General features: G+C 37.8%; 48 protein-coding genes and 1 pseudogene (2 of these 49 running past the window's edge). 16 read left to right on the top strand and 33 right to left on the bottom strand.

Going from position 1 to position 57,671, the window contains the following annotated elements; all coding sequences use genetic code 11:
- The 3 genes in view from H5161_RS04870 to H5161_RS04860 are tightly spaced (at most 28 nt apart) and all read right to left on the bottom strand, a layout consistent with a single transcriptional unit that may run on beyond the window.
- On the bottom strand, positions 1 to 528 hold the 5' portion of the coding sequence (locus H5161_RS04870; RefSeq protein WP_182724059.1) for a LytTR family DNA-binding domain-containing protein. Its footprint begins 261 nt before the window's first position; only the first 528 of its 789 coding nucleotides appear in the window; the start codon lies at positions 526 to 528; the stop codon falls past the left edge of the window.
- Positions 525 to 1,565 carry a sensor histidine kinase gene (locus tag H5161_RS04865; RefSeq protein ID WP_182768808.1) on the bottom strand — a complete coding sequence of 347 codons (1,041 nt, stop codon included), beginning with the start codon at positions 1,563 to 1,565 and terminating at the stop codon, positions 525 to 527. The genes H5161_RS04870 and H5161_RS04865 overlap by 4 nt, the downstream gene beginning before the upstream one ends.
- Before the next feature lie 28 nt (positions 1,566 to 1,593).
- Positions 1,594 to 3,447 carry a CIA30 family protein gene (locus H5161_RS04860; RefSeq protein WP_182768807.1) on the bottom strand — a complete coding sequence of 618 codons (1,854 nt, stop codon included), beginning with the start codon at positions 3,445 to 3,447 and terminating at the stop codon, positions 1,594 to 1,596.
- A gap of 1,051 nt (positions 3,448 to 4,498) precedes the next feature.
- Between H5161_RS04860 and H5161_RS04855 the strand changes: the two genes are divergently transcribed.
- The gene (locus H5161_RS04855; protein ID WP_182768806.1) at positions 4,499 to 5,476 is read left to right on the top strand and encodes a helix-turn-helix domain-containing protein; all 978 of its coding nucleotides are present in this window, start codon (positions 4,499 to 4,501) and stop codon (positions 5,474 to 5,476) included.
- Positions 5,477 to 5,840: 364 nt separating this feature from the next.
- On the opposite strand, the gene H5161_RS04850 is transcribed toward H5161_RS04855, so the two are convergent.
- The 8 genes and pseudogenes from H5161_RS04850 to H5161_RS04820 all read right to left on the bottom strand — a co-directional run bounded on the left by H5161_RS04850 (position 5,841) and on the right by H5161_RS04820 (position 14,203).
- Positions 5,841 to 6,767, bottom strand: coding sequence for a DMT family transporter (locus tag H5161_RS04850; protein ID WP_182695398.1), 927 nt, complete (start codon positions 6,765 to 6,767; stop codon positions 5,841 to 5,843).
- A 101-nt stretch (positions 6,768 to 6,868) separates the two neighbouring features.
- Positions 6,869 to 7,576, bottom strand: a complete 708-nt coding sequence (locus tag H5161_RS04845) for an AraC family transcriptional regulator (RefSeq protein ID WP_182768865.1) — start codon at positions 7,574 to 7,576, stop codon at positions 6,869 to 6,871.
- Between the two features lie 327 nt (positions 7,577 to 7,903).
- Positions 7,904 to 8,209, bottom strand: a pseudogene (locus tag H5161_RS20075) (sulfotransferase family protein); the annotation flags it as partial.
- A gap of 74 nt (positions 8,210 to 8,283) precedes the next feature.
- Positions 8,284 to 8,889: a hypothetical protein gene (locus H5161_RS04840; protein WP_182711695.1), complete on the bottom strand. Its 606-nt coding sequence runs from the start codon at positions 8,887 to 8,889 to the stop codon at positions 8,284 to 8,286.
- Between the two features lie 42 nt (positions 8,890 to 8,931).
- On the bottom strand, positions 8,932 to 9,417 hold the full coding sequence (locus H5161_RS04835; RefSeq protein WP_182768805.1) for a glycoside hydrolase family 19 protein: 486 nt from the start codon (positions 9,415 to 9,417) through the stop codon (positions 8,932 to 8,934).
- Positions 9,418 to 9,467: 50 nt separating this feature from the next.
- On the bottom strand, positions 9,468 to 9,890 hold the full coding sequence (locus H5161_RS04830; RefSeq protein ID WP_182768804.1) for a peptidoglycan-binding domain-containing protein: 423 nt from the start codon (positions 9,888 to 9,890) through the stop codon (positions 9,468 to 9,470).
- 232 nt (positions 9,891 to 10,122) lie between these two features.
- The gene (locus H5161_RS04825) at positions 10,123 to 11,703 is read right to left on the bottom strand and encodes a sulfotransferase (RefSeq protein WP_182692874.1); all 1,581 of its coding nucleotides are present in this window, start codon (positions 11,701 to 11,703) and stop codon (positions 10,123 to 10,125) included.
- 85 nt (positions 11,704 to 11,788) lie between these two features.
- A complete protein-coding gene (locus H5161_RS04820; protein ID WP_182768803.1) occupies positions 11,789 to 14,203 on the bottom strand; it encodes a TonB-dependent receptor in 2,415 nt (804 codons plus the stop codon).
- A 477-nt stretch (positions 14,204 to 14,680) separates the two neighbouring features.
- Here H5161_RS04820 and H5161_RS04815 point away from each other — a divergent pair, with 477 nt between their 5' ends.
- On the top strand, positions 14,681 to 15,775 hold the full coding sequence (locus H5161_RS04815; RefSeq protein ID WP_182768802.1) for an NADH:flavin oxidoreductase/NADH oxidase: 1,095 nt from the start codon (positions 14,681 to 14,683) through the stop codon (positions 15,773 to 15,775).
- Between the two features lie 75 nt (positions 15,776 to 15,850).
- Positions 15,851 to 17,047, top strand: a complete 1,197-nt coding sequence (locus H5161_RS04810) for an MFS transporter (protein WP_182768801.1) — start codon at positions 15,851 to 15,853, stop codon at positions 17,045 to 17,047.
- An 81-nt stretch (positions 17,048 to 17,128) separates the two neighbouring features.
- Here the strand turns inward: H5161_RS04810 and H5161_RS04805 are convergent, their stop codons facing one another.
- The 4 genes from H5161_RS04805 to H5161_RS04790 all read right to left on the bottom strand — a co-directional run bounded on the left by H5161_RS04805 (position 17,129) and on the right by H5161_RS04790 (position 21,696).
- Complete coding sequence (locus H5161_RS04805) at positions 17,129 to 17,992, bottom strand: DMT family transporter (RefSeq protein ID WP_182724052.1); 864 nt, start codon at positions 17,990 to 17,992, stop codon at positions 17,129 to 17,131.
- Between the two features lie 232 nt (positions 17,993 to 18,224).
- On the bottom strand, positions 18,225 to 18,968 hold the full coding sequence (locus tag H5161_RS04800) for a FadR/GntR family transcriptional regulator (RefSeq protein ID WP_002960591.1): 744 nt from the start codon (positions 18,966 to 18,968) through the stop codon (positions 18,225 to 18,227).
- A 427-nt stretch (positions 18,969 to 19,395) separates the two neighbouring features.
- Positions 19,396 to 20,382: a Gfo/Idh/MocA family protein gene (locus H5161_RS04795; RefSeq protein WP_182768800.1), complete on the bottom strand. Its 987-nt coding sequence runs from the start codon at positions 20,380 to 20,382 to the stop codon at positions 19,396 to 19,398.
- A gap of 294 nt (positions 20,383 to 20,676) precedes the next feature.
- The gene (locus H5161_RS04790) at positions 20,677 to 21,696 is read right to left on the bottom strand and encodes an AraC family transcriptional regulator (protein ID WP_182768799.1); all 1,020 of its coding nucleotides are present in this window, start codon (positions 21,694 to 21,696) and stop codon (positions 20,677 to 20,679) included.
- Positions 21,697 to 21,798: 102 nt separating this feature from the next.
- Between H5161_RS04790 and H5161_RS04785 the strand changes: the two genes are divergently transcribed.
- Positions 21,799 to 23,403: a GMC family oxidoreductase gene (locus tag H5161_RS04785; RefSeq protein WP_182768798.1), complete on the top strand. Its 1,605-nt coding sequence runs from the start codon at positions 21,799 to 21,801 to the stop codon at positions 23,401 to 23,403.
- Between the two features lie 27 nt (positions 23,404 to 23,430).
- On the opposite strand, the gene H5161_RS04780 is transcribed toward H5161_RS04785, so the two are convergent.
- From H5161_RS04780 to H5161_RS04770, 3 genes are all read right to left on the bottom strand, one after another.
- On the bottom strand, positions 23,431 to 24,246 hold the full coding sequence (locus H5161_RS04780; protein WP_182768797.1) for a class I SAM-dependent methyltransferase: 816 nt from the start codon (positions 24,244 to 24,246) through the stop codon (positions 23,431 to 23,433).
- A gap of 3 nt (positions 24,247 to 24,249) precedes the next feature.
- Positions 24,250 to 24,651, bottom strand: a complete 402-nt coding sequence (locus tag H5161_RS04775; protein WP_002960599.1) for a hypothetical protein — start codon at positions 24,649 to 24,651, stop codon at positions 24,250 to 24,252.
- A 67-nt stretch (positions 24,652 to 24,718) separates the two neighbouring features.
- The gene (locus H5161_RS04770) at positions 24,719 to 25,138 is read right to left on the bottom strand and encodes a DUF3429 domain-containing protein (protein WP_182692533.1); all 420 of its coding nucleotides are present in this window, start codon (positions 25,136 to 25,138) and stop codon (positions 24,719 to 24,721) included.
- 281 nt (positions 25,139 to 25,419) lie between these two features.
- Between H5161_RS04770 and ahpC the strand changes: the two genes are divergently transcribed.
- Together ahpC and ahpF are read left to right on the top strand one after the other, a co-directional pair.
- The gene (gene ahpC / locus H5161_RS04765) at positions 25,420 to 25,989 is read left to right on the top strand and encodes an alkyl hydroperoxide reductase subunit C (protein WP_002960601.1); all 570 of its coding nucleotides are present in this window, start codon (positions 25,420 to 25,422) and stop codon (positions 25,987 to 25,989) included.
- 155 nt (positions 25,990 to 26,144) lie between these two features.
- Positions 26,145 to 27,719: an alkyl hydroperoxide reductase subunit F gene (gene ahpF, locus H5161_RS04760; protein WP_002960602.1), complete on the top strand. Its 1,575-nt coding sequence runs from the start codon at positions 26,145 to 26,147 to the stop codon at positions 27,717 to 27,719.
- 130 nt (positions 27,720 to 27,849) lie between these two features.
- Here ahpF and H5161_RS04755 read toward each other — a convergent pair whose 3' ends face one another.
- The 4 genes from H5161_RS04755 to H5161_RS04740 all read right to left on the bottom strand — a co-directional run bounded on the left by H5161_RS04755 (position 27,850) and on the right by H5161_RS04740 (position 31,557).
- Complete coding sequence (locus H5161_RS04755) at positions 27,850 to 28,107, bottom strand: hypothetical protein (protein ID WP_182692531.1); 258 nt, start codon at positions 28,105 to 28,107, stop codon at positions 27,850 to 27,852.
- A 58-nt stretch (positions 28,108 to 28,165) separates the two neighbouring features.
- On the bottom strand, positions 28,166 to 30,184 hold the full coding sequence (locus H5161_RS04750) for an ATP-binding protein (RefSeq protein ID WP_182768796.1): 2,019 nt from the start codon (positions 30,182 to 30,184) through the stop codon (positions 28,166 to 28,168).
- A 172-nt stretch (positions 30,185 to 30,356) separates the two neighbouring features.
- Positions 30,357 to 30,578 (bottom strand): hypothetical protein, encoded by a 222-nt coding sequence (locus tag H5161_RS04745; RefSeq protein WP_002960604.1) that lies wholly within the window; start codon positions 30,576 to 30,578, stop codon positions 30,357 to 30,359.
- Between the two features lie 205 nt (positions 30,579 to 30,783).
- Entirely contained in the window at positions 30,784 to 31,557 is a 774-nt protein-coding gene (locus H5161_RS04740; RefSeq protein ID WP_182692529.1) for an undecaprenyl-diphosphate phosphatase, read from the bottom strand.
- Positions 31,558 to 31,793: 236 nt separating this feature from the next.
- On the opposite strand from H5161_RS04740, the gene H5161_RS04735 reads away from it, so the two are divergent.
- From H5161_RS04735 to H5161_RS04725, 3 genes are read left to right on the top strand one after another with little or no spacing between them, the layout of a single operon-like run.
- Positions 31,794 to 32,081 carry a hypothetical protein gene (locus tag H5161_RS04735; protein WP_182692528.1) on the top strand — a complete coding sequence of 96 codons (288 nt, stop codon included), beginning with the start codon at positions 31,794 to 31,796 and terminating at the stop codon, positions 32,079 to 32,081.
- Entirely contained in the window at positions 32,078 to 33,673 is a 1,596-nt protein-coding gene (locus tag H5161_RS04730) for a PepSY domain-containing protein (protein WP_182736823.1), read from the top strand. Before H5161_RS04735 ends, H5161_RS04730 begins: the two co-directional genes overlap by 4 nt.
- Positions 33,670 to 33,915: a hypothetical protein gene (locus H5161_RS04725; protein WP_182768795.1), complete on the top strand. Its 246-nt coding sequence runs from the start codon at positions 33,670 to 33,672 to the stop codon at positions 33,913 to 33,915. Before H5161_RS04730 ends, H5161_RS04725 begins: the two co-directional genes overlap by 4 nt.
- Positions 33,916 to 33,924: 9 nt before the next feature.
- Here the strand turns inward: H5161_RS04725 and H5161_RS04720 are convergent, their stop codons facing one another.
- Entirely contained in the window at positions 33,925 to 34,761 is an 837-nt protein-coding gene (locus H5161_RS04720) for a patatin family protein (protein ID WP_182768794.1), read from the bottom strand.
- Positions 34,762 to 34,928: 167 nt separating this feature from the next.
- On the opposite strand from H5161_RS04720, the gene H5161_RS04715 reads away from it, so the two are divergent.
- Complete coding sequence (locus tag H5161_RS04715; RefSeq protein WP_182768793.1) at positions 34,929 to 35,801, top strand: SMP-30/gluconolactonase/LRE family protein; 873 nt, start codon at positions 34,929 to 34,931, stop codon at positions 35,799 to 35,801.
- A gap of 20 nt (positions 35,802 to 35,821) precedes the next feature.
- Here H5161_RS04715 and H5161_RS04710 read toward each other — a convergent pair whose 3' ends face one another.
- From H5161_RS04710 to H5161_RS04700, 3 genes are all read right to left on the bottom strand, one after another.
- Positions 35,822 to 36,277 carry an NfeD family protein gene (locus H5161_RS04710; RefSeq protein WP_182768792.1) on the bottom strand — a complete coding sequence of 152 codons (456 nt, stop codon included), beginning with the start codon at positions 36,275 to 36,277 and terminating at the stop codon, positions 35,822 to 35,824.
- 21 nt (positions 36,278 to 36,298) lie between these two features.
- Entirely contained in the window at positions 36,299 to 37,252 is a 954-nt protein-coding gene (locus H5161_RS04705; protein ID WP_024597361.1) for a slipin family protein, read from the bottom strand.
- Positions 37,253 to 37,380: 128 nt separating this feature from the next.
- Positions 37,381 to 38,820, bottom strand: a complete 1,440-nt coding sequence (locus H5161_RS04700) for a diguanylate cyclase domain-containing protein (RefSeq protein WP_165723370.1) — start codon at positions 38,818 to 38,820, stop codon at positions 37,381 to 37,383.
- Between the two features lie 197 nt (positions 38,821 to 39,017).
- On the opposite strand from H5161_RS04700, the gene H5161_RS04695 reads away from it, so the two are divergent.
- Positions 39,018 to 39,911 carry a cation diffusion facilitator family transporter gene (locus H5161_RS04695; RefSeq protein WP_002960617.1) on the top strand — a complete coding sequence of 298 codons (894 nt, stop codon included), beginning with the start codon at positions 39,018 to 39,020 and terminating at the stop codon, positions 39,909 to 39,911.
- A 74-nt stretch (positions 39,912 to 39,985) separates the two neighbouring features.
- Here H5161_RS04695 and H5161_RS04690 read toward each other — a convergent pair whose 3' ends face one another.
- Positions 39,986 to 44,485 (bottom strand): EAL domain-containing protein, encoded by a 4,500-nt coding sequence (locus H5161_RS04690; RefSeq protein ID WP_182768791.1) that lies wholly within the window; start codon positions 44,483 to 44,485, stop codon positions 39,986 to 39,988.
- A gap of 166 nt (positions 44,486 to 44,651) precedes the next feature.
- On the opposite strand from H5161_RS04690, the gene H5161_RS04685 reads away from it, so the two are divergent.
- From H5161_RS04685 to H5161_RS04675, 3 genes are all read left to right on the top strand, one after another.
- On the top strand, positions 44,652 to 45,203 hold the full coding sequence (locus H5161_RS04685) for an isochorismatase family protein (RefSeq protein ID WP_182695210.1): 552 nt from the start codon (positions 44,652 to 44,654) through the stop codon (positions 45,201 to 45,203).
- Positions 45,204 to 45,349: 146 nt separating this feature from the next.
- Positions 45,350 to 46,816, top strand: a complete 1,467-nt coding sequence (locus tag H5161_RS04680; RefSeq protein WP_165723367.1) for a methyl-accepting chemotaxis protein — start codon at positions 45,350 to 45,352, stop codon at positions 46,814 to 46,816.
- Positions 46,800 to 47,324 (top strand): DUF6436 domain-containing protein, encoded by a 525-nt coding sequence (locus H5161_RS04675; RefSeq protein ID WP_182768790.1) that lies wholly within the window; start codon positions 46,800 to 46,802, stop codon positions 47,322 to 47,324. Before H5161_RS04680 ends, H5161_RS04675 begins: the two co-directional genes overlap by 17 nt.
- Before the next feature lie 61 nt (positions 47,325 to 47,385).
- On the opposite strand, the gene H5161_RS04670 is transcribed toward H5161_RS04675, so the two are convergent.
- A complete protein-coding gene (locus H5161_RS04670) occupies positions 47,386 to 47,943 on the bottom strand; it encodes a TMEM165/GDT1 family protein (RefSeq protein WP_182716306.1) in 558 nt (185 codons plus the stop codon).
- Between the two features lie 342 nt (positions 47,944 to 48,285).
- Between H5161_RS04670 and H5161_RS04665 the strand changes: the two genes are divergently transcribed.
- Entirely contained in the window at positions 48,286 to 48,480 is a 195-nt protein-coding gene (locus H5161_RS04665; RefSeq protein WP_002960627.1) for a (2Fe-2S)-binding protein, read from the top strand.
- A gap of 65 nt (positions 48,481 to 48,545) precedes the next feature.
- Here H5161_RS04665 and bfr (H5161_RS04660) read toward each other — a convergent pair whose 3' ends face one another.
- From bfr (H5161_RS04660) to H5161_RS04640, 5 genes are all read right to left on the bottom strand, one after another.
- Positions 48,546 to 49,010 (bottom strand): bacterioferritin, encoded by a 465-nt coding sequence (gene bfr / locus H5161_RS04660; protein WP_002958984.1) that lies wholly within the window; start codon positions 49,008 to 49,010, stop codon positions 48,546 to 48,548.
- Positions 49,011 to 49,022: 12 nt separating this feature from the next.
- Complete coding sequence (bfr, locus tag H5161_RS04655) at positions 49,023 to 49,493, bottom strand: bacterioferritin (RefSeq protein ID WP_002958985.1); 471 nt, start codon at positions 49,491 to 49,493, stop codon at positions 49,023 to 49,025.
- 272 nt (positions 49,494 to 49,765) lie between these two features.
- A complete protein-coding gene (locus tag H5161_RS04650; RefSeq protein WP_182768789.1) occupies positions 49,766 to 51,901 on the bottom strand; it encodes a TonB-dependent receptor in 2,136 nt (711 codons plus the stop codon).
- A 72-nt stretch (positions 51,902 to 51,973) separates the two neighbouring features.
- Complete coding sequence (locus H5161_RS04645) at positions 51,974 to 53,044, bottom strand: PepSY domain-containing protein (RefSeq protein ID WP_182768788.1); 1,071 nt, start codon at positions 53,042 to 53,044, stop codon at positions 51,974 to 51,976.
- Positions 53,045 to 53,158: 114 nt separating this feature from the next.
- Positions 53,159 to 54,025, bottom strand: a complete 867-nt coding sequence (locus H5161_RS04640) for a cation diffusion facilitator family transporter (RefSeq protein ID WP_182695204.1) — start codon at positions 54,023 to 54,025, stop codon at positions 53,159 to 53,161.
- A gap of 251 nt (positions 54,026 to 54,276) precedes the next feature.
- Between H5161_RS04640 and H5161_RS04635 the strand changes: the two genes are divergently transcribed.
- Positions 54,277 to 57,671 carry the 5' portion of a PAS domain-containing protein gene (locus tag H5161_RS04635; RefSeq protein ID WP_182695203.1) on the top strand. The gene runs 1,369 nt beyond the window's last position, so only the first 3,395 of its 4,764 coding nucleotides appear in the window; its start codon is at positions 54,277 to 54,279; the stop codon falls past the right edge of the window.

Below are 57,671 nucleotides of genomic sequence, written 5' to 3'. Positions count from 1 at the left end.
TTTAATAAATTTAATATTACTAGGGGAGAGTAAAAATATGCGCTCACCACTTTTACTAATGAGCTTATTTATAGTGTTTTTGGTTAATGTAAACGTTTGCTCGTTGGGTTCGTGATTGACTAGGGTATGTGCACGTTGTTGCTCTAATTGCTGCTGCGCTTTGGCGAGAGCTTTTTTTAGCCTAGCAATAGGAAAAGGTTTGAGTAAGTAGTCAGTTGAGGCGTGCTCAAAAGCTTCAATAGCAAATTGGTCATACGCGGTTGTGTAAATAATAATGGGCTGGTAGTTAAGTAAATCAATAAGCTCAAGGCCGTTAATTTCAGGCATTTGAATATCAAGTAATACCACATCAGGGGTCAGCTCATTGATTAATGTAATAGCCTCTTTGCCATTTGTAGCCATAGCCACCAATTCAACATGCCCCATTAAACTTAATTGATGGCTTAATTTTTCGCGAGCGGGAAGCTCGTCATCGGCAAATAATACGCGCATTTTAGTAATAGTATGTTGCTGGTTTTTGCTGTTCATAGTGCTAGCTCCAACGTAACCACTGCACCATTATTATTGCTCAGTAGTACCTTACTTTTACCAAGTTGTTTGACGCGCTTGAGTATGTTTTTCATCCCTACACCATTGCCATGCCCGTGCTTTATTACATCGCTCGAAAAACCCTTACCATTATCGCTAATTTGTATTTTAACGCCGTTTGGAAGCTCACTCAGGGTTATATTAAGTATTAGAGAAGTTTGGTTGGCGTTGTGTTTAATGGCGTTTTCAATAATTGGCTGAATAAGTAGCGGTGGTAGCGATATGTCTTTAAGCCTATTGGGAATATGGTAATTAACCTGAAGTTTATCGCCAAAGCGTGCTTTTTCAATATTTAAGTATTTTTCTATTATTGTAAGCTCTTGCTGTAAAGGTATTTGCTGTTGCTCGGCGGTATCAAGGGAGTACCTTAAAATATCAGCAAGTTCATGCAGTACTTCATCGGCTAAATCAGGGTTTGTATGAATATAGGCCGAAATTGTATTTAAGCTATTAAACATAAAATGAGGGTTTAGTTGATATCGTAATGTAGCAAGTTGGGCTTGTTTAAGTGCGTGTTTTTCGGCTGTTGCGCGTTTTTTGTTTTCAATAAAAATACTGGTAAAGTAAATACACGATCCCCAAAGTAAGCCGTTAAATACAACAAATACTCCCATCGATTTATGCCCATCAAAAAGCTGTGTGAGTAATATATCGGTAAGCACATTACCAAGTGCCATAAATACAACTGCAATTAACCATTCAAATGCTATTTTGTTAATGTGTTTATTGCGAAGGGAAAAAATAACTGCTGCCGCACTCCAAACAGGAACCCAGTAAAAAGTTACGAACCACACAGTTGCAGCGAGTGCACTACCAGTAGTAAAGGGGGCGGAGTTCGCGATTATTAGCCCAAGGGCATAAGCAATATCTACAATAAGTAGAGTAAAAAAGCTGTATTTATAAAATGGATGTTTGAGCATAGTATGTGCTTCTTTTTGTAAGTGATTAAACCATAACAAAAAACAGTCAAAACCCAAATGATTTTGTGTTTTGACTGCTACTCATTTAAAAGTAAGTTAGCTCTTTGATTTGTAGTGTGTTTTTTAATGACTCAATGCTTGCGCCTGGCATTTTACGCCACATTAAGTTAACCCCAGTTAATTCTGTTGCCGACCACGTAACTGGGCTACCAAAACCAAATTGTTTAAGTGTAGTGAAGGGAATATCAAGCGTGGTCCATTCATCGCGCGGCTTTAAAAGTACACTAAAGTGATCCCAATCTTTTACATCACTATGATAAACAGACAAAGCAAAAGGCGTGGTAGACCCTTTATACGTTAAGCGCACACCTTTAAATGCTGAAGCATCAGCCGGTGATGTAAATTTTATTTCAGCGCCTGCCCACGCGCCAAAGCTTGTTGGCTTTGTAATGGTTGTATCTATAGTTAAGCTATTTTTATGCGTGGTAAGCGTTGCCACAGACTGACCACCCATTACCGAGTCGCTTAAGGCTTGCCATGGTGTATCACCGGTAAAATCATCAATAACATGCTGCGCTTGGCTGCTTTTAATTACTTCATTACAAGTGGGGCCTTGTGGCTTTATGGCTTTGTTTTGAGCAATAAGCGCTGGGCGGTCTACTTGTATACCTGCTTTATAAACCTCTGAGATTGTGTGAATATGGTTTATATCATCAAGTGGGTTTTGCTTAAGCAGTATAAAGCTTGCCTCAAAGCCTTTAGCAAGCTTACCAATACTATCTGCTTTATTGATCGCTTGTGCGCCGTTAACCGTTGCCGCATTAATTATTTCACCATTAGTTAGGCCCGCTTTTTTAAGTGCATCTAACTCGTTATGTAACCCTGTTCCATGGATTGTGTATGGGTTTCCGGCATCAGAGCCGGTGCCTATAGTGATATTAGCTTTATGTAACTTTTGAATATTTGCATAAGCGGTTTTACGTTCACTCCATGCGTGTTCTTTCCATTTTGAAGGCGCAGGCACATTTTCAAACAAGCACTCTTGAAGCTTTTCGGGAATGGTTTTTAGTAACTCGTTTTGTGAGCTAATAGTATGGTTATGCTTTTCATCGCTATGGTTGTGGTACACCGCAAGGGTAGGAATGTAGGTTACATTATGCTGTTTCATTAGCGTAATAAACTCATCATCTATCGCTTCGCTATTAATACCGTGGGCTAAAGCCGTTGCACCGGCCTTAATAGCGCGTTTGCCATCATCTAGTGTAGAAACATGCACAAAATACGGTAAATTAGCCGCTTTAGAGCGCTTACCAAGATCGCTTAATTGGCTATCAGTCAACGATTTACCCACACCGCCAAAGGTTTCAATAACCGCTTTAGTTACATGGGCTTGGGTGCTTATATGTTTTTTCCATAGCGCTGCTATGTCTTCATTTTTGGCAATTTCGTAAGCGTTGCCACCAAACTGCGTGCCATGCCCGCCAGGGTTGGTAAACAATGTACCTGCATAAAAAAGGTTAGGGGTTAGTTGGGCTTCTTCTAATTGAGCGGCTTCGTTTAGGGTTTGCTCAAACGAAAACAAATCAACAATGTTAGTTACGCCTAAATACAAATTAGAATTAAAGTGCGATTTAACCGGCAAATACTGAAACTCAGTAAAGTTACTGCCTGATGAACCCAAATGTACATGTAAATCAATTAAACCAGGTATTGCATATTGGTTGTTGGCATCAATAGTTTTATCGGCGTTTTGTAGTGGGTCGGTCGCTTTGGCAACGTTTACAATTTTACCATCGTCAATATAAAGCGAACTCGGCGCAGAAAAGCTTTGCGAATTACTTTGGTATACACGAATGTTGTCGACTCGCAGGTCAATGGCATGCGCACTAAAGTGGCTTGTTAAACTAAGTGCTATAACTGTTTTTGTAATAATGTTCATGACTATATTCCTTATCAAAATAGGTATTTGGCGTTTTGTTGATAAGGAATTTAGCGAGTTTTTTAACCTGCTTCATTAATGTTTATCTGAATCGACATTTTTTGCCGTTGAACCGACACTAAAGTAAATAAACGTAGTGGTGCGCTCAGGCTAACTGAACTAAATATTATGAATTAGCGATAGATCCCTTCGGCGGGTATGCCTATTTTAAGACAGGGTTTTAAAATTTAATCTTGTTTGAATGACTTTTAAAGGCGGCTAGGAGCGATTAACAGCCGCTCAAGCATCTTGTAATTGGAATCCATTTTTCTCTATAGCTGACGTTCGAACCTGCTTTACTAATGCTAACTATTAGCCGAAAGCTGACATTAGTTTTTGTAAAAGAATAAACAGATTATTGGTAATTAAAACCAATATATACTGCATGTTTGAGGGCTAGTGTAAGCTCGTTGCTGCCTTTGAACTTCCATCACTTGATGCTCATTTGAGCCTAAAGCAGTCAGTAATGAATTCGGTTTCAAGATCACTTTGTGAGTATAGAAGACGCTAGCATTTAATTTTTACACAGATTTCTAATGAATTAATCATGTCAAATTACTGAAAATTATTAATAATAATGTAAATTAACAACTTAAATCGAGCAACCGTTAGTCAACAAAATTGACCCATTACTAACATTCTTTTTTTGAGGTGGTTTAACTATGGATGCCCTAGTTATGCTATAGGTGATTTTAGCAATTAAACACTAAACTCTTCCCTAAGCGAGTGACAAAATTGGATCAAACGGGCACCTTTAAAGCTTTTGGGCTGGAAGACCTGCCTGATGGGGAAATTTTGCCATAGATTGACAGCTTAGTTATATTTAGGATGTCTGATTTGGTTCGACTCTCAAAATGAAAAACTAACTTGCTAGCACCAAATAAAATGTTTAAATTTAGCTGTTTAGCCTAATTGCAACCGCTGGTTGACAAATTAACAACTTGACTTGCTGGTCTGCAACTACCTGACTTTCTATGCTTACCGCTCAACAACAAATGAAGGAATGAACTTTATGATTTTAGCAGAAAAGATTGTCAGATTAAGAAAACAAGTTGGTTGGTCGCAGGAAGAATTGGCTGAAAAGATGAATGTTTCTAGGCAGTCAGTGTCTAAGTGGGAAAGCACTAATAGCATACCTGATTTAAATAGGATAATTATATTGGCGGAGCTTTTTGACGTGTCTACTGACTTTCTACTAAGAGATGAGAATGAAGCTTTTGATTCTCATGATGAAAATAAAAAGCCTGTTATCATTCAAATTAGTTTAGAACAAGCAGCAAAATATATTGAAAATAAGATGGAAGTGTCAGCCTTAATCACTAAAGGAGTTATACTTTGTTTATGCTCAGTAGTACCTTTGTTTTTCTTCTTGGCAATGGCTGAAACCAATCGATTGAACCTGACAGGCAATATCGCAACAGCGATAGGAGTTGTGTGTATTGTAGTTATGGTCTCTATGGGAATAAATTTTTTTCTCAGAGCCAACCAATATGAAAGCGATATAGCGGTAATAGATAATGAAGCATTTGAATTAGCCTATGGTGTACATGGTGTTTTCAATGAAAAATTAACAAAGTTCAGACCTACCTATAATCGAAGATTATCGTTGGGTATATTTATGTTCATTATCAGTTTTGCACCTCTTATGTTTGCTAGTATGCTTTTCAGAGGCCCAAGTATAACTCTAATGATGCTAATTGTACTTATGCTCATCATAGCCGCTGGGATATACATTGTGTCTCCTGTTGCGGCTAAATACGAGGCTTATAACAATATTCTAAAAGATGGGCCTCTAGATACCGTAAAGAGTAGACGTGTAAAACGTGCTGAAAAACTCGCTGCATTCTACTGGCCTTTGCTAATCGCTATCTTTCTTGGTTGGAGCTTATGGACTATGGATTGGGGCGTAACTTGGATAATTTGGCCTGTAGGGGCTGTACTTTTCGCTGCACTGGTTGGATTAATGGAGTTGCTGGATAAAGAAGAGTGATGAACATGATATGCATCTTTATCAGCGATACAAAAACCTAATCTTAACCAGTAACTTTCTAATATGGCAGAGATTAGGGGGGATACAAATAAGTCATCTAAATATAAATACTTGAACAACCGCTATGCTGGCATTTACGATCATCAATCTAGACCTAAATTCAAATACTATAAATGGCACTTTAGCGAAGTTCGGCTGTGAGCGTGAGGCAGACTGTGAGAAATTATGATGTATGAAGTCAATACTCGTCTCCTTGGTTATTACATTTTATGAACGTTCGTTACGAGCGTTCATGTTTTTTTACTTTATATAAATGAATTATACCCTATGGTAAGCTTTTAAAAGCATTGTCAATGCTCTTAAGCTACATAGATTTAATAGGTACTCTTAATTGCTTTTGAGGTTTGATGGTTTGCATTAATAGGCATAGTGATACCAAAGCCACACCTATCCAACCAATTATCTTAAACCTTTCACCAATAACGAAAACGGCTAAAACAGTTGCAACTAATGGTTCTATTAAGGTAATTAATGTCGCTTTACTTGCATTTATATAATTCAAGCCAAAACCAAATAATAAGTATCCTAAAAACATTGGAATTACTGCCATATACAAAGATGCCAATGCATTGGTTGCGCTTGAAAATAAGTTATCACCTGTAAACCATAATGAAGGGAGTAACAATAAAGCAGCACAACCAAACAGTCCTGACATTGACGATTTCGAATGAACTCCACTTTCAATTAAACTCCTTGCTGCCCATGAATAACCTGCATAGGTTAATCCAGCAATACACCCCAAAAGAATACCCAGGCTCTGTTGATTAATACTGTATGAAGGATCATTACTCTGATCTCTACCTAACGTTAATAAAGTAATACCTATAGCTCCAATAACAAAACTCAGTACCCATTCCAGTGATATATTTTTTTTACTAATTAGGCTTTCAAGGATTGCAGCAAAAAAAGGTGCCGTAGCAATTGAAACTACAGTGCCAATTGCAACACCTGATAAACGCATTGAAGTATAAAATGCTAATGGATAGATAGCGACAGAAGCGGCACCTAAAAGTAATACCTTAGGCTGTGAAATCATGAGCTTATAATCTATAAATAACGTTTTTCGTGCTGTAATAACAAGTAGCACTCCCCCTATTCCCATAGAGAATGCACCAATTGCAAACGAACTCACATCAGGGGAATAGCTTGCTGCGGTGCCTGTTGTTCCCCACAAAAAACTAGCAATAATGATAGCAATTACACCTTTAAAACTTCCGTGATGACTTTGCATAGTGATACCTGTTTTTTATTATTTCAATACAGAAATTGTATGCTAATGATGAAAGGAGTTTTTAACAATTAAGACGCTATCGTTGACAATAAAGACTAAGTTTACTTTTTGAATTTATTAGGTGGTAGGCCAAAGTATTGTGAAAACTTTCGGCTAAAGGCTGACGGCTCTTTGTAGCCTACTTTTTCACCAATGATTGATAGTGGATAATCTGTGTGTGTTAGTAAAGCTTGCGCTTTTTCCATACGAAGTTTGGTTACGTATTTCATCACAGTCATATTTGTTTGTTGCTTAAATAGTTTCTTAAACTGCGTTTCGCTTAGAAAAGCAGATTCAGCCAGGCGTTTAATGTGAAGTTGCTCTGCAATATTTTGCTCTATGAAGGATATTGCTGTACCAATACGGTTATCTACTTTTGGCAATAAAGGTTGCTCTGCAAGCAGTAAACTGAACATTTCAAACATCGCCTGTTCTAATTGAGCATTAACTTTATTTTCTAATTGGTTTTCGATAAAGGTTAAGTAACTTTTAAGGGATGAGTTAATTGCAAAAACAATACAGTGAGAAGATGAAATATTTAGGGGTAGGTTTTTCATGTCCACAACTACAAATCTAGCTTCAGTATCTGCAGTGAACAAGTGCTCTTCATTGGTTTTAACTACAACACATTCACTTGGCGCAACTTTACCATTGAAATCACCAACGCATATATTTATGACACCACGTAAAGGTAAAACCAATTGATTAAAGTGATGTGAGTGACGGGTTGGTTTTGTGCTATAAGAACGAATGGATAATAGATTTTTCATAATAACAGAAATGTATGGCCTTATTTCATCCTGATTTTGGTTATACATAGTAGAGCAATGGATGACAAAGTGAAGTGTTAGTTTTATTGGCTCTTTAACTTAAACCTCAATGACTGCAATGGTGTGTGAGTTCCCATGGCTTAGCAGTCCCACTCAAAGGCTTTGAAAGGTAATATCTGCTGTTGGCATTCTCCGCCACTCCACAACATAAAATGTAGATAATAATTGGCAAGGTATTTTACTGTGTCGGATGGCGCTTCGCTTATCCGACCTACACACGTACACAAAGCCTCTTATTTGGCGTCTCTCACCGGTAAAATAAAGCGTTTACTCAATACTAATACCTTGTTTTAAAAGGTACTCCACTGCTTTATCAGTATGGGGCTTAAATGCTTTCCAGCGCCCAATTGCTTTATTGTTAAGTGGTTGGCGTACTTGTACTTTACTGGCGGTAGAGACCGGTGCGGTGTTTAAGTGAAAATCTATACACTGTGCTTGCCATTCTAAATTACAAAAGCTAACTAGCTCTTTTATTTGCTACTCGGGCTGGGCGACTAGTTTTTCGTATTTTACTAATTTTATATTGCTATGCAGGGCGCTAAAGTGCTGCATGAGTTTATAAAAGCGGCTATTTAAAAAAGATAAATCCCCCATACTGGGGGCATTTATCACATTAGTATATGACCTTAATATAATTACTAGCGATGTTATTTTGAATTGGAAATTACTGGCCACTCGTCAACTAAAATGCCATTACCACAATCGTTGTCTGCATGTATTAAATTAGGTTTTAGATTAATCAGTTGTGGGAACGAAATGGTGTAATTGACCTTATAACCGCAAGAGCCAAAAGCAGAGTATAAGCGCAGAGACTTTAATTCATTCCCTATTTCACTAACTTCAATACTGCCGGTAATTAAATTAGTTTGCTTTAGCTCCCACTTATTATCAATAAAAGTAGGTTCTGACCAAGTTATGGGGTAAGCCATGTTAGTTAACGTCTTGACATAATAGGTCAAGTAACTGTCTTGATATGCTCCAGTGTTGCAAGCTAATGCAAGCAATTTATCACCCGAACTTAGCTTAAAAACTGAGACAAATCGATTGTTATGATGTTCGTCTTTGATAGAACAGTTGTCGTTTTTATTTAGTGAGCCAAGAAGCTTTTTTTGAGTTAATAGCTCAAAATCTAGAGGCAACTTTTGACCAGAGGGTATCTGCATTTTTAAGGGTTTATTATTCTTAATATCTGCATTGAGTGAAGCGGCATTAACATGCGAGCATAATAAAAAGATCATAACAAATAAGGTCATATTTAATTTCACCAAGAGTTAATCCATAAAAGTATATGTGTATTAAGCTAACGCTACATTTGTTGAGAATAATAACTTTTCAAATTCAAATGTACCTCGTGACGCTTTCAATAGTCGCTCAAAAATTATAGCGTCATTAGCAATCTCTAAAGCGTGATCTTGACCATTAATTATTCTCCTAGCTCCAATATAATTAGAAGTTGCACCTGATATAAATTGGCCTAGCTTCGCTTTAGCAAATAAACCTTCTCGCATGCCATAAGACATTATTGCATATGCAATTTTATGATTAAGTGCTAGGTCTGGACTTATATAGAGCTTATCTCCAAGCCCTAAAGCATCGCCAACCTTTTTATAATTATAATCCCATGTTAATTGTACATAACCCCTTCCGTAATATATGTTTTTTTCTACAGTTGAAGTAGTTGGAACATCGTGTACGCTACCATACAGCTTACCTTTTCCTTTTCCCCACTCTTTAATTGGTTTCCAGGTACGTCCGCACTCACGTTTTACTGTCGCTAACATGTAAGCAATCCATCGGATATCGGTAATGTGAGGATCCATTACACACTCAATCAAGAGTTTTTTAGATCATTAAATGCTTGCTCATTAGGGAACTGCTTTTTATATATTTTAATGAAGTGTTCATAATCAATAACTTGAACTTGATTTAAAAGGGCAGCTTCTTTGTGCTTTTTTAGAAAGTTCTGACTTAATGAGGCTACAAGTGCTTTGTGAGTTAAATCATCAGGTATAACTTTTTTACTTGGGTGTTTATTACCCAATGCAGCGGATTGAAATAGCTTTAGTTGCTCTTCAGTTTTACTACCATAATATCCATCGGGCTTTAGTACTTTTTTACCGAAATACTTTTTTGTGGTACCTAATAAAAGCCTTTGTAGTACTAAAACATTTAGTGGGGCATTCCTAGCACCGTGACCAACACTATTAGTTAACCTTGTTATATTTACTAAGTTTAGTTCTTTAAATATTAACATTTTAATCCTTTAATTTTTATCCTTTAGTAACTATACCACTCACTATGTGGCCCCTTCAAGGGAACATTAGCTGAATTTTATTCCATTTATATTATTCCTTTTCTATCAATATTTGTCAGTAAGCATTGGCAACTGTGTAAGTTTGATCGTCACAGTGCTTATATTTATTTTAAAAAGTAATTACCTGACTATAAATTAATTAAGCGAATTTATATAAAATAGAAGTGATATTTCATCCTATAATATCTTGTTGTTTTAAGTAGGTCTCAGCCTCATCAGTATGGGGCTTAAATGCCTTCCAACGGCCAATTGCTTTGTTGTTAAGTGGTTGGCGTACTTGCACTTTACTTGCAGTAGAGACCGGTGAGGTGTTTAAGTGAAAGTCTATACACTGTGCTTGCCACTCTAAATTACAAAAGCTAACTAGCTCTTTTATTTGCTGCTCGGGCTGGGCGACTAGTTCTTCGTATTTTACTAATTTTATATTGCTATGCAGGGCGCTAAAGTGCTGCATGAGTTTGTAAAAGCGGCTGTAAAATTTGGCAGTGTCGAGTAAATCGAGCGAGTACGCGTAGTAGGGGTTATTTATAGTAAATAACTGGCGATAGTTACCAATGCAGGTGTCCATTGGGTCGCGTAGCATGCAAATAATTTTAGCGTTTGGCAGGGCTTTGGTAATTAAGTCGATATAAAAAAAGTTAAACGGGAGTTTATCTATAAAGTGCTTATGGCTGCCTGTTATTACGCGTGTTGCGTTTAAATAGGTTGACCCAAGCTGATTAAAATCAAGCTCGTAGGCTTTACTGAGTGTTTGAGTGTCGAGCACATGGGGTGTTTGTGTTTGGCTGAGCCTTTTAACACTTAAGCCAAAGTCTTGCAGTTCACCGGCTGACTGCACGTCGCTGTGGCTCGATAAAATACGCTCTACCAATGTGGTGCCAGAGCGGGGCATGCCTAATACAAAAATAGGCTCTGCCGTTGGGTTACCTTGTGTCAGCGCTTGTGTGTGCTGTTCACTTAAGAGTTTAATATGTTCAAATAACTCAGTTGAGCTTTTATGATCAAACGGCTGTACAGCACGTTTTACTACTTTACCTTGCTCTAACGCGTTAAAAGCGTCTGAAAACTCACCAATATCTTGATACTCTTTAGCTAAAGCATGGCCAATATGCAGTTTTGCATCGGGGTTTGTTACTTGCTCAAACACGTTTTTTAAGCGTTCAATATGATTGTTTTGTGTACTTACTTTAGTTAAATCACTTAATGCAAAATGACTTTGATGGTGCAGCTGGTTAAGCGCTATGGCATTTTCAAAAGCGTGTCGGGCTTTATCAAATAGCCCTAAAAACTTAGCACTTACACCGTAGTTATAATAAAACTGAGGTTGAGCTTTGTTAGCTGCTGTAGACAGTGTAATAGCGCGCTCAAAGTAGTTAAGTGCTTGCTCGTGAATACCTGCTTGAGTAAGTGCAACGCCGAGTGTGTCGGCATCAAGTGCTTTAGTTATTTGCTTTAATGGCACCGATAGTGCGGTGTTTTTTGCTTTTTGTAATTCGCCAGTAAGTGCGTAACATTTAGCAAGTTGCGCGGTGTATTCAATACTTTGGCCAAGGGTGAGGGCTTTTTCGATGAGCTTTATTGCTTTGTGTATTTGCCCAACAGTTAAATTAACCATTGCCAGCAAAAAATACCCATCAGCAAAGTCTGGTTTGAGTGTAACTAACTCCACTAGGGCTTTGTGTGCTTGCTCTATTTTACCTTGGTTTAGGGAGTGTATTGCGCTTTGATGAAGTTGCTTTAAATTTGGCTGCATGGTTTTTGGTAATTATTTTGTGAAAGAAAATAAAAAGGCTCAAATAAATTTGAGCCTTAAAACATTGTTTAAAAATTACTATAAACTATATTTCAAATTTGTAGTTAAATTTAACACCCACCGTAAGCGGGCGATTAATGTAATGGCCGTAGTTACGTTGTATATCGGCACCATTAGCTGATGTTATATCGGCATCTGAACGACGAACGGATGTAACCGCGTATTTGTTGAATAGGTTATCAACATATAGGGTAGTTGACCATGCATCAGCTGTTAATTTAGCTGATATATTACTTAAGCTGTAACCTGGTAGTGTTTCGCCATTGTCATGCAAGCCAACTCTTGTAATTACATCGCTTTGCGCGGTTAGACCGTAGTTAATATCAAGCGTTTTGTCGTTAAATACATCTGTTTGATAGTTTACACCCATTGAGAACTGATGCTCTGGAGAGCCTGGTAAACGGTCGCCGTCTTCTGCGCCATCGGTACCATCAGCATTAAACAAAAATGGTGCATCTGATGTTAGCTCTGCTTTTGTATAAGCATAGGTTGCATAAACTGAAAACGAGTCAGATAAAATGGCACGGGTAGATATTTCAATCCCTTTTGCGTTAGCGCTACCTGCGTTAGATAAGTACGGTAGTTGGCCTACATCAGTAGCACCTGCAATTTGTGCATCATCCCAATCTACGTTAAATAGCGCGGCGTTAAAGTGAAGTTGGCTTCTAAACCAGGTGCTTTTAAAGCCTAACTCGTAGTTTGTTGTTGTATCGGCATCGTAAAGCATTTCTTCTGGACTACCACAACCTGCTTGGTTAGCTGGTAATGGATCAGGACACGGTGCTAAACCATTTGAACCGCCGATTCTAAATCCTTCACTTACCGTTACATAGCCCATGACTGAATTTGTGAATTGGTATTTAGCATTAAACTTAAAGAGGCTGCCGTTATCGTCAGCTTCATTTTTTTCAAAGTTTAATGAAATAGCATCAGGTGCTGCGTCATCAAATAAGGTATTAAATAATGGAAAATCTACAGCTGACTCAGATTCAACGTCGTATTGGTATAAACGCATACCTAAAGTTACGTCTAGTTTTTCTGTTACTTGGTAGCCTATTTCGCCAAATAAAGCTGATTCTGTTATTTCGGTACGATCTACCGAGAAGTACTCAAGTTGATCTGGGCGAGACTGCGAAGCGCCAAAGTTTTCTACTGCAAAGTCACCAAAGCCAGGCGTAAACTCTTTACTAGAAGCATCCGTTTCTATTTTGTTGTAAAACGCACCAACAATCCAGTTTATGTCACTATCGCCTTGCGATACTAAACGCAGCTCTTGGGTGAAGGTGTCTTCTTCTTCAATCTCACGCGTGAAAGATGAAAACGAAGGAAACTCTTCATAGCCGTAATCAAGACGAATAAGTAAGTCTGTTTGGTCGCGTTGGCCGTCGGCATCAAAGCTCGAAATACCAGTAGCCGATACCAGCTCTGCAAAACCTAGGTCGGCTTTTAGCTCAAGGCTTAGTAATTGATCTTTTTTCTCGCGAGGTTCTTCAAAGCGATAAGCCGACTCGTATTTACCTATTACGTCGCTTAAACCGTTGTTTGCATTAAGGCTGTTGTAATGAACAATCGAGCGGCCTTCGCTGTCTTGGTTTTGGTAAAAGTAGTTAAGCGTACCTTCAAACGATTCATTTGGTTTAAAGCGAACAGAAATACGACCAGTAGTGGTGGTTTCGCCGTTGGCGTCTTTTACATTTTTAAGGTTGTTATTAACTGCTGAGCTATCGCTCCAATCTGGATCTGGCAACGATACGCCTGGCTCGCGTACTACGTAGCCGTAATCGATAAAACCGGGGTCTTCATATACGTTTAAGCTGGCGCGTACTGCTAATTTATCTTCAATAATAGGAAGGTTAAATATAAAGCCGCCTTCGCCACCTAAAGAGTCACTTTCTTTTGTTTTAAACAGGTCGCCGTAAACTTCAAGCGATGTAAAATCAAGCTCAGGCTGTTTAAGCATGTAACGAATTGCACCGCCTAATGTGCCTGCACCATAAAGGGTGCCTTGTGGCCCAATGAGTACTTCAACGCGCTCAATATCTACTAGGCGCATATCTACCGAAACAGGAATTTCGTTAATGTAAGTAGATACTGTGCCGCCATCTGATGATGGACCAGACGAGTTTGTATTTAAACCACGAACAATAATAGGCGAGCCTGAGCGCCCACCTTGATCGGTAATTGTTAAACCAGGTACCCAGCGCGCTACATCCGCAAGCTCACTGATATTTTGATCTTTCATAATATCAGCGTCTAGTGCTGTAATATTTAGCGGTGCATTTTGCACCGAGCCGCTGCGCCTTGTTGCTGTAACTTCGATTACTTCGAGTGATTTGTTTTTAGCTGTGATTTCTTCTTGTGCCACTGCAGAATTAGAAAATAAAAATGCGCCAGATACAGCGCTCGAAATAGCCAAGGTTAACAAGCTTGGTTTAAACATAAAAAGTGATCCCCAGTTCAAATGTTTTACATTAGTAAATTAAGTTAAGCAGTTTATCAGGGAGTGAAGTAGCTTGGAATATTTAAATTGAATTTTAATTCACTTTTATAGAATAAATATAGCTTATTTTCGGGGTTTTTATTTGGTTAATAGGCAATACAGGCAATGGCTTAGTGTAATTAGGTACAGTTAGATTGAAAATTAAACCCTTGTTTAAAGGTAAATAGTCATTCGTATTTTAAAGGTGGTGTTATGACGTGCTCGTTAAACAAATTATTACATTAAATTAATATTTCATAATGTCATTACTTATACTTTTATTAGCACTATTAAAGTGTATTTTGATCCCCATTAAGGATGTTAAGTCGCCATTATTAGTGACAGTTTAAGTTATTGAGTGAGCGTGTTTGATTGCCGCTTCGTATTCTCTTTTTTATTTTGTCCGCACTTTTTTGTGCGTGTTTTTAAGGATTAACAATGAGCCAACTATTTTCGCCTTTATCACTTGGGCAAGTAACGTTAGATAACCGTATTATTATTGCACCCATGTGCCAGTATTCAGCAAACAATGGCGCTGCTAGCGATTGGCATACTATTCATTTAGGCCAATTGAGTTTAAGCGGTGCTGGGTTACTTATTTTAGAAGCAACAGCAGTAAACCCTGAAGGGCGTATTAGCTACGGCGATTTGGGGCTTTGGAATAACGAAACCCAACAAGCACTAGGCAAAAGCCTAAAAGCAGTAAGGCAATACAGCCCTATGCCTATTGGTATTCAGTTAGCGCATGCTGGACGCAAAGCATCAACTGAAAAACCATGGGACGGTGGCGATGCCATTGCACCTGATGATGTAAATGGCTGGCAAACGCTCGCACCTTCGGCAATTGCGTACGACGCTAACAGCCCAGTGCCAAAAGCAATGAGCCAATCTGACATAGATTCACTAATTAAAGATTTTGTAAGTGCAGCTAAACGCGCTGATGAACTCGGCCTTGATTTAATCGAGCTTCATGGTGCGCACGGTTACCTGTTACATCAATTTTTGTCGCCACTTTCAAACAAGCGAGATGACAACTACGGTGGCAGCCTAGAAAACAGAATGCGCTTATTACTTGATGTGTTTAAAGCGGTAAGAGCGGTATTCCCCAGTAATAAAGCAGTGGGTGTGCGTATTTCGGCAACCGATTGGGTTGTAGGTGGCTGGGATTTAGATCAATCGATAGTGCTTAGTAAAGCGCTTGATGAACTAGGTTGTGATTTTATTCATGTAAGTACGGCGGGCCTAAGCCCAGAGCAACAAATACCAGTTAAACCTAATTTCCAGGTACCGTTTGCAACAGCCATAAAAGAAGCGGTTAAAATGCCTGTTATAGCGGTGGGTTTAATTACACAGGCGCAACAAGCCGAAGATATTATTAGTGAGCAGCAAGCCGATGGCGTAGCACTAGCGCGTGGCATTTTATATAACCCGCACTGGCCGTGGCATGCAGCTGCAGAGCTTGGCGCTAAAGTAACTGCACCTAAACAGTATTTACGCTCAAGCCCACATGGGCAGCCATCACCAATAAAATAAAGTTTAGTTTTTTTGTAGAAACCCAACCCGCGTTTGCGGGTTGGGTTTTATTATTTTTATAAAGTAGAGACACACATGACCCAAACAGGCGTTTCAGCGCAACCTCTTAGCAATACACTCGTTACTATTATTGCTTTGTGTTGCGGTCTTATTGTTGCCAATATTTATTACGCTCAACCTATTATTGAGTTACTTGCCCCAGAAGTTGGATTAAGTGCGCACAGTGCTAGCCTTATCGTATCGCTTACACAAATAGGCTACGCTTTGGGGTTGTTTTTTTTAGTACCACTAGCTGATTTAGTTGAAAATAAAAAGCTTATGTTGGTCACTCTTGGTGTGTCGTTTTTGAGTTTAGTGGGTACGGCACTTGCTGATTCACCTAATGCAATGCTTATTTTGTGTTTGATGATAGGTATAAGTTCGGTTTCTGTTCAGGTGCTTATTCCACTTGCTGCGCATTTATCGTCTGACGAAAAACGCGGACAAGTTCTTGGTAATATTATGGCGGGTTTGTTGTTAGGTATTTTGCTAGCAAGACCTATATCGAGCTTAATAGCCGATCACTTTGGTTGGCGCGCTGTATTTTACTTTGCAGCAGGGTGTATGGTGTTTATTGCTGGTGTAATTTATTTTGCTATTCCAAGTAGGCAACCAACCCATAAAACAACGTATTTTAAGTTATTAAAATCGCTGAAACAATTAATGATAAGCCAGCCAGTGCTGCGCCAACGTTCACTTTTTCAAGCGTTAATGTTTGCATCGTTCAGCTTATTTTGGACGAGCGTACCGGTTGTGCTTGCCCGTGAGTATGGTTTATCCCAATCAGAAATAGCATTGTTTGCACTAGTGGGCGCCGCAGGTGCTGTAGCAGCTCCCATTGTTGGGCGTTTGGCTGATAAGGGCTATACGCATCAGTTATCGTTACTGGCCAAACTCATTGCAGCACTGTGCTTTTTACCAAGCTTATTTGAGTTACCTTACGGCATTATAGTATTGGCATTAACCGGTGTGTTTATTGATTTTTCTGTGCAGGCCAATATGGTATTGGGTCAACGTGCAGTGTACGCACTAGAACCACAAAGCCGTGCGCGTTTAAACGCTATTTATATGACTAGCATATTTGTAGGTGGCGCAGTAGGCTCGCTTATTGCCAGCCCATTATATGAAGTGGGAGGTTGGACTGGTATTGCACTGGTGGCTACGGGTATGCCGCTTATTTCGTTGATTGGTTATTTGGTTACAACTAAAAAGCAAAGTAAGGCTGTGAGTTAAAAAATTACCGGATACAACACAATAAAGTCACCATGTTGTATGGTGACTTTATTGTGTTGTTTAGGTTAGTTTGGTAGTTAACTAAGTAGCCTGTTTTTTTGCGTTTGAAAACGAGCTACCAACAGATGCAATAATTACAAGCAAAATAGCGAGCCACTGCCATAAAGTAAGCAATTCACCCAGTATAATAAACCCTGCGAGCGAAGCTATTGCAGGCTCTAAACTCATCATTACGCTAAACCCTTGTGAAGGCATGTTACGCAGTGCAACCATTTCAAGTGTGTAAGGCAGTGCGCTTGATAAAATAGCAATACCAATACCCAGTGGGATAATTTCCCATGTAAACGCGGGGCTTTGCATAATGCCGCCGTAAGGCACTAGCACTATAGCGGCAACAGTCATGCCCAATGCGACAGTGGCTCCACCAGAACTTTGTGTGCCGGTTTTTTTACCAAATAATATATAACCTGCCCAACACGCGCCAGCACCAAGCGCAAGCGCTACACCTAATGGATCAAGGCTATCTTGCCCGCTCATATCAGGAAGCAGAAGCAAAATACCAGCAATAGCACAGGCAACCCAAAATAAATCACGTTTGCGGCGTGATGAAAATAAGGCAACAGCAAGCGGGCCTGTAAATTCAAGTGCTACACCAATGCCTAGTGGAATGCGTTCAATAGCGTAATAAAACAAAATGTTCATGCCGCCTAAACTTAAACCATACACAATTATAGGAATACGATTACCCGTAGTGGGTAAGTGTTTCCAAGGTTTAAACACTAAGCAAAGTATAAAGGCAGAAAAACCAAGCCTAAGGGCCGTCGTACCCTCAGGGCCAACAATTGGAAAAAGCTGTTTTGCAAACGACGCGCCCGTTTGAATGGTCATCATGGCAAGCAATACACACACGATAGCCAGTAAATAACTTTTTGAAGATGCTTTCATTTTTATCCTTGAGTTGAGTAACTCTATCAATTAGTTATGTAATGCAGGGAGTATAAAAGCTAAACCCACCCGATATTAATGGCGGCATAGTATCTTTTTTTAAATTTATAGGTAAGTCTTTGCGACCAAAAATAACGCAATAAAAAGTATATTAAATAGGGAAGGTAAATAAAGTAAGAGGTAAAGTTAGCAAACAGGCGTTTGCTAACTTTAATCAGTTGGTTAAAAGGCCTTAATGGGCACTTTTATTAACTAAGCCATCAAGCGAGTAGAGGCCTCGTTTTTCATCATTTTTGCGTTTAATTTCTTCAAGTGCACGCGATTCTACAGCGTCAAATAAAGCATTAATTAAGCGGTTAAAATGTTTGTGCATTGCACTGCGCGCTGCATTTGCATCATGCGACTTTAGGGCTGTATAAATAGCGGTGTGTTCATCCATAACGCACTCGTTATTGTTTTTACACACACTGCCATAGTCAGCAACAATTTGTGGATTTGTTAAACGTAAATCCCACAAGTTAGACACTGCAAATTCAAGTGCTTTATTACGCGTTGCTCTAGCTATAATTTCGTGGAACTCACGATCGGCTTGCTCAACATACAGGCCTTTTTCCATAGCAATTAATGTTTTATTTAGTTGCTCTAGTTCTTCTTCTGTAATGCTTTGAGCAGCTAGAGCGGCAATTTCGCCTTCAATTAATGCGCGAGCTTGAGTAAGTTCAAATGCACTGATCTCTTTTGATTTTATAGATGCATTTTTTTGTTCTACTACGTAAACACCAGAGCCAGTTTTAACTTCAACTCGGCCACGTACTTCTAATGCGATAATAGCTTCTCTAATGGTAGGGCGGCTTACATCAAACATTTCTGCAAGTTCACGTTCAGGTGGTAAACGACTCCCAGCAGAAAATTCGCCTTGATTTATTAAAGACTCAATTTTATCAACTATGCGCCAAAATAAGCGACGATTACCCATACTTTACCTTCATTACCTTAAGGAATAATGGCCTCTGGGGCCTATAAGTCAAAACCAACTGTTAATATCAGAGGTTACCTTAAAATTCACTATTATGTCAAAATTCTAACGCGATGTTAGGGTTAAAAACCACTATACAGCAACGGTTGCATTCTTGTATTACCAATTTAGTTTAAAATAATGTAATTGGCCAGCTTGATTGGTAATGTTTTTATGTGTTAGGTTAGATTTAAGGTTATTGAGTAATAAATATTGGTAATAAACCGAGTTGGGTTGTCAGTGTTAAGTTTGTTGTAGAAGTATTTGATTGCCCATGGATGGGGATCGCTATTTTAAAGTGTTTTGTAAAATGTGTCGTTGTACGAGAGCTATTTAAGCTTTCTTCTGGGCGTTAGCTGTCGTTGGTTAACGCCCATATTTTATTTAATTAGTCGTTAGGGTACACAACCCCAAGCTGTTTGCGCGCTTCATCAAGAACGCTCATTACGTTACTGGCTAAAATGTGCGTATTAACAGGTGACTCAAGGATATTTTGCTTCACTAATGACATGAAATGCTCAACTTCGTATTTCATAAAGTGCTCATCAAACGGCTGGGATATAATCTCTACATCACCATTATTAGCAATAAATTCCACTTTTTTAAGTTGCGATACGGCTTCTATACGTATGCGCCCAAGCTCGCCTTGTATTTCGGTTATGTTGTCGCCTTGCGATATTTTGGAGTAACTAATAACGGCTTGTTTATCTGCATAGTTTAGTAATACATCGCCCGCACCATCTACACCAGTATCGAGCAATACGCCACTGGCACTCACGCTTTTTGGTGCCCCCCAAAGTGCAATTAATAAATACAGCGGGTAAATCCCTAAATCAACTAAAGCACCATTTGCAAACTCGGGTAAAAATGTGTTTGGGCGTTCTCCATTTTTATACTTATCGTAACGCGATGAGTATTGACTGTACTGGCCAATATATTTACGTGGTGTGCCAATTTTTACCATTGCCTGTTGTAGCTGTTCATAGTTAGGCAAGTGAGTGGTCATCATGGCTTCCATGTAAAGGCGCTGATGCTTTTTTGCTGTAGCTATAATGCTTGCAAGCTCTTTAGAATTGGCAGCTGATGGTTTTTCGCCAAGGACATGTTTACCCGCTTCTAGACACATAACGGCATATTGTTTGTGTAAGCTATTAGGGGCGGCTATGTAGACAGCATCGACATTTTGATCTTGGCAAATTTGCTCGATTGAGGTGAAAATTTTTGCTTGTGCATTTTGTGGGTGTTTGGCTAAAAATGCTTCGCCGCTAGATACTGCGCGCGAGCACACCCCATATAAATTAAAATCGTTTAACGTATTTGCAGCGGCTAACAATGTGTCGCTAATAAAATTGGTGCCAACAATAACAAAGTTCATGCTCACTCCTTAGCTTAAATAAAAATAATAAGAGTATTTAGTTTAACATTTTTTTAGTTCTATATGCTTTAGGGCGTGTTGATCTTTGGTGGTTGAATTTACAGCAGTATGTTTGGTTTTTAGGCAAGGCAGAGCCTATGTAGTGTGGTTATTCCCCATAAATAGGCGATAACGCAGCATAAAGGCCAAACATGCGCTGCCCTATGGGTTCTTTCTAGGGACGATTGACTCTTTGTTGCTCGGTTTTTACTTAGCCCACTAGGTTACAAACCTCGCGCCGCGATTAAATCGGCCCTAGATTGAACAAATTTCAATCCACAAAGTTCGACACGCCCTAGGAGAACATCCAAACCAGCGTTTAACATTAACACTTAGTGTTGCTTGTTCCTGATATCCTAAAAGCTCAGATATGGTTGAGATTGTAAATTGGTTTTGCGCTAAATAGTGTGCAGCTAAAGCGCGGCGAGTGGCATCTTTTAGTTTTACAAAACTCGTATTATGTTTGATAAGTTCTCGATGCAGAGTACGCGGGTGCATACCCAGCGCAGCTGAAATAGTTTGGTTACTACATTGATAAATAGGAAGCATAGGCCTAATTAGCGCACTAACTTGGTTGGGCAACGGTTGTGTGTGTTCTTTGTTTTTTGCCAAGAAGTTTAGCGCTGCTTGTACTTTATTTAGTTTAGGGTGATCAAGCTCAAGAGTTAAATCACTTTTTGAGATTACAATGCCAGCGCTGTTGCGATGCTCTATAACGTTACAACCAAAGTAAGTGTTATAGGCACGAGTATTAGTACTTAACTTTTTTGGCAAAAATATATTAATTGGTTTGCAGCGGTTATTACTCAGCTTTTTAATAACAGCTAATGCTAAACCAATGGTTAGCTCAATGACTTGGTTTATGTGCGGTAATGGTTTTAAATTAATTTCGAATGATAAAAACAAGCTTTTATCATTCTCTAAAGGGTGCGAATTTAAGCTAAGTGCAGGGCTGTGTAAGTGAAGGTATTTAATAACCCAATTAAGTGCATCACCTAAATTAGTACTACTTTTGGCAGCTATTGCAATATGTCCTAAAATATCAAAGTTTTGTCTACTTGCGAGCTTAAGGCCAAAACTAGAGCAATTGAACTTACAAGCACAGTATTCTAAAAGCTCAGCGTAATCTCGATAAGGTAAATATTGGTTGTCGAGATTTTTAAAGTCAACGTTACTAATATTACAGCTTTGCATTATTTCATGCGGATCGCCGCCAAATTCGCTAATTAGCGTGTCTATACCTTGTAATGACGTGGCTCTGATTAGGCTGCTCATGGTTAACCCCAAATAAGTGATGTCTAAAAATATCAAGTTTTATTGGGTTTTTCTATGCACTATTACTGTTAAGGCCGTTTAAAACTTTTATTAAGGTACACCATGAACAATACAACATTTGATTACATTGTGATTGGCGCAGGCAGTGGCGGCTGCGTTATGGCATCGCGATTGTCTGAGGATAAAAATGTCAGTGTGTGTTTAATTGAAGCTGGCGGCAGCGATAAAAGTGCATTTGTGCAAATGCCAGCTGGCATAGCAGCGAGTGTGCCTTATGGCATAAATAGCTGGCATTACAATACGGTGCCACAAAAAGAGCTTAGTAACCGCTGTGGTTTTGTGCCGCGCGGCAAAGTATTGGGTGGCTCAAGCTCTACCAATGCAATGGTTTATATTCGCGGTAACAAATACGATTACGATAATTGGGCACAGCTTGGTAATGAAGGCTGGGATTTTAAGAGTTTACTCCCGTACTTTATTAAATCTGAGAACAATAAAGCGTTTATAAATAATGAGCTGCACGGAACAAAAGGCCCGCTACATGTACAAGAGCTAAGTAACCCAAGCAATGTAAACCAATATTTTTTAAATGCCTGTGCTGAGCAGAGCGTTAATTTAAGCGACGATATAAATGGCAAAGAGCAAAGCGGTGCGCGTTTATCGCAGGTAACTCAGCACAATGGCGAGCGTTGTAGTGCGGCAAAAGCATATTTAACACCGCATTTAAACCGCCCCAATTTAACGGTATTAACCCATAGCCACGTTAATAAAATAAATATAGCTAATAAGATAACGCAAGGTGTGCAAATAGAGCGTAATAAAGAAGTTATTAATTTACTTGCTAAAAAAGAGGTAATACTTAGTGCTGGCGCTATTAATTCACCACAAATATTAATGCTTTCAGGCATTGGCCCAAAAGATCAGTTAAGTGCGCATAATATTAAGGTTCAGCACGTACTTGAAGGTGTTGGCGCTAATTTACAAGATCACTTAACGGTAGTGCCACTTTATAAATCAAAAACAAGTAAAGGCACATTTGGTATAAGCCCGCTTGGCATTGCCAGCATTTTAAAAGGATGCGTTAACTGGTTTACAAAACGACAAGGGCGATTAACCAGTAATTTTGCAGAGTCGCACGCGTTTATTAAATTATTTGAAGGCTCGCCAGCGCCCGATGTGCAGCTAGAATTTGTAATAGGGCTGGTGGACGATCATAGTCGTAAATTACACACTGGGCATGGTTACAGTATACACAGCAGTATTATGCGCCCTAAAAGCCGAGGCACGATTACATTAGCAGATAACAACCCGCGTAGTGCACCGCTTATTGACCCTAATTATTTAACCCATCCAGATGATTTAACTGTAATGCTTGCTGGTCTTAAAAAAACACTCGCTATTATGCAAAGCAACGCTTTTGATAACATACGCGGTAAAATGCTCTACCCGCTTGATATAAATAATGATGAGCAGCTAATTGAGTTTATACGCCAAACTGCAGATACCGAATATCACCCGGTCGGGACATGTAAAATGGGGCAAGACTCAATGGCAGTGGTAGATACTAATTTACGAGTACACGGGGTAAGTAACTTACGCGTAGTTGATGCGTCGATTATGCCTACTATTATTACCGGCAACACAAATGCGCCGGTAATTGCGATTGCTGAAAAAGCGGCTGATTTAATTAAACACGAAAACGTATAATTGAATTAACAATAGCAGGGCTATTAATTAGCGATAAAACTCATTTAGCCATTGTTGCCAATCGCTTTCAAGATGTAGCATTTGCTGATGCTTTTTAGCGTTTAGATGCTTGGCTTCGTCCTCGCTTGCCACATAAGGCCCAACGCGGCATAGGGGGCAATGGTTAGATGTTAAGTATGCAGGCTTTGTAAGGCGTGAGCTTAATTCGCTAGTATGTTTATCGAGACTTTTTGGGCTGAAAACGTAAGTTATGCCGCTTGTGTCTTTAACGTGTTTGTCGCGGTCAACATTACGAATTTTATAACCTTCAAAATGGCTAATATCAAATGGGATTTGGCCTAAGTAATCTGCGGTTAAACCGTTATTTAAACTCCCCTCTATATTCCATTCTCGATAAGGTTTTACATCCTTTGAGGTGATGTAACAAAGCATTGGCCCATTTTTATCAAGCGCGTATTCGTTAGCGTATTTAATAAATTGGTGCAGTAAAGCGCGGTTTAATACGTTCATACTGGTTTGGCGCGTGTTGTTTTCAAACGCTTCTCGGCCAACAAATGCAGGTATAAGCGGAAACTGAAAAATAACCACATCAAAGCTGTGCTGGTTTTCACTTAGAGCTTGCCAACATGCATGGTTTGTTACATCAAAACTATTAAGTACCTCAACGTTATGCGCTTTTAAGTTGCTAAGTGCATTGTGCTCGTATTTTTGCTCAATAGTAGTTTGGTCATCGTAAGTGGATGCAACCAAAGCTTTTGGCGATAGATGAGTGTAAATAGCGTTCGAAAACGATAAATCGCCATCGCCTACGGTGAGTATTCGCCATTGAGGATTTAAATACATATTTTATTTAGCGTTTATGTTTGTAGCAGTATTATTTATATCGCTATTTGTTTGTGAGTCTTTTGCTAGTAAACGATGAAACGCAAGTCTGGTTTTTAACCCTTCAATAGCGATTTGTTTAATAATAAGATTAAAGGTAATTAAAATGGCAAAGGCAATATGAATAGGGCCGTGAGTAAATCCTGCATCTGTATCGTACAGTGTTAAACCGAATAGCAAAAATAAGACAACTAAAAATATTTCGAGTAATTGACTTGAATAAAAGCTTAAACGACCTTCGCTTTTATGATCTTTTTTAATGCGAATAGCACAAAAAAATGGGATCACTTTGATTTTAAATGCAGCGTTTTTTTCTACGTAGTTTTCGCCAAGTTCGTCGAGTTGTTGGCGTAGTTGGTCAATCATGGTGTGTCCTCAAATAGCAGTGCGCGGATATTACCTTATTACCATGCAATATTTAAGTTTACAGCTGCTATTTAGGGTAAATACTCATGCCAATAGTAAGGATATGACACACAAACACAACAGAGGTAAGTACAAAACGCATTTTTTGATAATCTTTATGATAGGTTTGCCATTGCGGCGTGGCTTTTTCAAATATAAGTACTAACCAAAAACTAGCACCTAAACAAGCGAGTGCCCACTCAACAGGTAAAAATGATAAAAATGGTATAGGTATTACAGGAACAACAGCTTTTATCGCATTGCTATAAGTTTGCTCTCCGGCGCGCCATAAGTTACCCGCCATAAATGCTAAAATGGCGATACTGTAAAAAGTAAAAAACTCCAAGTTAAGGCTATTACTGCCAAACATGAGCGGCCAACCTACACAACCTAAAAACGGGATTAAGCCTAGGTAACCTAGCTGTATATGGTTAACAAATTTTTCCATTACGGTGTGCCTTATATTTAATGACTTATTTGAAGCGCGGCTATTGTAGCAGTATTGCGATTAGCGGTCTTAATAATTCACCAGCGTTTACAATTCAAATAATGCTTACGATAACAATGATTATATAGTTCAACCCAAAAAATCGATTGTTTTAATCTAAACAATCAATTTTATTTAATTTCCTATTGGCCTTATTGTATTAATCAAGCCAACGCAGAAGGTCGTTTAAAACGAAAGCGTTGATTACTTTTAAAATACATAAACACAGATGAGGAAATACCATGAGCACTTCATTAATCAATACAAAATTACAACCATTCAATGCAACCGCTTACCACAACGGTGACTTTGTAGAATTGTCTGAAAAAGATGTTCTAGGTAAATGGTCTATCTTCTTCTTTTACCCAGCAGACTTTACATTTGTATGTCCTACCGAATTAGGTGACCTTGCAGATTACTATGCACAACTTCAAGAAATGGGCGTAGAAGTTTACTCAGTATCTACTGACACTCATTTTACTCACAAAGCATGGCATGACACGTCAGACACTATCGGTAAAATTACTTACCCAATGATTGGCGACCCAACAGGGCGTATTACACGTAGCTTTGGTGTAATGATTGAAGAAGAAGGTTTAGCACTTCGCGGTACATTTGTAATGAACCCAGAAGGCGAAATTAAAGTAATCGAAACTCACGATTTAGGAATTGGCCGAAGCGCTAAAGAACTAGTTCGTAAAGTACAAGCTGCACAATACATTGCAACTCACGATGGTGAAGTTTGCCCTGCATCTTGGCAGCCAGGTGAAGACACACTTGCACCTTCACTAGATTTAGTTGGTAAAATCTAAATATAGGTTTACCCACTTTTATAAGGGCAGGTAACTGCCCTTAAATCAACGAACATTCGTTTGTTGGTGCCTCCTATATCAATATACTTGTTTAAGCACATGCATTATTTGGCATGGGAGGCTTGCTGTTTAAATTTTCCTAAAAGGGTTAAGCCATGTTAGATAACAACATAAAAAATCAATTAAAAAGCCATTTCGAATCGCTTACTCAACCTGTTGAGCTGCTTATTGCCTTGGATGACAGCAAAAAATCAGCAGAAGTAGAAAGCTTAGCAAACGATTTAGCCTCACTAAGCGATAAATTTACTGTAATAAGCAATCCTGATACAAGCGCACGTCGCCCGTCAATGGTTGTACATTCGCCAATTAAAAACACTCATGTTACGTTTGCAGGCGTACCTATGGGTCATGAATTCACAAGTTTAGTGTTAGCACTTTTGCATACTGGCGGACACGCAAGTAAAGCTAAAAGCGAAGACATTGAGCAAATACAATCGCTTACTCAAGAGCTGAACTTTGAAGTATACATAAGTTTAAGTTGCCAAACGTGCCCGCAAGTAGTGCAAGCACTTAACACTATGGCAGCGACAAACAGTAATATTAAAGCCACTATGATTGACGGTGCATTATTTCAAGGTGAAGTAGAAGAGCGAAATATTTTAGCTGTACCGGCTGTATATTTAAATGGCGAACCATTTAGCCAAGGTGCACTAAGCCTTACTGACATACTTAACAAAGTAGATAGCAAAGGGGCTGCTAAACAAGCAGCAGCGCTAAGCGAAAAAGACGAGTTTGATGTACTGGTAGTTGGTGGCGGCCCAGCGGGCGCGTCGGCTGCAATTTACTCAGCACGAAAAGGGTTAAATACAGGCATTGTTGCTGATAGATTTGGTGGACAAGTTGCCGATACACTAGCAATAGAGAACTTTATTTCGATTAAAGCGACTGAAGGGCCTAAATTGGTTGCCCAGCTTGAAGAGCACGTTAAAGAATACGATGTAGATGTAATGCATAATCAGCGTGCAGCGGCACTTGGTTATAACAATGGTTACGAAATTACACTAGAAAATGGCGCAGTACTTAAAGCTAAGTCGCTCGTACTTGCAACTGGTGCACGCTGGCGCGAAATGAACGTACCAGGCGAGCAAGAATATCGTGGCCACGGTGTGGCATATTGCCCACATTGCGACGGCCCTTTATTTAAAGGCAAACCTGTTGCCGTAATTGGCGGTGGTAATTCAGGTATAGAAGCGGCAATCGATTTAGCTAATATTGTGCAAAGCGTTACGGTACTTGAATTTGCAGACACACTACGAGCCGATGAAGTGCTTATTCGTAAAGCTAAAAGCATGGCTAATATTACTATTATCAAAAGTGCACAAACAACCGAAGTACTTGGTGATGGTAAAAAAGTAACTGGCTTAATGTACACAGATAGAGTGTCGGGGGAGAGCAAAGAGCTTGAACTTGCCGGTATATTTGTACAAATAGGCTTAATACCAAATACCGAGTGGTTAAAAGACAGCGACCTTGAATTAAGCAAATTTGGTGAAATACTAATTGATGCTAAAGGCGCAACTTCATTACCAGGCATTTATGGCGCGGGGGATGCAACCAATACTCCGTTTAAACAAATTATTATTGCAATGGGCAGCGGTGCAACAGCAAGCTTAGGCGCATTTGATTATTTAATTCGTCACTCTGAAGAAGCTGATCAAAGCGCTGCTTAACATTATTTGATAAAAAATTTAGTAAAAACTCTCTTGATATAACAGCAAGGCTACACCCATAGCTGTTTGTTAACCCAAGCCGCCCTTCTCCAAAGGCGGCTTTTTTAATGCTTAAGAATTAGCACACGATTTAATCGCACCCACCACCAGAATCGCCGCCGCAATTTGTATAAGAATGTGATGAGTTACTGCTAGAGGAAGCTGTTGAGTCACTGCCAGTATAAGCAGATGATCCACGTGATGACTTAGCACTGATAAATGTAACTAACAGCAATACGCCCGATACGATAACTATTGTTATTGATGAGCTCCATTGCCCAGTGGAAACGCCTTTAAATACTGCAACAATAAGGACAGTTAGTAATATAGTTCTAATTATGTTTTTCATTGTTAATGCCTTATCTAACTATATTTAGCACGCGGTTAAGTGTGCAAAGCTAATATTTTTAAAGCTTTAGTAATTGCGCCGCTGACGCAATAGCGACTTCTAAAGAATGCATTTTAAACGGTTTTGAAATAAACATATCCATACCAGCTTGTTTGCACGCTAATTTATCTTGCGATGAAGTATTGGCTGTAAGGGCAACAATATAGGTTGAATCGTGCGGACAGATACTTTTTGATCGCAGTTGTTTTGTAGCCTCAAAACCATCGAGTATAGGCATAATACAATCCATAAAAATAAGGTCGTAATGCTTTTGCTCGCATTTAAATATGGCATCTTGCCCATCTACTGCAAAGTCTGGCTTTATATTGAGTTTATTAAGCGACGCATCAAGAACTAGCCTGTTTATGTCGTTGTCATCCACCACTAAAACAGAAAGCTTAGAAGCGTTAATGTTTATTTTTGATAGCGGATTTAGCTCTACTTTTTGCTCTTTACCTAGCTCTATAGGGATACTTAGCGAAAAAGTAGTTCCCTGATTAACTTTACTACTGACCTTGATTGTTCCACCCATGTACTCAACAAGTTCTTTAACTATTGCGAGGCCAAGTCCTGTGCCTCCTTTACTGTTTTTAGCATCTACTTCTTGAGTAAAAGGGGAGAATAAAGATTCAAGAAATTGGCTAGTCATGCCTCTTCCCGTATCGGCGACTTTAATGTTTAGCGTTAATTTATTATTGTTATTAATCACAGACGTGTGCAGTTTTACACAACCACGCTCAGTAAATTTTAACGCATTACTTAATAAGTTGGAGGTAATTTGACTTAGGCGTGTGTTATCGCAATATGCCCAGCAGCTATCAGAAATTTCATTTTTTACTTCTAGTTCTACATTGCTGTTTTTAAATAACGGGGTGTACAAAGAAATGAGATCAGTAAATGTTGTATTTAATAAAACATCCGTGGGTTCTAGTTTTAACTCACCGTGGTTAATTTTAGAAAAATCGAGTACTTCGTTTATTATGCTCAAGAGTATATCTGCGCTACGCAGCGCGACTTTTATTTTTTCGGTTCTCTTTTGTTCGTTATGTTCATCTATTAACGTAGTAAGCATGCCCGTAATGCCATTTAGCGGTGTTCTAAGTTCGTGGCTTATTTTTGCAAAAAGCATGCTTCTATCTTCGAGTAATCGCTCGGCTTGTTCTTGTTTATTTTTAAGCTCTTCTCTTAAAGCCACTGCTTCGGTAATATTTTGAAAGGTACCAAACAAACGTACACAGGTATCACCGTCAAATTCGGCTTCACCAAATGTAGATACCCAAATGGTCTGATTTTTGGCTGTAATAATTTCAAGCTCTAGATGCCACTTTTCGCCGTGTTGTATAGCAAGCTCAACTGCTTTATTTATTTTATCTCTGCTTGTACCTTCTTTATAAAAGTTAACTGCAGATTCAATTTCAGGCTGATAGTTTTCATCAACTTGATGGATTTGTTTAGTTTGCTGACTCCAATAAATTTTATTATTAGTAAGGTCAACTTCCCACGTGCCTATATTTGCTATGCTTTCTAGTTTTAATAAGCTATTGCTGTTTTTTATTAATTTTTCTTTAGTGATGCTGCGAGCTAGTTCTGCCCCTAACCACTGCGCAAATAGCTCAATATAGTCGTAGGCGGCATCTGTAAATACTGGAGATTGATTGGCAGAAGAAAAATTTACAGTTCCAAATATATCGGTACCTATTTTAATAGGTGCCCCAATATATGACTCAAGTTTAAAGTTTGCATAGCAAGGATGGTCAGCAATTGCGCTTTGTGAGACGTTATGAAATGCAAGTGCAGAACCCGCAGTAAGAGTGTGTACACAATAGGTGCCATCTAAATCAAATTGAGTACCTATTTCTAATGCATTATCTGGCGTAATGGCATGTAGCACGGTATAGCAGTTTTTCTCGACCTTACTAATAATAGCTAAATCAAGGTTAAACACTTTAAGTCCAAATGCTAGTAGCTGATGGGTTTTTTCATCAAAGTCTAAGCTTTGGTTAGATACTATGTCGTGAAATTGCCTAAGAAAATTCAATAGTAAATATCCTGTTGGTTTTAGAACTGAGTCTATAGCTTGATAAAGCACTAGTTTAACAAAAAAATTAAATATATTTAGTTAATTATTACTTTATATAAACTTTCTCTAATTAAGCACAACTGATTTAAACACAAACTGCGAGTAAGTTGCTCGCAGCTTATTGTGTATATTAGTAGGTTGAGTTTGGTGTGTACTCAGGGTTGATATCGCCGTCTACTTCCTCTGGGTCAACATCGTTAATAAGCAGTGTTTCACGTACAGCTTCAATGTGATCAAGTACGCTTTGGTAGCGCTCGCCATATTCATACTTTGTCACTTCAATCGCTTTAGGCATGTAAGTAAAAGCTATTTTTAGGGCGTGGAGTGCTTCTTCGTTTATTTTTTCGCTCATAATGTTCTCTTATGTGTAGGCTATAGCTAACCTGAGTTCTGAATAATAAATCTATCTCAAGCAGCTTTTTTAGTGCTAACTGCGTTGAATTTCCTTGCAATAGACCAGCTATTGACGCGTAAATTTGCCTTGTTTTCACCAAAAATTTCTAGCTAGAGAGAGACAGACTTAAATATCGTTATTATTTACAGTGTTTTTAAATCTCTTAACCAGAATTTAGGTTAGTTAGTAAAATAACACCAAATACGATTCGGTAAAGACCAAAACTAACAAAAGTGAAATTTTCTAGAAAGCGTATGAATAGTTTAATAGTAAAATAAGCAACTATAAAAGACGTTAAAAAACCTACAGCAAGGGCAGTTAGGTCATCTAAGCTAAACAGTTGGTAATGTTTAAGTAAGTCGTACCCTGAGGCTGCTGCAAGTACAGGTAAACCAAGTAAAAATGAAAATTCAGCGCTGGTTTTTCGGTTTAAACCACACAACATGGCACCAACAATAGAGCTCCCAGCACGACTAGTCCCCGGAATTAACGCAAATACTTGTGCTACGCCAATCCAAAGTGCTTGTTTATAAGTAACTTGGGTTACATCGGTAGTTGTGCAGTGAGCCTCTTTATAACTGCGCTCTAATAGTAAAAAGATCACACCGCCTACAATAAACATAACACCTACTACTGGTACGCTAAACAGTGTTTTTATTACATCACTAAATATAAAACCAATAATACCCAAAGGAATAAATGCAATGGCAACTTTCACCCATAAATTGAAATATTTAGGGCTAAACTTGTCTTTATAGTTGGCTAGTACCGCCAAAATGGCGGCAAGTTGGATAATGACTTCGAAGGCGAGGTTAGTGTCTGTTGATTCAATGCCTAACCACTTTGACGCTACAATTAAGTGCCCAGTTGATGATATGGGTAAAAATTCTGTTATACCTTCAATAATACCTAAAATAATCGCGTTAATTATATCCACGGTTTACTGCTTCCTGAAAAATTAAAAAGCCCGAACTCGGCTTAACTGAAATGACGCATTACTGCGTACCTAAATTGCGAGGCGTAGCATAAAAGCTCTTAAAGCAAACCAACAGTATTTTTAGACTTAATGTGTTTAATAAATTGCATTAAGTGTTAAATGCACAATATAATAACAATTGTTATCATTTGCATATGATGTTTTGTATATGTTTGGGCAAATTTAATGAGCGAATAATGAATAATAAAAAAACGTTTACAGCTACACGGCGAAGGCACCTAATTGCATGTGTGCTAGCGCTAATTACTGCGGTAATAATGATTCCGGGTATGACAACTTATTTACCGTTTCAAATGAATGAACAAATATTACTGCCTATTTTACTCTTTCCTGTTATTTGGACTGCGTTGTTTATTTATGCGTATTTGGCGCAAAAGGTATGGCAACCGTTTGTTGTAATGTTTGCACTGTGTGTATTACATGGTTTATTGAGTTTTTGGGCGTTAACGCAGGGGCAGGGATGAAGTCGATTACTTTAAAAAAGCTATTTTTATTACATAGCTGGGTAGGAATTATTACTGCTGTACTGCTATTTATTGTTGCATTTAGTGGGGCGTTAGCAGTGCTGTCGCGACCTGAGTTAAAAATATGGGCAAATCCAGAGCTACAATCTAGCCAACACGTTGCCAGCGCGCAAATTAATCGACTAGTAAACGAATACCATAAACAGGTGCCTAGTGAATTTGGCGAAAACATTCATGTGTTTTTACCAAGTGGACATAACTTTCATTTATTAACGTTGGTATTTGAATCCCACCATGGCGATGAAAACTATGACCAAGAGGTGGCCAGAGTATTTCAATTTCATCCCAATACATTGGCGCTGGAAAATACTTACTATGGGCCTAGTAAAGAATTTTACGCTAATAAAAAAACGGATGCGCCAACTTATATAGGTGAGTTTCATGCAGATTTGCATTTAGGGCGACCAATTGGGTTAATACTCACTGGTTTTTTAGGTTTAACACTTTTAGTAAGTGCAGTGACAGGCTTGTTTATTCATCGTAAATTGATAAAAGAGCTCTTTACGTTTAGGCGAGATAAAGGATTAGATATTGCAGTAAGCGATGCTCATAAGGTCATAGGTATTTGGGGCAGCGTATTTAATATTGTAATTGGTTTTACAGGATCATTTTTAGGGCTTGCGACCGTTATTTTATTACCAGCAGCTGCGTTTGTGAGCTTTGGTGGCGATCAAGATAAGTTAATAGAAACGTTTACCGCTATTCCTGAGCCGGTAGTTAGCCACATTAAGCAACCTACAAAAATAGACACTATTTTAGACAATGCTCATAGTCGTTACCCTGAAGCAATAATTAGGGATGTCACAATAATGGCGCATAACGATGCGAATGCGCAGGTGTATTTGCGTTTGTTAGGTGGCGAGGCTGTTGCTTCTCAATTACTGCATTATAAAGGCAATGGTGAGTTTGTGCAGTCGATGAGTAGTTTTGGTGATATTTCAGGTGTTTCGATAAAAGTAATTGAGTTGATGTTTCCGCTGCACTTTGGGAACTTTGCAGGGGTGTTTGTAAAATTACTTTGGGTATTGCTTGGCTTAAGTACTGCGCTTTTACCTATTTCGGGCATGATGATGTGGCTAGCAAAGCGTACACGTGGCAGTAGCCCGTCGCTGAGTGTGCAGGCATATGCACTCTGGAATCGTTTTATTATTGGTAGTTGTGGAGGCTTGGTATTAGCAAGCTTTGTGTTATTTCCTTTGCAAGTTGTACTTAATTATACCGTTATTGGTGTGGCGCAAAATAGCTTTTTTGGACCCGTGTTTTTTTATACGTGGTTGGCATGGTTACTCTTAAGTGTATTGCCTATAGGTTATAAAAACTATTTTAAGCTGACTCTTTTGCTATGCGGCGCTTCGCTTGCTTTGGTGCTGCCGCTCAATATTATATTTGGCGTGAGCAATGTTATTAACCTTAATAGCTCGCTTGTCGCGATAGTAGATATAAGTTTTATGGTGGTGGGTATCGCGTGTATTTTTGGTGCCTTAAAAATAAAAAACACACAAAAATTACAAGCAGAGGTACAACCCGCATGAACGAACTACTAATTATAATAGCCATGGTAAGTCTATTATTAATGATGCTTAATATACGCAAAAACACACTCACAATATCCACTAAAGCTTTTTTATGTACACTGCTATTTAGTTTAGCGCTGATATGCTTTATGAGTGTTTATGGTATTTTAGGCGGTGCAATATGCACCGTTGTAGGAGCTATGTTAGCAGGGTTACTAACTGCAGTTATTGCGGGTAAAGCGCCGCAATTATTAGGGTAAAAAATGCAGTTATTTAGCTAAAAAGGCCTTAGCAGCATCAACTCCCATATTGTAACCACTATTAAGTATTTCAAACTTTTTAGTGGTTCGGCCAACTTTAAAATTAGCTGGTGGAGCAATAATATTGATTTTGCAGTCATTTGGTGGATTCATAATAAAATCGATAGACTTATTATAAAAATCAGCCCTATCTAAGGTCGCTTGAACTAATGCAGGATAGTTTTTATACATTTTTTTAGTAAGCCAAGGTGCCTTACTTGGTTTTTTACGATAGCCTAAACATTGAGACAAAATAACGGTGATTTCGCGTGCACCCATTTCGTAAGCTTTTATAACCGGAATTGAATCAGCAACACCGCCATCGGTCATCGCTATGCCATTAATAATAGGGTAGTCACGATATGCAATGGGTATAGCGCATGATGCTTTTAATTGATGCACCATATCGGCGCTGGTGGCTTTTAAATAGTGTGCTTTGCCTGATTCGATTGCCGTAGATACAATATAAAACTCTTGTGGAGTTTGTTCGAATACCTCTGTATGAAGGCGTATTTCGCGAATTGTTTCTTGCCATAACCAATCTAAATCAAATAAATGACCACCTTTAATAAAGCGCGCTAAATTAATAAATTCAGGACGGCATGAATAGTCGGTAATCACTTTATAATTTCGCATTGGTTGTTTGCATAAAAATGCGGCTATATTAGTTGCTCCGGCTGAAACACCAAAATAGCGTTCAAATGGCTGGTATTGCTGTTTTAAAAACTCATCAAGCACACCAGCGGCAAATATACCGCGCATTGCACCGCCTTCAACGACGAGTGTGTTTTTATTATTGTTGTTCATGGCCAATCCTTTTTATGAAATTTGATGTTATCAACTCAGTCTAAAAAATGCGATAGAGATTACTGAAGATGATAAAAAATTAAAGCCGGGTACACATCGCGAAACTCACTGCTTTCTGGTAAGGTTTAGTATTACAAGGCTTTGTTAATAATAAAGAATAACTACTGATGTTTGATCCTAGCGTAACCATTTTTGAAAGCACACAGAGTCAGCTTGCAGAAAGTCCTCTTTGGCATCCTATGCTGAACACTTTTTTTTGGGTCGATATAAATAAAAAATTACTTTTAAGCAAAAATATACACAGCGAAAGCCTACTAAAAACCGTGAATATGCCCGATACGCTCAGTGCAATAGCGTGGATTGATGAGCAGCACTTATTGCTAGGGACAAGTACTGGTATATACAAATACCATATTAATTCAAGCACTCGCCATCTTATCCTTAGTATTGAAAATACACAGCTAAATCGACGTTCAAACGACGGCCGTGCTGATCCATGGGGTGGCTTTTGGTTAAGTACAATGGATGTAAATGCTAAAAAAGGGGATGGTATAATATACCGTTATTATAAAAACCAGCTTAAAGCCGTTGTAAGTGGTTTGAGTATCCCAAATGGATTGTGTTTTGATAAGTCCCGTTTACGCGGTTATTACTGCGACTCTTTAACTAGTTGCATTTATGTATTAGATTTGGATGAGAAAACTGGTGAGCCTTGCGCTGAGCCACGTGTTTTTTATCAATTTAATAATACTGATGTTGACCCCGATGGCTGCGTAACCGATAAATTAGGCAATTTGTGGCTAGCTGTTTGGGGAATGGGATGTGTTATGTGTTTATCCCCAAGCGGTGAGCTAATTAAAACAATAGAGCTTTGTGCATTAAAACCGACGTGCACCGCCTTCGGTGGTGAAAATGCTGAGTTGCTACTTGTAACATCGGCATTTGATGAAGCGATTAATAATACTGTTGGTGAACAAGGCGCTGTATTTCAGATCTCCGGTATAAAAAAAGGGCAGTTTGAGCCGCCCGTTTTACTGTGACTTGTAATTTACAGTGATGATTAGCTTTTAGGCGTAACCCACATAACACCCACTTCTTTTTTGGTTACTAAAACCTCAGTACCGGCGATAATTGGTTGCTCACTTTTGAGTTTCCAGCTGATACCAGAGTATTGATGTGTAGTTAAACCTTGCTCTGTTACATCGCTAGTAAGTACAAAAGTAAGTTCAGCAAAATCACTATTCACTTGCTTCTTATCTACGCGATTTTGCATTTGTTTTAATGGTTTCCAAAGTGCAACGGCCAAGCCTGCTGTTACCACTGTGTTACTCCAAAGTGCAGTGGTTAATGAGTCAGGTAAAATACCAAAACTCATTAATAATCCTGTGAGGAATAACGATAATCCAAAAAACAATAAAATAAATGTAGAAAGGCCAAGTACTGCTACTTCCATTATTAAAGCAACAATACCAATTACCATAAGTGTTTGCGGTAAATTTTGCGTAATAAAATCCATACAAACCTCTTTATTTAGTTATTAACCCAGATGCTTTTTATTTAAGCTATTAATAATTGCCATACCTTGGGCAACCATTGAGCTTGCATCTGTCGCGTTATCTGGCAGTAATACAATTGATGACTCACGAGCAATCGCTTCTTTAGCTGCAATTGCTTTAGTTGCCAGATCTAGCTGTATTGCTTTTTGACCTTGTTCTGTATCTGCGGCTTCACCTACTTTGATAAGCGCATTTGCCTGTGCTTCTGCAACCGTCGTAATAGCTGTTGCTTCACCTTCAGCACGTAAAATTTGCTCGGCTTTGTCGGCTTCAGCAGCAAGTACTTGTGCTTGTTTTTTACCTTCAGCAACGTTGATATTTGCTTGGCGATCACCTTCTGACTCTAAAATTTGAGCTCGTTTAACACGCTCAGCTTTCATTTGTGCTTCCATAGCTTCCATAATAGAGTTAGGCGGCACAATATCTTTAATCTCATAGCGAAGTACTTGGATACCCCAAGGCTCAGATGCTTGGTTTATAGCTGCAACAATGTTGGTGTTAAGTAGATCACGCTCTTCAAATGTTTTATCAAGCTCCATTTTACCTAATTCTGAACGCATAGTTGTTTGCGAAAGTTGTACAACTGCAAAGGTATAGTCGTCAACGCCATACGTAGCTTTGTAAGGGTCTAATACTCTAAAGTACAGTACGCCATCAACTATGAGTGAGATGTTATCTTTAGTAATAGCTGATTGCGATGGTACGTCTTGAGCTTGTTCTTTTAAGCTACGATCAGCCGAGATTCTATCAATAAATGGAATAATAAAGTTAAGGCCAGCTTCTTTAGTTGATTGGTATTTACCAAAACGTTCGATTAACCAGGCGCGGTTTTGTGGTACAAATTTAACGCTACTTTTTAAAAGCACGATAACAAAAACAAGTAAAAAAGCCTCAACAGTAAAAACTATATTGAGAATTTGTGTGACTGGATCCATTTAAACATTCCTTATAATAATTAAACGCTGAGTAGTTGTATTGTTTATAATTTCAGCGTGTATAGATTATCACTACAGAGAACTTTAAACCACTAAAACTCACTGCAGTGCGCCACCTTAGTCGGTTTTTAAAAACTAGCTATTTTATTTCTACCTGTTTCTTTTGCGTTATAAAGGGCTATGTCGGCGTTAGTTATAACCTCTTTGGGTTTTGTTTTGTGATTGGGTATAAAACTATAAAACCCAATGCTTAAAGTGAGGTATTTACTGACAGTTGAAAAGTTATGTTCAATTGCGAGTTCTGCGATTTTTTCCTGAATAAGAACAGCAAACCTTTGACAGTGTTCTGTGTCGACTGCAGGTAAAACTATCGCAAATTCTTCACCCCCGAAACGAGCTGCTAGATCACCTTCGCGTTTACAAATATTGTGTAGCGCTTTGGCCACTCGCTTTAGCACTTCATCGCCAAGCTGATGCCCATAGTTATCGTTATAACGCTTAAAAAAATCAATATCACACATAATTAAACTAATGGGTTCCTTATTACGTGCACAGCGCTTAATTTCGCATTTTAAAGTCTGATCAAAACAGCGTCTATTAGCAATGTTTGTAAGGCCATCAGTATTGACTTGTTTATTGAGTTTTTGGTTGGCGTTAATGAGTTGCTGCTGAGTTTGTTGAAGCTCTTGCTTATAATTTAAATTTTTGAAAGCATTAGCAAGCATTTCACCTACTAACCTTAGGCGAATAAGGTCTAAATCTGTCCAATCTCGCTTTTGAACAACACAATCACAGCCAATAAAGCCAACCAGTTCTTTGTCATAACGTAATCCAATGCAAAGTACCGATTTTATTTCTTGTCGCTGGAAAATCGTTTTTTCGCTCATTGCTTGAATGGGGAGCAACGTTACATCATTCACTCTGAATAAGTGGGTACGGGCCATCGAACTAAAAAAATAAGGGAGGTCGCTTTTTAAAAGGTTTTGTAAGTCGTCTTTAAAAGCTTTGATACCATCATTGACCCATTCGTGAGTGTTATTAATAGTTTTACCATCATCGGAAAACTTAAAAAGATAACTCCTATCGGCATTGCAAACCGTACCGACTGCTTTTAATGCATAGTTAATATGCTTATCAACATCGTCATTTTGAATATCAATTAAGTCAGTTGAGATGTTCGATATAATATTATCAAAATCATATTGTTCATCCACGTTGTTATTTAATATATCGATAATAATAATGGAGTTTGAATTAGGTAAATTTGCAAATTTTACGTTGAGTAGCAATTTGGATGATTGTTTCGATAAAATAAACTGGCATTGGTTATTTGCCGTAAAATAATCAAAGAATAGCTCCTCGATCAACAGATTTTTTTTACTGTGATGATTGGTTAAAGTGATGTGTGAAAAATCAGTTTTATAAAAATGTGATTGGTCTTTTAAGTCAAACAAGTCCTGTGCCTGGCTGTTAACTTTAAATATATCTTCATTTGCATCATAAAGTAATACACAAAACGGCAATAACTCCAAGTTTTGCCATGCTTCTTCTGATAGGTTATTACTCACTCAACTCTCCATGTGTCCAAGCCATAATTAAATTCTTTTTCTTTACTAACTATTAGCACATTTTTTTTGATTTACTAAGTTTTTAGTGCGTTTGCGGGCAGTACGTATTATAATTGATACTGTATATCATTACCCATTTCTACTCTAAGCCATCTTTGGCTTATTTGCACTTTAAGTATAGGTTATTCAAGCATTTCATGACAGAAATCACTACACACCAAGCTTCTCGTCGTCGGTTACTCATTGCGCTAGCAATTACGTGTTCGTTTATGGTAATTCAGGTTATAGGTGCTTATTATTCTAATTCGCTTGCTGTTCTTGCTGATGCGGGGCATTTGTTTGTTCACAATAGCTCGTTATTCATCGCACTGATAGCATCAAGTCTCGCTATTCATTTTGCCAAAACCTATAACGATGGCCATCAACGAGCAGAGCTTTTTGGTGGCCTAGTGAACGGGTTTTTATACCTAGCAATCAGTTTAATTATTTTGTATGAAGGTGGTGAGCGCTATATACACCAACATGAAGGAAATGAGCTGGCTATCAATAGTTATTTAATGTCGGTTATTGCTGCTATTGGTTTTTTATTTCATGGGGCTGCTGCATGGGTTTTATATAAAGGCCGCAAAGCGAGTATTAATGTGTACGCGGTATTTTTACATTCATTCTTTGATCTGATTTCTACCGTATCGACATTTGTTGCCGGTATTCTTATATATTTTACAGGCTGGGTTGTAATCGATATTTTATCGAGTATGTTAATTGCTTCTTTCGTATTATTCACCGGTATTAAGGTCATAATTAGTTGTATAAAAGGTTTACGCCTAAATAAAGCGAAACTTCCTAAAGTTACTGATATTGAAAGTAAAATTACAGATATGGAACATGTTCATAATGTCCATAATGTCACTGTAACGCGCAAATATAATGGTATTGTAGTAGGCGCACACGTTGTCCTTAAACAACATTGTACGATTGAAAAACATGATGAAGCGTGTCGTATGAAAGTAGAGCAATTATTAGCCGAAAAATTTAATGTACGTAATAGTGTATTACAAATTGAAAGCCATGAATGCCATCATATCCATTAATAGCATCTAATTAATATAAAAGCGTGTAATAATGATTAGCACGCTTTTAATGTTTCAAATCAAATCAAATCAAATCAAATCAAATCAATGATATTGCTAAAACAATCGCTTTTACGTAAGTCTTTAGCATTCATTGGTTTTGCAAAGTAATAACCCTGTAATACATGGCAGCCAACCTCGGCTAAAAAGAGCATCTGTTCGCGCGTTTCTACTCCTTCTGCAATGCAGTATAGACCTAAGTTTTCTGCCAATGAAAAAATAGTTTTAATAATTGATTCATCTCCCTTATCTATACCAATACTATTTACAAAGCTTTGATCTATCTTAATAACATTAATAGGGAATTGGCTTAAGTAGGTGAGTGATGAGTATCCTGTACCAAAATCGTCAAGCAGTAATTTAAACCCAGCAGCTTTTAGGTTTTGCAGCTGTTTGGCTGCTTTAAGCTTATCTTCTAATAAAATACTCTCTGTTATTTCGAGCCTTAATTGTCTTGGATGAACTTGAGAGTCCGCTAATATAGCCATTAACCGCTGTGTTATGTTTGTTTTTAAAATGTGTTTAGGCGATAAGTTTAAAGATATATAAAACAACGGGTTTTCGCTGAGTATAGGCGCAAGTTCAATTAGTGAACGGTGCAAGGCTTGCTCAGTAAGAAGTTCTATTAAACCGGTTTCCTCAGCTACAGGAATAAAAAGAGCTGGAGATATTAACTGGCCTTCATTTTTCCAGCGCATGAGTAACTCCACGCCATTTATTGTTTTTTCTTCTATGTCGATAATAGGCTGGTAGTGATTAAAAAATCGGTTGTCTTTTACTGCATCTTTTAAATCATTTTCAAGCAGTAACTTTTGTTTTATTAGCTCATTCATTTCATCGCTAAAAAACTTAAAGTCGTTTCTCCCGCCTTGCTTAGCGTGCATCATTGCAACATCGGCATTACGGATGAGTATATCTGTGGTTACAGCATCGAATGGGTATAGAGCTACGCCAATACTTGCTGAGATATTAATAGAGAAGTCTTCAATAATTACTTTATTAGCTAATTCATTACTAATTTTTCTTACTGTATCGCGAAGAGATTGGAGTGATTTTATATTTTGAATCAGCACTAAAAATTCATCACCACTTTGGCGGCCAAGTATAGCGTCCTCGCTAAGCATGCCGCTTACTCTTTGGGTGATATTACATAAAAGCTTGTCACCTACTGCATGACCAAAAGAGTCATTAACAGGTTTGAACTTATCTAAATCAATAAATAATAATGCGCATTGGGTATTGTTTTTATCGGCATATTTAATCGCCTTTTCAATGTTTTGATACATTAAACTACGATTAGGTAGATGTGTTAGAGGATCAAAATTAGCCAAATAGCGCAGTTCGTTTTCAGCACGTTTTTGTTCAGTTAAATCTGTAATAACAATCACATAGTAACTTGCAGTGTTTTTTGTTACAGCTGTGGCACTTATATGTATTGGGTGTTCGTTATTTCTTGCTGTTCTTATATAAACATCACTTTGCCAGTTTTCAGTTGGTTTTAATTTTTTTAAAATACTAGCAAACTCTCTGCACTTATCTTTACCAATTGCTTTAATAAACAATTTAGGGCTAATTTTGGTGGCCGTTTGCTCGTTTGAAAATGTTTCAATAAAACTATTGTTCGCAGAAAATGGCATTAAACGCTTATCGAGTATAAGTAACCAATCGTTTATTTGGCTAAACGCTTCACCTAAAATTTTTGCTTGTTGCTCATTAGCTCGTTGCTCGGTGATATTGGTATATATGCCAGAAACATATAGAGGCTCATTTGTTTGAGGATCGTATATAACTTGCCCTGTATCTTGATACCAGAGCCAATGGCCATTTTTATGCTGTAAACGGTAAGTTGCTTGCCAGTTTTGTTGTTTTTTGTACTTGAAGTAGTTTTCCCATTGGTTTTCAAAACGACGTCGATCGTCTGGGTGTATAAGCGCTAAAAATTGATCTATATGCACGCGTTCAGGTAAGTCTGTATAGCCTAATTCACTTCCCCTGAGCGTATTTACGGAAGCGTCTTTAAAATTATAATCCCATACGCCGCTTTTATTATTTTTAAGCGCGAGTTCTGTTTGCTTTTGCGAATGAATAGTCGCTCTATGGGCTTGTTCAATTGCTACTCGGCGGCTGCGATACTGCCAAAAAATAAAAAATAACACCCCAAGAATTAAAATAATGTAGGTGGCTATAGCAATGGGCGATTTCCAAGGAGCATACGCCACGTTGATATTAAGTGTTGTAGGCTCGCTTGTAATAATACCATCACGATTATGTGCTGATATTTTTAGTGAGTAATTACCAGGTTGAAGCTTTGTGAAAAACACTTGATTAGATTGTAAATCTTCATATGTAAGAGACGTAGGCCCTGAAAGGATTACTTTATAATATGCTTTATCAATATTAGGGTAAGAGAAGTTAGAAAAGCTAACCGTCAATCCCATGTCTTCATAATTTAATTCAAGTGGTTTGCTAAGGTATTTATGAGGATTGTAATTGAGTTCCCTAGTAAGGAGGCTAATATCAGTAATAGCCAGATTACTTTTTTGTAATTGTTCTTCTTCATTAAAGTCTAACGGATTAAAAAGTAAGGCTCCAGCATTGCTGCCGAACATAAGCCTGCCATCGCTTAATGTTGCTGCCGCTATTGGTGTAAATTGGTTTATATTCAAACCGTCTTTTACTGAAAAACTCACTACATTGAGTGTATCTAGGTCTATTTGATAAAGACCATTGTCGGTACTTGCCCATAAAAAGCCGTTTTTATCAGGAAGTAGTGAATAGATAGAATCAGTATTAAACGAATTTTTTAATCCTATATAGTGCTTTATTTCATAAGTAACGGGGTCAACGCCTAGCAAACCTTCGTGAGTGGTTGCTAACCATAAAATGTTTCGTTTTGAGTCTAAGTAAAAGTTTTCTACAGTGTAAAAAATATCTTCTTTAGGATTAAAAGACTGAAATATAGTCGTTAAAGTTTTCGTTTTTTCGTTGTACCTAAGGAAGCTTTTTGATGTGCCAAGTACAAACTCTTCAGGATGTGTGTCGAGGTGTTTATAAAAAGCGTAAGAAAATAAAGGATCGACTTGCTCTTTGAGCCCCTTAATAATTCTTGTTTTTCCTGTTGTTTCATTAAAAACATAAAAATTATCATCCGACATAAATGCATATGTGTCTGCAGATAACTGGGCAAAGCCAAATAAGTTGGATTGGTTAATTACATCTTTTTCTGTGTCTTTATTTTCAATAATTTTACCCGTTTGTTTATCAAACAGTTTAAAACCATCGAAAGTAACAAGCCAAAGGAATTGATTATCACCAATTGAAGACGCAAAAATATCATAAACGGCAGATGCCCCGTATATTGCTTTTGAGTCGGTTGAGCTTAGATATACATCACTTTTATTTGTTGCTTTGTCGTACCGTGCAATTCCATCTTCTGTTCCTAACCAAATAATATTATTTTTGTCTTGGTAGGTGGCATGAACAGTATTGTTACCGGGTAAAGTAATGTGTTTAAACCGTCGGGTTTTAATTGGCCATGTAAACACGCCCTGGGTTCTAGATGCGAGCCAAAGTACGCCGGACTTATCAACCATTAGATCGTTTATTGAGTTTTCATTAATATTAAACTTACTTTTTTCATAATTTAATACGAATTCTAGTTCTTTGGTTTCGCGGTGATAACTGAACAATCCACTTTCGGTTGCTACAAACTCCCCGTAAACAGTATTGGCATAATCCCATATATTATAATCAGGGATTAAAGTTGTAATATTTGCTGCAGATATATTTTTGGTATTATCGAATGCTAATTGATACATGCCTTCAACAGTACCAACAAGTAATCCTAATTCATTATCAACACTTAAGAATTTGACGTTTACATTATCTATCGTATTTTTTTCAGGGGGATGAAGAGGTATTTTTACAAGTTCTGAATTATCTATATTTGCAGTGTATAAACCATCATTTGTACCAATATATAAAGTGTTTTTATATATTGTTAATGACCGAATGTAGTCACCTTTATTTGGCAGGATTAGCTTAAATGTGAAGCGTTTACTCGTCTCATCAAATGTATATATTTGGGCATCTATGGCGAAGTAAAAAGTACCTTGTTGCTGAGTCATTGCAGAGATCGGAGAGAACATTTTTTGTTCTTTATCTATTTGACCAGAATAGATTTTTTCGGTTTTTAAAGTGAGGGGATCTATTATATAGGCACCAGAAAGATCTGTTGAGACAATGATTTTTCCGTCTTCGGCTTTAAATAATGCATAAATATAGTGTTTATCTAGGCCAAAGCCGCCACTAAAAGTTTTTACATTATAACCATCAAAACGGTTTAAACCCTGTTGGGTTGCTATCCAAATATAACCAATATCATCCTCTTGAGTCTGCAAAACGTAACTTTGTGATAGGCCTTCGTCAGTAGAAATTCGTTGTAACTGCTGAGCATAGTTTTGTGATGCAAAAGTGCTTTGGATGCATAGTAAAAAAGTAATGGTGATATGAAAAAAAAATTTGCTCAAACGCACTTATAAACACTCTCAGTGGAAGATAGGATGATGCTTAGCTAGATAGTAAATATAGCATAAGTTTTTATTTTTTAATTACAAATAATATACATAACGCTAAAAGTTCTATTTTTAAATAGTGAGCTACTCTATACAGATAATAGTAAATGCTTATAAGGAGAGTATAGTGCTTTTCTCTAATATTGATGCAAAAAACAGCGTGTTATTAGTTATAGACTTACAAGAGTTGCTTGCTCCTGCAATTAAAGATTTTCCGAATATTTTAAAAAGCACATTGCAGTTAGCTCAAGCGGGTATTATTCATGGCGTTCCATGTTTAGTAACGGAGCAATATGTGAAAGGTTTGGGCGAGACTAATCAGCAAATTAAAAATACGTTACCTAATGCCACGTATTTTCATAAAACGTACTTTAGTGCGTGTGCAGAGCCTGGTTTTGTTGATACGTTAAAAAGCCATGGTAAAAAGCAAGTTGTTGTTGTGGGAACTGAAGCACATGTGTGTGTTTTACAAACATGCTTAGATTTAATAGAAAATGACTTTGAAGTTATTATTGTTTACGACGGAGTTGGTTCGAGAAACCCGCAACATAAAAATTTGGCGATTGAGCAGCTACGTCAAGCTGGAGCTGTAATTTCATGCGCTGAAATAGTAATTTTTCAATGGACAAAAAAAGCTGCTACGCCTACGTTTAAGAAAATACTGCCTATAATTAAGTAGACCGCATGCATGTAATGTAAATAAAATGTATTGCTTTGATGTGTCGTTAGTTAATTATTGTGTTAAGTAAACTGAAACTCGTTTATATACGTATATTGCAGACTGCTTTATAAAACAACAATGCAAACAACAATTTTAAGGTTCTTATGTCTAGTATTGGCCGGTTATTTACAATTATTTTCAGTCTTTTGTTTGTCGAGTCTATAGCTATAGGCTTGTATTTCGACACATTAGCGCAGGCTTTTATGATAGGTTTGCCATTGTGTTTATTACCTATATGGCTTTTAAAAACACAAGGTGATAGCCCTATTATCCCCCATGTGGTAGCTGCCGCCATAATGATGTTTTCTTTTTTGCACATACAACAAACTTTTGGGCTGATTGAAGTCCATTTTGAAATATTTATTTTAATGCCCATGTTAATTGTTTTTGTACAGTGGCGAGTGTTTATTACGGCTATTATTTTTGTAGCGGTACATCATTTATCTTTTTATTATTTACAAACTCAAAATACGGGTTTTTACGTATTTGACCCTGATAGACTCGCTTTTACTACGGTGCTAATTCATGCTGGATACGCAATAGTTGAAGTATTAGTTGCAGGCTATATTGCAAAAACGCTGCAACGGGAACGTCGTGCGGGCTTATCTTTAAGTTATGCGACAGAACAAATAATGAAAGATCCTGAAAACATTAAACTCTCTCTTCGCGCGGATGACACTAAAAGCGAAGCTGTAGCAGGATTTAACACATTACTAGATTACTTATCTGATGTTATTAAACAGGTACAAACACAATCAGAATCATTGCAAAAAAACTCACAAGAGCTTATTGATGTACACGATCAGTTAGCGAGTGGTGCGGTTCAACGCACACAACAAACCGATGATATTGCTAATTCTGGCGCTCAAGTTGCCAATGGCTTTAAACTTGTAGAAGAAGAAAGTGAGGTGCTTAAGCGCCAAGTTGACCATATTACACAATCTGCAGGTGATGCATTAAAAGAAGTGCTTCAAACAGACGCTAAAAGTAGAGAGTTGTTAACACTGCTTAATCATACCGAAGAAAAAATAAATCACTTAGTGGCAGCGGGCGATGTTATTTCAGGGCTTCTTAATGAAATATCAGGCATTGCCGAGCAAACAAACCTACTTGCTTTAAATGCAGCTATTGAAGCTGCCCGCGCAGGCGAACACGGTCGAGGTTTTGCTGTTGTTGCTGATGAGGTAAGATCTTTGGCTAACCACAGTAAAGCAACAACAGATAAAATTAGTCTTACATTAAAAGATCTTGTTAATAATAGTAAAACGTCAACGCAATCAATGAGTCAGTGTGTGAGTTTTGTAGTTGATTTAACAAGTATTAGTGCTGCAATGAAAGAGAATATTTCAGCAATGAGCGAGCAAATAGCCGCAGTATCTTCAAGCTCTGACTCAGTTGCACAAGTGGTAGCGGAGCAGGCAGGTAATACCGAGTTAATAGCAAGCAGTACTGATACTATGCGCCAAAATCAGTACCAAGATACGCAAATAGTGCAGCAGTTAACCGCTAAGGTGCAGTTAATCGATGTAAGTATTGATGTATTAGAGCAAAGCATTGCCAAGTTTAAATAAATCTAACTCTTTTGTATTTTCGCTTATAGCTATATGGCTTGTTTGTGTTGTTGCAGGGTTAGTTTATTTTCAGTTAGAGCAACTTAAACCGTTTGATAGCTCAAAAGTTTTATTGCAAAAGCACTGGTTTAATAACTTTAAAAAGCAATTGGACTGGGTTGACACTAATGAAGCGTCGTTAGTGCTTATAACTGAAAAAAATTGCGGGTGCACCATACAAGCTAAGTCGCATATTTCATCGTTAAGCTCCTTTGCTGCCAATAAAGCTATGAAGGTTGTACAAGTTGAATTAACACCAAAGCTTAAACACGTTATTCCGGCAACGCCCGCCGCCGTTATTATTAATAAAAACGGTGAGTTTGTTTATGCCGGTCCACTCTCTGAAGGGTTAGCGTGTGGCCAGGGAAGTGGCTTTGTTGAAACTGCGGTCACTAATTTAGCTGCAGGTTTTAACTCAAACCTTTTAATTACGCAAACCAAGGGGTGTTATTGTGTAAATAATGCATAAATAACGTGCAGATAAAACTAAAGCTCGCACTTGAATTAACAGTTGCGAGCTTTAACATTGATTAAATTGTAACTAAGCCATAAATACCTAATAACACAAACACACAAGCAGCAATAGCACGTACGGTGTTTAGAGATATTCTTTTTAGTAATGCATTACCTGCATATATAACAGGCACGTTAGCAATTAGCATACCTAAAGTGGTTCCTACCGTTACCCAAAACACAGACTGATATTGTGCGCCTAGCAACACTGTCGCTATTTGTGTTTTATCACCAATTTCTGCAATAAAAAATAATACAAAAGCGACTAAAAAAGCCCCGTAGCTATCGTATTTATTACTTACATCTTCGTCTTTGTCTGGAACTAATAGCCAAAGGCCAACAATAATAAAGCTGATGTTTACAAGCCAAGGTAAATATTCAGAAGAAAAACTATTACTTAACCACTGCCCAAACCACGCTGATAGGCCATGATTGAGTAAAGTTGCGGCTAAAATACCAAGAATAAGTGCGCTTTTATTACGAAAACGGGCAGCTAACAGGAGTGATAAAAGCTGGGTTTTATCGCCAATTTCGGCAAGTGTAACAGTGACGGTTGAGGTTAAAAAAACTTCCATTATTGATTCTTACAGGCGGGAATACTAAACCAAGGCAAACAACTATCTCCCGCCATGAGGATAGTGTCTACCTAGGTCTCGCCGATAACGCTTGCTACAACATTACAAACTTACCATGCACTTGAGGTGCAATTATGTTGATAAGTTTACTCATTACTGAGCGGGCTACTCCCCTAAGAGGCGGCCATTATTCCATAACTTTACTTTTAGGTAAATATAGTTAAGAGAACAAATACCATATTCTAATAAATAATTTATATTTATTAGTGAGGAAGCTATTGATAACAATTGTCGTTTAGATTAGTATGCACCTATTGAATGTAATTAACACGGTTTGTATTGATGTATATTTGTCTTTGTCACGGTGTGACTGATAAAAAAATTGAGCAAACAATTGACGATGGTGCAACGACCATGCGTGAATTAACCAAAGAGCTTAAAGTAGGCAGCCAATGCGGTAAGTGTTGTGGTTGTACTAAAAAGATCCTTAATCGCAGACTTATTCAAATTGCGGATGTAACGGATCAAGTTGCTTAATTACATATAAAATTTAGATATAAAAAAAGCAGCTTTTTAGCTGCTTTTTTTATGCTTGTTACTATTTACAGTTGAGACTGTAAATAGTTTTTGATACCCGTATTTTTAATAAGTAATTGTTGGGTTTCTAACCAATCAATTTGCTCTTCTTGTTCATTTAAAATGTGATCAAGGGCTTCACGGGTAATGTAATCTTTTTTACTTTCAGCCAGTTTAACGGCGCTTCGTAACTCGTCAATAGTATCGAGTTCAAAACTCATGTTAGCAGCAATCATTTCTTCGCTGTTTTCACCAATACGTAATCGGCCTAGGTCTTGAAGATTTGGTAAGCCTTCTAAAAACAAAATACGTTCAATTAAACGATCAGCGTTTTTCATTTTTTGAATTGATACTTTGTAGTCTGCTTTATCAAGCTGTGTAAAGCCAAAATCTTTAAACATACGTGCATGTAAAAAGTATTGGTTAATACCAACAAGCTCATTAGCGAGTACTTTATTAAGCGCTGCAATAACGTCTTTATCGCCTTTCATAATATGCTCCTACTAAGCCATTTGTGCTTGATGATAATTTTCAGAACCAATTTTATCAATTAGACCAAGTTGTTGCTCTAACCAGTAAACATGATCTTCTTCGGTATCAAATAACAGCTTTTCTAAAATGCTACGAGATTGATAATCTTGTTGTTCTTCACATATTGCGATTACGTCTTTAACACACGCAACTACTTCAAGCTCTAGTGTTAAATCGTTTTGCATCATGCTTTTTACATCGTTACCGATAAGTAAATCACGGCGCTTAGTCATATTTGGTACACCTTCTAAAAACAAGATGCGCTTGATAAGCCAGTCTGCGTGATCTTTTTCTTCTTCCATTTCGTGGTTAAGGCGCTCGTATAGTTTGTTTAAACCCCAGTCGTCATACATGCGCGAGTGTATAAAATACTGATCGATTGCTGCTAATTCGTTAGCTAACAATGTATTAAACGCATCGATTACTTTTTGATTACCTTTCATGATAAATCGCCTCAACTATTTCAATTGTATGCAGTGTAGTACATATAGCCTATATTGCAAGTTTTCTCTATAAAAATCATTGCGTTACTATTGGTTTTGATTCTTATTTAAGTTTGCGTTACTGCTTGGTTTATGGACAGTTTTTTATTTGTATTAGTATCTGAGAATGATTACTAGAGGTATTTATAAACAATAAGTAGAGATACTGCTTTTCATATTATCTTTTTAAATAAATAGGCATGCTGATGCCTATTTATTGAGTCTATCACTAATTAAAACTGGTATTTAGCACCCAGCGTTGCGGTTGTGCCTAATCCTTTAATATTATATCCACCGTAGGTGTAAGCCTGTGCGCGGGCAGGGTAGTAATCGCTATTAAATAGGTTTTCTATTCCAAAATACCCACGCCACCTGGCGTTAACATTGTATTGGCCACTTAAGTTGAATGTGTTGTAGCTACTAACAGGGCCCTGATCGCCAGAGTATTGGCCCTGTGCATTTTTATCAAAGCGCTTTCTGTCGCCTACATATAAAAAGCTCATTGCAAGCGATAGCTCGTCATTTGTTTGCCACGTTACATTCGCCGTTGCTTTGGGTGGGCTAATTTGGCTTGCGCCTAGGTAGTCATCAGCTTCGGTGTTTTTACCTTCTACGTAACTGTATGTGGCGCTTAATTTAAGGTCTTGGTTAATAGTATAATTAACTAACCCTTCGTAACCCCATATTTCTTGTGGTGCACGTACGGGTTCGTAAACACCCGTTACTTCATTATACTCATTACTTGTACCAAGCTCTGAGGTACTTCTGTAAAGAGCAAATTCAAAACGTACGTTTTCAAACTGTGAGGTAAAACCAATTTCGTAATTGTCGATTATTGAGGCTTGTGTTTGAACAAGTGCAATATCGTCAACAGTTGCAGCGCGAAGTAGGCGACCAATATCAGAAATATCAGAGCCCTGTGAATAACTAAAAAATGGGCTGAATGCATCTGTTAAATTGTATTTTATGCCTGCATTATACGTTGTAGCGTCATAGTTTATGGTATCACCACGCACATTTAATGGTACTGAACATTGAGATACGGTTTTGCAAAGTTTTAGCGTTTGGTAGTCACTTACACTCAAATCAATGCTTTCGTTTCTTACACCCGCTTTTACAATAATATCGTCGTTTATTACCCATTTGGTTTGTAAAAAGCCAGCCACACTTTTCATGTCCATTTCTGGCACCCACACACGGCCATCTACTAAAGGTTGCGATGTTTTATCATTTAAGGCATCAATACCGTAGATTAGAGTGGCTGTTAGGTTTTCAAAATCAAACTGGCTATTAAATGTAGCTCTTGCACCTTGCTTGTCTGATTTAATAACCGATTGACCACCGCTATAACCTTCATCAAGATTGGCTAAAGCGGTTGAGAAAAAGAATACGTTTTCTATATTTTGTTTATACAGATCGAGGGTCATTTGTGTGTTTTCAAACAACGCGTAATCAACATATTTTAGGGTTATATTTTCGTTGCCTTCTGGGCCTTGCGGTTTACCTTGTTTTTGAAGCGCTAATGGGACGTGTATAGCGTATGTTTTTTCCCCTATATTGCCATCGCCAGTAACATCGCCTAAATCAGTTTTTTGCTGTGAGCTGTAAAAGTTATAGCTGAACTGCAGTTGCTTTTCGTCGTCAAAATCATAAGTTAGTTTGGTAAAATAGTTTTGAGTTTCAGAGTCTGATAAACCATATTGCAAGCCTAAAATATCGCCCTGTGCATCGCGTTGTACGCCGTTTTCTTCATAGCTTGCCGTTAACAGGTAGCTTAGTTGGTCGAGCTTACCGTTTACTGCGGCTGATACTCTACCGCCACCACTTTCTGCTAATTTAACAGCGCTAAAGCGGCTTGAAATACTTATTTCGCCTTCCGGTTTACCATCACTACGCGCTTGTTTTGTTATGTAGTTAATAATGCCACCTGAGGCACCATTACCATAAATAGACGTTGCGCCTTTTATGACTTCAATGCGCGCTATTGCGCTGGCGTCTAACGTTTTTACGCCTAAAGAACCATTACGAAGAGGGGTTGATTGCGGTACGCCATCAATCATTATTAATGGCGCACGGCCGCGTAGTGTTTGTCCTGAATTACTTGAACTACCAGTATCTGGGGCAAGGCCAGGAACCATTTGCGCGAGTAAACTTCCCAATTCTGAGCTTACTTTTAAATGCTGTTGTATTTGTTGCTGATTAATAACGGTGATCGAGGCTGGTACTTCGTCAATGCTTTCTGATATACGGCTGCCTGAAACAATGACATGCTCAAATTGATCAGAATTGTATTCATTTTTATTATTTTCATTTGCTAACGTGTTAGTACTTATTGCAACAGCGATAAGGCAAAGCGAAGTTTTTAACATGGGGTGTCTTAGTTGATAACAATTTGCGTAATGGTAATCATTATCAACTAATGACACAAGTGTTAATGAGATTTATTTCCATTTATGGCGTTTTAACCAGAAATACACACCGCTTACAATAAAAAATGCGAGTGAAAGGGCTATTAATAACCATAAAAACTGCACGATAGGACCTGCAAAATCACCAATGTGAAACTTATATTTGAAGTTCCATGCTTGTGTTGTGAAGTTTGTTTTACTGGCGTCAAATGAGTTTAATACTTTACCCGTAAATGGGTTAGTCCAAACCCAGCTGTAAGCGTGACTTTCGCCAGGGTTTTGCATTCTCAGTGCAATTGCTTCGTCATCCTTTTTAGGTAAGTAAATTCTATATAATTTACCGTCTGGAAATACGTTCTCTGCATTTTTAATTGCTTCATTGTAGTTTAAAGTAGCTTGAGAAGGGGTTATTACTTTTGGTGCTTTAGGTCTTTGTTCTACCTTGTTTAAGGTCACAAATTCTAATACCGATTGAGTTTGTGTTTTCCAGTTAAATGCCATACCAGTAAAGGCAATCAGCATAAGCGGTATAAAAAAGTAAACACCAAGCACTGTATGTAATTGATACATGAGCACTCTAAATTTGGCTTTTGGTTTTATAGCTAAACGTTTAACTCTGTTTTTGGGCTTTACCCATAAATAAAAGCCCAGTAATACATTTATTAAAAGTAGCAATGCACACACCGACATCCAATTTCGAAAGGTTTTTTCACCTTTACTGTTTTCAAACAACAGCCAACGATGTAATTCCATAGCAAACCCATAAATCGTATCGGTTGATTCATAGATGTTTAGTACACTCCCTGAGTAGGGGTTAACACTGGCGTAGTGTTTATTGGCTAACCGAAATTGCCATGCTGCGTTTGGCGCTTGTTCGGGCATAAAAAAGGTGATTTTTTGCTTAGTTTGAGCTTGTACATTTTGTATAAGTTCATCGTAATGCATTAAGTTTTTTTGGGGTGTTACTTGCCATTTCTCAGGCTCTATTAGGTGCTGTATGTCTTTTGCATAAATCATAACAGCACCGGTTAGGCTCACTATTAATAAAAATAGTCCGCTAATTAGGGCAAGGCCTAAATGAATTCTACGTAACCAAAGTTTCAAAAACGGTATCTCATTATGAGTTAATGACAATATTGTAAATGATAATACGAGCTGTTTTCAATTAAATAGTTATGTATTTGGTTTAGCTTGTTATTAAGAGCATTAAATTGGGCTTTAATTTGCGATTGGTCGGATTTCTATTATGCAATTTTCAATATTAAAATTGTCGTGTAAAAAGCTTTTTACTGCTGGCAAATTAATTAAGTGCTGAGTGCCAATAATAAGCTCACAATAATTTTCTTTATCATCTAGTTGCCAAAGCTTAATGCTAACTACCGATTCGATATTAAATTCATTACTAATAGCATGTGATATTGCGTGTATATCAATATTGCTAGGCGCTGCTTGCATTAAAATTTTGCAGCTTTGCTTTAATAGTAAAATGCCATGATAAATTACATAAAGAGAAATAAGCACAGTGGCAATTAAGTCAACGATATACCACTGGTATAAAATAATTAAGGTGCCCGCAATAATAACAACAATAGATGCCATTGCATCTGATACGTTATGAATAAAGGCCGCTTTTATATTTATACTGTGATTTGCGCCAGCTCGGTAGGTTAAATATGCGGTTGCTAAATCAATAATCAATGCTATTGCTGCCACCCACACAACTATCCAACCATTAATTGGTTGAGGGTTTAAATAGCTCGAAATGGCTTCAAAAATTAAATACACACCAATTAATATCAATGTACTGCTATTAAAAAGTGTGGCAAGTATTTCAGCGCGTTTATAGCCAAAATGATGAGTGGTGTCAGCAGGTTTATTACCAATTTTACGTGCAACGAGCGCGATAAATATAGCGGCAGCATCACTTAAATTATGAAGTGCATCGGCTATAAGTGACAAACTGCCCGAAAATACCCCGCCAATAACTTGGGCTACGGTTAGCAATACATTAATAACCACAGCGACGGTTAGCTGTTTATCGCTCTGGTTTTCGTCTACATGACTATGTGAGTGATCGTGCGCCATAATGACCTCAAATGTATTAATTGAATATTGCTTATATCATGGCTGGTTTAAAACCGCTACAGATGTGGTAGCGTCAATAAATCTAATTATAAGTTAGTAATAAAAGCGTATATTTTAAAAAGTGTGAATTTAATATTGTAACGCTAAACACCCATTTTTTAAGGAGTTTACCGCTCAAAACTTGCGTCTTTATATATTTAGTGCATTAATGTAAGTAATATTAAATGATTATAAGTTGCTGGATATTAAGCATGCACAAAGGTTTAAACTTTGATGAATTAACAGGTAAAGGACAGTCTGTTCGAAGTAAGTTAATTATAACCTTTATAATTATAGCCTTAGGGCCACTATGTATACTTACTTGGTTTAGCCTTGGACATGTAAATAGCACGCTTAAGCAAAATGCAGACGCTGAACTAAACGAGCTTAATAATATAGGTAAGCAATTTGCTGATATTTGGTTTGCAGAGCATGTTAAGGATCTATATTTGCTTAGGGCGCAGTTTGATATTAGCCCGACTAAAAAACAACAATTAATAGCGCAATTTGTTGAGCAGTACGACTTTGTTAATAATGTAGAACTTATTGATGTAAACCTCGTTAAATCACTACCTTCATCACCCTTTTTTAATATAATTAAAGATCAACGTTTTAATAACATACTCTCTGGTATTAAAAATACAGGTAAAATCCAATTTCAGTCAATGACAGTCTCAGGGCGTGAGTATCATATTATTGGCTTACCGTTAGTAAATACCGAAAATAAGCTACAAGCCATATTGCTCGCAGATATAAATTTAAACGGCTTATTAAATAATCTAAGTAAAATACACGCTGCAAATAAAGACATAACATTTTATGTTATGCATAATAATAAAATTCAAAAAAATAATAATTCAGAAGATTCTCAACCACTATTTTTCTCTCAAAACGGCTCCCCAACGCAACGTGTTTTTTCTTACAGTAATAAAAATGAAGAGACTTTATACGGGTATATTGATTCTCTAGAGTTTTTAAATGAATCTGGATGGCAATTACTTGTAACAAAACCAAAAGAAGTTGCACTACAAGGTGCTAATTTTTATAAACAGCTTGCTTTATTAACAAATGCGGGGGCATTGCTGCTTATATTAACGTCATCGTGGTGGTTTGGGCGTCGACTTTCTAGACCTTTAATTAACTTAGCTAAAATTGTTGAAAGTATTACAAAAGGAGATAAGGTAAAAGTCCCTGTAATAAACGACAGTATTGAGTTTAACCAGCTTTCATTGGGTTTACGTAATTTAGTAGCCGTAAAAGAAGAGCAACACAGTATATTACAAAAGCAACGCTCTGCACTTCAAATTGCATTAAAACAATTAGCCGAGCAAAAAAGTGCATTAGATGAACACGCTATTGTTGCTGTAACTGATTTGCATGGCACCATCACTTTTGTAAATAAGAAATTTTGTGAGATTAGTGGCTACGATGAACACGAATTAATAGGTCAAAACCATCGCCTTTTAAATTCAGGAAAACACGAAAAAGCATTTTTTAAAAATATGTATAAAACGCTTAAACGTGGTGATATATGGAACGGGCAAATATGCAATAAAGCTAAGCATGGTGGCATATATTGGGTAGATACGACGATTGCACCATTTTTAGATGAAAATGGAAAACCGCAAAACTATATTGCTATTCGTAATGACATTACAGCCCTGAAAGTACAAGAGCTAGAGCTTGAGCAACACAAAACACAGTTACAGTTAGTGATAGACTCAACAGCCGTGGGTATTTGGGATTGGTATATTGATACGAATAAAGTGACGTTTAATAACCGCTGGGCCGAGATAATAGGTTACAAACTCAGTGAGATTGAGCCTTGTACTATAGATACTTGGTATACATATGCTCACCCAGACGACTTAGTGATATCAAATAAAAAACTTCAAGAGCACTTTGCCGGTGAGACTGACTATTTTGTTAGTGAAGCCCGCATGAAGCATAAAAATGGACATTGGATTTGGGTACTCGATACTGCAAAAGTAGTTGAGTGGAATACCGATGGCTCTCCAAAACGTATGATAGGTACGCATTTAGATATATCAGAACGAAAATCTACAGAGCTTGAGCTACAAGGAAGCCGCGATAGGTTTGCATCTTTGGTATCAAATATCCCTGGCATTATTTATCGATGTAAGTTTGATAATAAATTAAGCATGCTTTATATGAGCGAGCAAGCGAGTGGAATAACAGGTTATTCACCTGATGAGTTGATACATGATGAACCCCCCAGCTTTTTTGATTTGATATGCGAAGACGATTCTAAAAAAATAAAAGATGAAATTCTACGTTGTGTTAGCGCTAAGCAGTCATGGTCTGTTGAGTATAGGATTACAGCCCGCGATGGCTCCTTACATTGGGTAAATGAAAAAGGCCAAGCCATTTACGCAGATGATGGCAGCATATTGTATTTAGATGGATTTATTTTTGATATTACAGAGCGTTACAATACACAGTTAAAAATAAATCGTCAGCAAAGCCTACTTGAATCAATGAGTAAGCAAGGGCAGATTGGCGCATGGGAGATGGACTTAGATGCGCATACACTTTATTGGTCTGATGAAGTTAAAGTTATTCACGAAGTACCAGAGGACTTTGAACCGAGCATAGATACCGCTATTAACTTTTATAAACCAGGCATACACCGAGATACTATAAGTACCTTATTTGAGTGCGCAGTGACTTTAGGTGAAAGCTGGAGTGTAGAGCTTATTATTTTGACCTATTCTGGGCAAGAGCGTTGGGTTAAATCGATGGGCCAAGCTGAGCTTAAAGACGGTAAATGTGTACGTGTGTTTGGTTCATTTCAAAGTATTGATGCACATAAACGACTTGAACTTGAGAGCGAAAAAGCAAATCGTTATAACAAAAATTTAGCCGCGCTTACAGTCGCACCTGAGGTGCAAAATAGTGATGTAGAACAGGTTAAAAAGCTAGCCGTTAAATCTATGTGTGAAGTGCTAAATGTCACACGAGCTTCGATATGGATCTTTAACGAAAAACGAGATGTGATGACGTGTCATTGCTTATATATAAATGGTCAAGGGTTTGTAGATACCGACGCTATTTTAACTGCTAAAGACTACCCAGCTTATTTTAATGCTATTTATAAACATAATTTAGTGGCTATTGATGATGTTTATACTCACTCAGCAACTGTTGATTTTATTGAAGCATATGTAACACCACTAAATATTAAATCGATGCTTGATGCTGTAATTGCAACAGGCGATGGTAATTTAGGTATTTTGTGCGCTGAAACAGTAGGCGAGCATCACAACTGGACGCAAAGTGAAGAAACGTATCTTCGCTCATTAGCTACTTTAGTGGGAAGCACTTTAGTTTCTCAAAAACGAAAAGTAATTAGTGAGGAGCTAAAAGTAGCACTCGTGAAAGCTGAAGATGCAGCCATTGCTAAGAGCCAATTTTTAGCAACCATGAGCCATGAAATTAGAACGCCGATGAATGGCGTACTCGGTATGCTAGAGCTTGTTCAATTAGAGTCGCTATCTAAACCAATAGAAACAAAAGTAGATATAGCCAAAAAAAGTGCACATTCTTTATTGGGTGTAATTAATGATATTTTAGATTTCTCTAAAGC

It is taken from the genome of Pseudoalteromonas sp. SG43-5, from assembly GCF_014164345.1.
Classification (GTDB): Bacteria; Pseudomonadota; Gammaproteobacteria; order Enterobacterales; family Alteromonadaceae; genus Pseudoalteromonas; species Pseudoalteromonas distincta.
Note: the sequence above shows the minus strand (reverse complement) of the source record. Positions and strands in the feature narration are given on the sequence as shown.

Coding starts and splice junctions, on each gene's coding strand:
- H5161_RS04710 (WP_182768792.1), bottom strand. CDS start 36,277: ATGGATTTTATTACGCAAAATTTACCGCAAACACTTATGGTAATTGGT.
- H5161_RS04730 (WP_182736823.1), top strand. CDS start 32,078: ATGAAGTCGATTACTTTAAAAAAGCTATTTTTATTACATAGCTGGGTA.
- H5161_RS04835 (WP_182768805.1), bottom strand. CDS start 9,417: ATGTTAGCGACAGTAAAACGTGAGTGCGGACGTACCTGGAAACCAATT.
- H5161_RS04755 (WP_182692531.1), bottom strand. CDS start 28,107: ATGAAAAACATAATTAGAACTATATTACTAACTGTCCTTATTGTTGCA.
- ahpC (WP_002960601.1), top strand. CDS start 25,420: ATGAGCACTTCATTAATCAATACAAAATTACAACCATTCAATGCAACC.
- H5161_RS04640 (WP_182695204.1), bottom strand. CDS start 54,025: ATGGCGCACGATCACTCACATAGTCATGTAGACGAAAACCAGAGCGAT.
- H5161_RS04770 (WP_182692533.1), bottom strand. CDS start 25,138: ATGGAAAAATTTGTTAACCATATACAGCTAGGTTACCTAGGCTTAATC.
- H5161_RS04845 (WP_182768865.1), bottom strand. CDS start 7,576: ATGAAAAATCTATTATCCATTCGTTCTTATAGCACAAAACCAACCCGT.
- H5161_RS04735 (WP_182692528.1), top strand. CDS start 31,794: ATGAATAATAAAAAAACGTTTACAGCTACACGGCGAAGGCACCTAATT.
- H5161_RS04820 (WP_182768803.1), bottom strand. CDS start 14,203: ATGTTTAAACCAAGCTTGTTAACCTTGGCTATTTCGAGCGCTGTATCT.
- H5161_RS04855 (WP_182768806.1), top strand. CDS start 4,499: ATGATTTTAGCAGAAAAGATTGTCAGATTAAGAAAACAAGTTGGTTGG.
- H5161_RS04850 (WP_182695398.1), bottom strand. CDS start 6,767: ATGCAAAGTCATCACGGAAGTTTTAAAGGTGTAATTGCTATCATTATT.
- H5161_RS04860 (WP_182768807.1), bottom strand. CDS start 3,447: ATGAACATTATTACAAAAACAGTTATAGCACTTAGTTTAACAAGCCAC.
- H5161_RS04840 (WP_182711695.1), bottom strand. CDS start 8,889: ATGACCTTATTTGTTATGATCTTTTTATTATGCTCGCATGTTAATGCC.
- bfr (WP_002958985.1), bottom strand. CDS start 49,493: ATGAAAGGTAATCAAAAAGTAATCGATGCGTTTAATACATTGTTAGCT.
- H5161_RS04705 (WP_024597361.1), bottom strand. CDS start 37,252: ATGGATCCAGTCACACAAATTCTCAATATAGTTTTTACTGTTGAGGCT.
- H5161_RS04670 (WP_182716306.1), bottom strand. CDS start 47,943: ATGGAAGTTTTTTTAACCTCAACCGTCACTGTTACACTTGCCGAAATT.
- bfr (WP_002958984.1), bottom strand. CDS start 49,010: ATGAAAGGCGATAAAGACGTTATTGCAGCGCTTAATAAAGTACTCGCT.
- H5161_RS04780 (WP_182768797.1), bottom strand. CDS start 24,246: ATGTATTTAAATCCTCAATGGCGAATACTCACCGTAGGCGATGGCGAT.
- H5161_RS04680 (WP_165723367.1), top strand. CDS start 45,350: ATGTCTAGTATTGGCCGGTTATTTACAATTATTTTCAGTCTTTTGTTT.
- H5161_RS04785 (WP_182768798.1), top strand. CDS start 21,799: ATGAACAATACAACATTTGATTACATTGTGATTGGCGCAGGCAGTGGC.
- H5161_RS04805 (WP_182724052.1), bottom strand. CDS start 17,992: ATGAAAGCATCTTCAAAAAGTTATTTACTGGCTATCGTGTGTGTATTG.
- H5161_RS04715 (WP_182768793.1), top strand. CDS start 34,929: ATGTTTGATCCTAGCGTAACCATTTTTGAAAGCACACAGAGTCAGCTT.
- H5161_RS04800 (WP_002960591.1), bottom strand. CDS start 18,968: ATGGGTAATCGTCGCTTATTTTGGCGCATAGTTGATAAAATTGAGTCT.
- H5161_RS04815 (WP_182768802.1), top strand. CDS start 14,681: ATGAGCCAACTATTTTCGCCTTTATCACTTGGGCAAGTAACGTTAGAT.
- H5161_RS04695 (WP_002960617.1), top strand. CDS start 39,018: ATGACAGAAATCACTACACACCAAGCTTCTCGTCGTCGGTTACTCATT.
- H5161_RS04795 (WP_182768800.1), bottom strand. CDS start 20,382: ATGAACTTTGTTATTGTTGGCACCAATTTTATTAGCGACACATTGTTA.
- H5161_RS04790 (WP_182768799.1), bottom strand. CDS start 21,696: ATGAGCAGCCTAATCAGAGCCACGTCATTACAAGGTATAGACACGCTA.
- H5161_RS04775 (WP_002960599.1), bottom strand. CDS start 24,651: ATGATTGACCAACTACGCCAACAACTCGACGAACTTGGCGAAAACTAC.
- ahpF (WP_002960602.1), top strand. CDS start 26,145: ATGTTAGATAACAACATAAAAAATCAATTAAAAAGCCATTTCGAATCG.
- H5161_RS04825 (WP_182692874.1), bottom strand. CDS start 11,703: ATGCAGCCAAATTTAAAGCAACTTCATCAAAGCGCAATACACTCCCTA.
- H5161_RS04665 (WP_002960627.1), top strand. CDS start 48,286: ATGTATATTTGTCTTTGTCACGGTGTGACTGATAAAAAAATTGAGCAA.
- H5161_RS04725 (WP_182768795.1), top strand. CDS start 33,670: ATGAACGAACTACTAATTATAATAGCCATGGTAAGTCTATTATTAATG.
- H5161_RS04720 (WP_182768794.1), bottom strand. CDS start 34,761: ATGAACAACAATAATAAAAACACACTCGTCGTTGAAGGCGGTGCAATG.
- H5161_RS04810 (WP_182768801.1), top strand. CDS start 15,851: ATGACCCAAACAGGCGTTTCAGCGCAACCTCTTAGCAATACACTCGTT.
- H5161_RS04650 (WP_182768789.1), bottom strand. CDS start 51,901: ATGTTAAAAACTTCGCTTTGCCTTATCGCTGTTGCAATAAGTACTAAC.
- H5161_RS04745 (WP_002960604.1), bottom strand. CDS start 30,578: ATGAGCGAAAAAATAAACGAAGAAGCACTCCACGCCCTAAAAATAGCT.
- H5161_RS04830 (WP_182768804.1), bottom strand. CDS start 9,890: ATGTTAATATTTAAAGAACTAAACTTAGTAAATATAACAAGGTTAACT.